At 33.4% G+C, this 57,671-nt stretch carries 32 protein-coding genes, 1 tRNA gene and 1 pseudogene (2 of these 34 running past the window's edge); 13 read left to right on the top strand and 21 right to left on the bottom strand.

Annotated features, from left to right (window positions below; all coding sequences use genetic code 11):
* Both AC0L3M_RS11455 and AC0L3M_RS11450 read right to left on the bottom strand, forming a co-directional pair.
* A protein-coding gene (locus AC0L3M_RS11455) for a lysophospholipid acyltransferase family protein (protein ID WP_473430828.1) crosses the window boundary here: on the bottom strand, window positions 1-120 show its start. Its footprint begins 618 nt before the window's first position; the window shows 120 of its 738 coding nt (coding positions 1-120); it begins with the start codon at window positions 118-120; its stop codon lies off the left edge, out of view.
* 97 nt (window positions 121-217) lie between these two features.
* Window positions 218-628, bottom strand: coding sequence for a BrxA/BrxB family bacilliredoxin (locus tag AC0L3M_RS11450; protein ID WP_145004630.1), 411 nt, complete (start codon window positions 626-628; stop codon window positions 218-220).
* A 252-nt stretch (window positions 629-880) separates the two neighbouring features.
* Here AC0L3M_RS11450 and AC0L3M_RS11445 point away from each other — a divergent pair, with 252 nt between their 5' ends.
* The 3 genes from AC0L3M_RS11445 to AC0L3M_RS11435 all read left to right on the top strand — a co-directional run bounded on the left by AC0L3M_RS11445 (window position 881) and on the right by AC0L3M_RS11435 (window position 4,299).
* The gene (locus AC0L3M_RS11445; RefSeq protein WP_292948818.1) at window positions 881-1,675 is read left to right on the top strand and encodes a TerB family tellurite resistance protein; all 795 of its coding nucleotides are present in this window, start codon (window positions 881-883) and stop codon (window positions 1,673-1,675) included.
* A 54-nt stretch (window positions 1,676-1,729) separates the two neighbouring features.
* A complete protein-coding gene (locus tag AC0L3M_RS11440; RefSeq protein WP_473430827.1) occupies window positions 1,730-2,098 on the top strand; it encodes an RNA polymerase sigma factor in 369 nt (122 codons plus the stop codon).
* A 176-nt stretch (window positions 2,099-2,274) separates the two neighbouring features.
* Window positions 2,275-4,299 carry an energy transducer TonB gene (locus tag AC0L3M_RS11435; RefSeq protein WP_473430826.1) on the top strand — a complete coding sequence of 675 codons (2,025 nt, stop codon included), beginning with the start codon at window positions 2,275-2,277 and terminating at the stop codon, window positions 4,297-4,299.
* A gap of 95 nt (window positions 4,300-4,394) precedes the next feature.
* On the opposite strand, the gene AC0L3M_RS11430 is transcribed toward AC0L3M_RS11435, so the two are convergent.
* The 5 genes and pseudogenes from AC0L3M_RS11430 to AC0L3M_RS11410 form a co-directional block, all read right to left on the bottom strand.
* Window positions 4,395-5,555, bottom strand: coding sequence for a metal ABC transporter permease (locus tag AC0L3M_RS11430; RefSeq protein ID WP_473430825.1), 1,161 nt, complete (start codon window positions 5,553-5,555; stop codon window positions 4,395-4,397).
* Complete coding sequence (locus tag AC0L3M_RS11425) at window positions 5,548-6,675, bottom strand: metal ABC transporter permease (RefSeq protein WP_473430824.1); 1,128 nt, start codon at window positions 6,673-6,675, stop codon at window positions 5,548-5,550. The genes AC0L3M_RS11430 and AC0L3M_RS11425 overlap by 8 nt, the downstream gene beginning before the upstream one ends.
* The gene (locus AC0L3M_RS11420; RefSeq protein ID WP_473432503.1) at window positions 6,675-7,442 is read right to left on the bottom strand and encodes a metal ABC transporter ATP-binding protein; all 768 of its coding nucleotides are present in this window, start codon (window positions 7,440-7,442) and stop codon (window positions 6,675-6,677) included. Before AC0L3M_RS11420 ends, AC0L3M_RS11425 begins: the two co-directional genes overlap by 1 nt.
* Window positions 7,443-7,692: 250 nt before the next feature.
* Complete coding sequence (locus tag AC0L3M_RS11415; RefSeq protein ID WP_473430823.1) at window positions 7,693-8,517, bottom strand: metal ABC transporter solute-binding protein, Zn/Mn family; 825 nt, start codon at window positions 8,515-8,517, stop codon at window positions 7,693-7,695.
* A gap of 127 nt (window positions 8,518-8,644) precedes the next feature.
* Window positions 8,645-10,893: pseudogene (locus tag AC0L3M_RS11410) on the bottom strand (TonB-dependent receptor).
* 105 nt (window positions 10,894-10,998) lie between these two features.
* Here AC0L3M_RS11410 and AC0L3M_RS11405 point away from each other — a divergent pair.
* On the top strand, window positions 10,999-11,655 hold the full coding sequence (locus AC0L3M_RS11405) for a metal-dependent transcriptional regulator (RefSeq protein ID WP_292948839.1): 657 nt from the start codon (window positions 10,999-11,001) through the stop codon (window positions 11,653-11,655).
* A 157-nt stretch (window positions 11,656-11,812) separates the two neighbouring features.
* Here AC0L3M_RS11405 and feoB read toward each other — a convergent pair whose 3' ends face one another.
* The 3 genes from feoB to AC0L3M_RS11390 all read right to left on the bottom strand — a co-directional run bounded on the left by feoB (window position 11,813) and on the right by AC0L3M_RS11390 (window position 14,889).
* Window positions 11,813-13,912: a ferrous iron transport protein B gene (feoB, locus tag AC0L3M_RS11400; RefSeq protein WP_473430822.1), complete on the bottom strand. Its 2,100-nt coding sequence runs from the start codon at window positions 13,910-13,912 to the stop codon at window positions 11,813-11,815.
* Window positions 13,912-14,142: a FeoA family protein gene (locus AC0L3M_RS11395; protein WP_099568540.1), complete on the bottom strand. Its 231-nt coding sequence runs from the start codon at window positions 14,140-14,142 to the stop codon at window positions 13,912-13,914. Before AC0L3M_RS11395 ends, feoB begins: the two co-directional genes overlap by 1 nt.
* Window positions 14,143-14,214: 72 nt before the next feature.
* The gene (locus tag AC0L3M_RS11390; protein ID WP_292948847.1) at window positions 14,215-14,889 is read right to left on the bottom strand and encodes an SCO family protein; all 675 of its coding nucleotides are present in this window, start codon (window positions 14,887-14,889) and stop codon (window positions 14,215-14,217) included.
* Between the two features lie 166 nt (window positions 14,890-15,055).
* Between AC0L3M_RS11390 and rseP the strand changes: the two genes are divergently transcribed.
* Together rseP and AC0L3M_RS11380 are read left to right on the top strand one after the other, a co-directional pair.
* Window positions 15,056-16,396: an RIP metalloprotease RseP gene (gene rseP, locus AC0L3M_RS11385; RefSeq protein WP_292948850.1), complete on the top strand. Its 1,341-nt coding sequence runs from the start codon at window positions 15,056-15,058 to the stop codon at window positions 16,394-16,396.
* 69 nt (window positions 16,397-16,465) lie between these two features.
* Window positions 16,466-16,539, top strand: a tRNA-Asn gene (locus tag AC0L3M_RS11380).
* Between the two features lie 176 nt (window positions 16,540-16,715).
* Here AC0L3M_RS11380 and AC0L3M_RS11375 read toward each other — a convergent pair.
* The 11 genes from AC0L3M_RS11375 to AC0L3M_RS11325 all read right to left on the bottom strand — a co-directional run bounded on the left by AC0L3M_RS11375 (window position 16,716) and on the right by AC0L3M_RS11325 (window position 37,007).
* Complete coding sequence (locus tag AC0L3M_RS11375) at window positions 16,716-18,572, bottom strand: family 43 glycosylhydrolase (protein WP_473430821.1); 1,857 nt, start codon at window positions 18,570-18,572, stop codon at window positions 16,716-16,718.
* Between the two features lie 20 nt (window positions 18,573-18,592).
* Window positions 18,593-20,701: a glycoside hydrolase family 97 protein gene (locus tag AC0L3M_RS11370; RefSeq protein WP_473430820.1), complete on the bottom strand. Its 2,109-nt coding sequence runs from the start codon at window positions 20,699-20,701 to the stop codon at window positions 18,593-18,595.
* 8 nt (window positions 20,702-20,709) lie between these two features.
* Complete coding sequence (gene bglX / locus AC0L3M_RS11365; protein ID WP_473430819.1) at window positions 20,710-23,025, bottom strand: beta-glucosidase BglX; 2,316 nt, start codon at window positions 23,023-23,025, stop codon at window positions 20,710-20,712.
* On the bottom strand, window positions 23,018-23,809 hold the full coding sequence (locus AC0L3M_RS11360) for a carboxylesterase family protein (protein ID WP_473430818.1): 792 nt from the start codon (window positions 23,807-23,809) through the stop codon (window positions 23,018-23,020). Before AC0L3M_RS11360 ends, bglX begins: the two co-directional genes overlap by 8 nt.
* Before the next feature lie 11 nt (window positions 23,810-23,820).
* Entirely contained in the window at window positions 23,821-25,182 is a 1,362-nt protein-coding gene (locus tag AC0L3M_RS11355; RefSeq protein WP_473430817.1) for a glucoamylase family protein, read from the bottom strand.
* 9 nt (window positions 25,183-25,191) lie between these two features.
* Window positions 25,192-26,559 carry a glucoamylase family protein gene (locus AC0L3M_RS11350; RefSeq protein WP_473430816.1) on the bottom strand — a complete coding sequence of 456 codons (1,368 nt, stop codon included), beginning with the start codon at window positions 26,557-26,559 and terminating at the stop codon, window positions 25,192-25,194.
* A 98-nt stretch (window positions 26,560-26,657) separates the two neighbouring features.
* On the bottom strand, window positions 26,658-28,367 hold the full coding sequence (locus tag AC0L3M_RS11345) for a LamG domain-containing protein (RefSeq protein WP_473430815.1): 1,710 nt from the start codon (window positions 28,365-28,367) through the stop codon (window positions 26,658-26,660).
* A gap of 18 nt (window positions 28,368-28,385) precedes the next feature.
* On the bottom strand, window positions 28,386-29,918 hold the full coding sequence (locus AC0L3M_RS11340) for a RagB/SusD family nutrient uptake outer membrane protein (protein ID WP_341587641.1): 1,533 nt from the start codon (window positions 29,916-29,918) through the stop codon (window positions 28,386-28,388).
* An 11-nt stretch (window positions 29,919-29,929) separates the two neighbouring features.
* The gene (locus AC0L3M_RS11335; protein WP_473430814.1) at window positions 29,930-32,965 is read right to left on the bottom strand and encodes a SusC/RagA family TonB-linked outer membrane protein; all 3,036 of its coding nucleotides are present in this window, start codon (window positions 32,963-32,965) and stop codon (window positions 29,930-29,932) included.
* A 222-nt stretch (window positions 32,966-33,187) separates the two neighbouring features.
* Complete coding sequence (locus AC0L3M_RS11330) at window positions 33,188-35,962, bottom strand: helix-turn-helix and ligand-binding sensor domain-containing protein (RefSeq protein WP_473430813.1); 2,775 nt, start codon at window positions 35,960-35,962, stop codon at window positions 33,188-33,190.
* A gap of 97 nt (window positions 35,963-36,059) precedes the next feature.
* Window positions 36,060-37,007 (bottom strand): NAD-dependent epimerase/dehydratase family protein, encoded by a 948-nt coding sequence (locus AC0L3M_RS11325; protein ID WP_473430812.1) that lies wholly within the window; start codon window positions 37,005-37,007, stop codon window positions 36,060-36,062.
* 161 nt (window positions 37,008-37,168) lie between these two features.
* Between AC0L3M_RS11325 and AC0L3M_RS11320 the strand changes: the two genes are divergently transcribed.
* From AC0L3M_RS11320 to AC0L3M_RS11290, 7 genes are all read left to right on the top strand, one after another.
* Window positions 37,169-37,702: a hypothetical protein gene (locus tag AC0L3M_RS11320; protein ID WP_473430811.1), complete on the top strand. Its 534-nt coding sequence runs from the start codon at window positions 37,169-37,171 to the stop codon at window positions 37,700-37,702.
* 1 nt (window position 37,703) lies between these two features.
* Entirely contained in the window at window positions 37,704-38,222 is a 519-nt protein-coding gene (locus AC0L3M_RS11315) for a nuclear transport factor 2 family protein (protein WP_473430810.1), read from the top strand.
* 95 nt (window positions 38,223-38,317) lie between these two features.
* Window positions 38,318-41,779, top strand: coding sequence for a T9SS type A sorting domain-containing protein (locus AC0L3M_RS11310; protein WP_473430809.1), 3,462 nt, complete (start codon window positions 38,318-38,320; stop codon window positions 41,777-41,779).
* A gap of 103 nt (window positions 41,780-41,882) precedes the next feature.
* The gene (locus AC0L3M_RS11305) at window positions 41,883-43,979 is read left to right on the top strand and encodes a M13 family metallopeptidase (protein WP_473430808.1); all 2,097 of its coding nucleotides are present in this window, start codon (window positions 41,883-41,885) and stop codon (window positions 43,977-43,979) included.
* Between the two features lie 501 nt (window positions 43,980-44,480).
* A complete protein-coding gene (locus AC0L3M_RS11300) occupies window positions 44,481-55,133 on the top strand; it encodes a T9SS type B sorting domain-containing protein (RefSeq protein ID WP_473430807.1) in 10,653 nt (3,550 codons plus the stop codon).
* A 52-nt stretch (window positions 55,134-55,185) separates the two neighbouring features.
* A complete protein-coding gene (locus tag AC0L3M_RS11295; protein WP_473430806.1) occupies window positions 55,186-56,130 on the top strand; it encodes a PorP/SprF family type IX secretion system membrane protein in 945 nt (314 codons plus the stop codon).
* Between the two features lie 18 nt (window positions 56,131-56,148).
* On the top strand, window positions 56,149-57,671 hold the 5' portion of the coding sequence (locus AC0L3M_RS11290) for an OmpA family protein (protein WP_473430805.1). 427 nt of this gene lie beyond the right edge of the window; the window shows 1,523 of its 1,950 coding nt (coding positions 1-1,523); the start codon lies at window positions 56,149-56,151; its stop codon lies off the right edge, out of view.

Raw genomic sequence — 57,671 nt, 5'->3', positions numbered from 1 at the left:
ATGTGCTTTATATCCAAAAACATTAAAACATATCCATTGTATTGGGTGAAAAACAACTAATGTTAACCCAAAAAACAGGAAATAAATAACAGATAAAGGATAGGCAATAATTTTTCTCATTTTGTAATAAAAATTCTATCTATCAAAAATAGAAAAACCACGTTTAAAAAACGTGGTTTTTCTGTAATACTTAGCTTAAGTTGTCCTTTAAAAAGGCTTAACAATGCTCGTTATAAGCATCAATAAGGTTTTCAGCAATTAATTCTGCTGGTCTACCTTCAATATGGTGACGTTCTAGCATGTGTACTAATTCTCCATCTTTAAACAAAGCCATACTTGGTGAACTTGGAGGAAAAGGTACCATGTGTGCTCTTGCTTGATCAACAGCCTCTTTGTCAACACCTGCAAAAACCGTTACTATATGTGTAGGTTTTTTGTCATTTGCTAAACTCATTCTTGCTCCTGGTCTTGCGTTAGCAGCTGCACAACCACAAACCGAATTTACAACCACTAAAGTTGTCCCTTCTTTTGCAATTGCAGTATTTACTGCGTCAGCTGTATGTAATTCTTCAAAACCTACGTTAGTTAAGTCCTCACGCATTGGTTTTACTAATTCTGCTGGATACATATTCTTGTAATTTTTTATTTATAAATCTATCTCATGCAAAGATAATCAAAAACCATGCAAAAATTATTATGGCGTTACCTTATAACACTTATGGTGTCATAAGGTCAGGCTATCGCTACTCGCTCTCTGCGAGGAGCTCAGACAGACCGCTCCATCCTTAACGCACTAAACAGCAAACAACAGTAACAAAAGCAATTAAAAGTATACCAACAAAGTAGTATATTTACTTTTTAAAAAATTAGAACAAAATTTATGGCTGGATTAAAATGGATAGGTGCAACTTTAGGATGGACGTTAGGTGGTCCAATTGGTGCAATTATAGGGTTGGCAATTGGTAGTCTAGGAGATGCTATGTCAGAAAAAGGAAATCTTTTAGGAAATGGTAACCCAAACAAACAGCAAAAAAGAGAACCAAATTACAGAACACAACCTAATTACAGAACCCAACAACAACGTCGTGCGCAAACAACGTCAGGAGATTTTGAGGTTAGTTTACTAATCTTAGCGTCTGTAATTATAAAAGCAGATGGTGTCCAAGACCAACGCGAATTGGATTTTGTGCGTAACAAATTTGTTGAGCTTTACGGTAAAGATCGTGCTAATAAGGCTTTTAAATTATTTAAAAATATAAGTAATCAAAACGTGTCTACAAGAGATGTCTGTGGGCAAATCCAACAGATGATGGACCATGCATCACGTTTGCAATTATTACATTTTTTATTCGGAATTGCAAAAGCAGACGGAATGGTTACCGATGATGAAGAGGATCAAATTAACCGAATGTCTAACTACTTAGGCATTAGTAGTCGTGACTATTCTAGTATTAAAGCTATGTTTTATAATAGTAGCAATAATGCTTATACTATTTTAGAAATAGACAAAACAGCCACAGTAGATCAAATTAAAAAGGCTTACCGTAATATGGCTAAAAAATACCATCCAGATCGTGTGGAGCATCTTGGAGAAGAGCATAGAAAAGGAGCAGAGGATAAGTTTAAACAAGTCCAAAAAGCTTACGAGTTTTTACAAGAGGAGAGACGATTTTAATAAAACTATAGGAGACCTTTTTATGTTTTGACCATTAAAGAATAAAGATATTTTATGAATGATAAAAAAATATTAGAATTCTTTAAAACAGGTCAACGTGACAAAGCGTTTAAACAACTGTATAGTTTATATCCTAGAATAGAAAAACTGGTTTTATCCAAAGGTGGGAAACAATCTGATGCGCAAGATGTGTTTCAGGAAGCATTAATAATCCTAAATCGTAATTTAGAAAAATCAGACTTTAAGTTAACCGCTTCGTTTTACACCTATTTATATTCCGTATCTAGATTTGTATGGAAGGATATGCAATCTAAATTTACGATTCAAGAACTTCACGATTTAAAAGATAACGAAGTCTCAATATTTCAACATGTATTAGAAGAAAAAAATATCGCTTTGCCGAAAACGCTTTTCGCGAATTAGGAGAACGATGTCAGGAACTACTTCAGCTATTTTATTTAAAAAGAATTTCTTTTAAAGAGATAGCAGTTACAATGCAATTTAAATCAGAAAAAATTGCTAAAAACCAGAAGTATAAATGCTTGAAAAAAGCAAAAGACATCTTTCATCAAAATTATCAATCTTAATTCGGCTCAGACATGGAAAATCACACACAACATATAGACTTAATCAATCAATATTTAGATAATGAATTATCAAATACAGAGGTTTTAGCTTTTGAAAACAAACTTAACACTAATGCGGAATTTAATGCAATTTATCAAGAGCATTTAATAGTCTTAGAAGGTGTAAAACGCACACAACTTAAAGCTGAAATTGCGTCTGCAAAAACCAGTTATATTCAACTAAAATGGATTAAAATTATTAGCTTAATAAGTGTTATTGCTTTAGTTTTAATCTTAGCTTATAACTTGCTTTTAAAAACAGAAACAACCCAAGATTTTGACCATAAAAATCAAAATTTAATTGAAACTAATATTGATTCAATATCAAGTATTGATAAAGTAGAAACCTTAAAAGAAATTGATAGTTCAAAAAAGAAATTTGTAGTTGTAAAAAAAATAGTAAAACAAGTAGAAGTAGATAGTTTAACTAATCTTTATGGAGGAATAACAGTTGTAAAGGATACTATTATAATTGAAAAAATAGGATCTTATACTCAACAAGAATTTGAAGAAAACTTTCCAACTTATAAGCATATAATTCCAAAAAACGATTCAATTATTATAAATATTCAAAAAGTTGAAAGAAAATTTGGATCTACTGAAACCATTGTAAATTCAAATACTAAAAAACTTGAAAAAATTACTGAAACAAAACTCATTAACGACGAGATATCATCATTTTACAATTCAGTAAAAAAACAACCAGAAACAAAAACGATTAATAACGAAAAAGAAACTACAATAACGTTTAAGGAAGGTACAGTTTTAATCATTCCAGCAAAATGTTTTATTGATGCAAACGGGAAATTAGCTAGAGGAAAGGTTAATATAGAAGTTACAGAGTTTTATAAATTATCAGATATGTTGCTAGCCAATCTAACTACTAAATCTGATGGCAACCAATTGGAAACAGGAGGAATGCTGTTTATAAAAGCATTAAAAGATAATAAACAATTACAGTTAAAACCTGGAAGCAGTATTGAATATATATTCTCTTCAGACGCAAGTAAGAAAAAAGATATGCAGCTTTTTTTAGGTAAAGAAATTAAAAATGGCGTTGATTGGACTTTAGATAATATTACACATAAAAGTAATGCTGTTTTAACTACTTCTGAAATGGTTTTAATTGAAGAAGAAGACGTGGAAGTACCGATTCAATATGTAGAAGAAGTTCCTGTGTTTCCTGGATGTGAAAATGGTACAAACACAGCGAAAAAACAATGTTTTGATCAAGCGCTTTCAAAACTAATAGCCAAAAACTTTAATGCTAGTATAGCTGAAGATTTAAAGCTAACTGGAAAACATAAAATTTTAACATCGTTTAAAATTGATAAAGAAGGAGAGGTTGTTGATATTCAAGCTTCTGCAGCGCATACTTTATTGGCTAAAGAGGCTATTAGAGTTTTAAAATTGATACCAAAACTAAAACCAGGTAAGCAGCGTGATTACACTGTAATTGTACCTTATAGCTTACCAATTAATTTTAATGTTGATGGTAGCACAAAAAATAATCCAAGTGTTATTACTATAAAAGATAAAACGTCTTTTGAGAAAAAATTTGAAGAGCGATTACAAAACAAAGATTCCACGACCACAGGATTAGTTGGTACTGTAACAGCTAACGATGTGTCTAGATATGCTTTTTATGGTTCAAAATTAGGATGGATTAACTGTGATCGTTTTATAAGAAGCACCAAAAACGCAGTAAAATTTAAACTTAAAATTAAAGATGCTAATGGTGCAGATGTCAAAATGGTGTTTAAATCTTATAATTCTGTTTTACCAAGTAAAAGGGTTAATGATGTTTACGATTTTGGAACTGTAGCTTTAAATGAAGAGGTTGTTTTAGTTGCGATAAAGATGATTGAGGGTAATTTGTTTTTAGGGATTACAAACGCTACAACTAAAGAAATTTCAGAGCTTAAATTTGATTTTAAAGAAGTGAGTTTAGACCAGTTAAAATCTGAATTACAAAAATTGAATAAGGATTTTGATTAACGTCTATTGGCGATGCGCAAGTGTCATTGCGAGGGACGAAGCAATCTAAGAATATATTTAACGACAAGCAGATTGCTTCGTCCCTCGCAATGACTTTATCCTCTAAACAAAAAGAAATCGTCTTTCATGTCTTCTATCTGTGCATCTTTATTTGTAATAATATAATCAATAGCTTTGGAGGTAAAAGTATCTCCTTTTTTAGTCAACGAAACTATATTCTTATCCACCACAATCATATTATTTTTAAGAGCCAATTCTAATACAGTTTTGGCTCTTACTTTTTGCCAATTTATATGTTCTCTTAAGTGGTTTACGTGACGTTCTTCAACCTCATTATGGTTTTTTAAATGTAGTAAAAAGGTCAATAGGCTAACTTCTGTGCGTTGTTGTTTTTCGCGATACATAACCGCTATTACACCTTTGCTTGGAGCAAATAAATACACAGCTAAAAACAATAAGCCTAACATTGTAGTAATAGATCCTGCAATGGATGCGTCTAATAAATGCGCTAACCAATAACCAGAAATAGCACTAAATACTCCAAAAAACACTGCTAAAACTAGCATCTTTTTTAAGTTGGTAGTTAGTAAATAAGCGGTTGCAGCAGGCGCAATCATTAATGCTACAACTAGAATAGCACCAACAGCATCAAAAGCGCCAACGGTTGTTACGGAAGATACTGTCATTAATCCATAATGAATAATAGCAGGAGAGAAGCCTAATGACGCAGCTAAACCTTTATCAAAGGTGCTTACTTTTAATTCTTTAAAAAAGGCAATTAAAAGCGTAATTGTAATTAGCAATATTATGCCAATAATCCACAACGATTTTGGGCCAATATCCACACCAGAAACGATTAGCCTATCAAAAGGAGCCAAAGCCAATTCGCCTACCAAAACAGCATCAACATCTAAGTGGACATCATTAGCATTTTTAGCGATTAATATAACACCAATACTAAATAATGCAGGAAACACTAAGCCTATTGCTGTATCTTCTTTTACTAAACCTGTTTTTTGGATATATTCGACTAATACTACTGTGATTACACCTGTTAATGCAGCTAATACAATTAGTAATGGCGAATTTAAATCTTGCGTAATAAAAAAACCAACAACAATTCCTGGTAAGATAGAATGGCTTATTGCATCGCTTATCATTGCCATTTTACGTAGTACTAAAAAGGTGCCAGGAATAGCACATGCAATTGCGACTAAACTAGCAATTAATTGTATTTCTATTTGAGCACTATTCATCTTCTGTTGATTGTTTTGTATAAAGGTTGGAAGCAGTATCAAACCCTGTTTTTGTCAAACTCCACATGTTTCCATCCAAAGTAACATAATTTTTTTCTACTAATTTTTGTAGTGTTTTACGTGTAAACCCTTGAAAATTATTAAGAAGCTTTATGGTATGTGGATGCGAAATATTTTCATGTGTTTCAGCAATATGATACATAAAGGCTAAGGTTTTATGAAGCTCTAAATCGCGTCTATTTTTTATAAATCTAATTTGTTTAAATAACAAACCTCGACTTGGGGAAAATACAAACGAGATTACTACAAACACAGCAGCGACTAATACAATGACAGGTCCTGTGGATAGATTAGTTTGACTAGCACTTATAGCAGTTCCAAAAACTCCAGAAAACGCTCCGAATATAGCTGCTAAAAGTACCATTTTTGATAAGCTGTTAGTCCATTGTCTTGCAGCAGCAGCAGGAGCCAGTAACATAGCACTCATTAAAACAACACCAACTGTTTGTAGTCCTAAAACTATAGCCAAGACTATAAAGCTGGTAATTAAAATGTCGATGACTTTAGTGTTAAAACCTAAAGTTTTAGTGTAATCAGCATCAAAGAGTAAGATTTTAAATTCTTTCCAAAATAACAACAATACAAATAGGCATAATGCTGTAACTATAGCCATTAGCCAAACGTCGCTTTCAACTAAAGTTGCAGCTTGACCAAATAAATATTTATCTAAACCTGCTTGATTAGCATTGGGTTGTTTTTGAATAAATGTCAGTAATAACATACCAAACCCAAAAAACAGGGATAATATTAATCCTAAAGCGGTATCACTTTTTAGATGTGTTTTTTTTACAATACCTCTAATCCAAAAGGTTCCAATTAATCCGCTTACTAAGGCTCCTAAAAGCAACGTGTTGCTGTCTTTTGCTCCTGTAATTAAAAATGCAATTGCAATTCCTGGTAAAGCAGCATGTGATATAGCATCTCCAAGTAAACTTTGTTTTCTAAGCACAGCAAAACTACCTAACATACCAGTGACTGCACCTAAAATTGCTGTTCCAAGTGTAATGGTTCGAAGTGTGTAGTCGCTAAATACTAAAGAAAAATATTCTTGTAAACTCATTATTCTTGAATACTTACTTTATAGTTAATACCATAAGTCTTGGTTAAGTTATCGTCATTAAAGATATCTTTAACTGGACCTGTTGCTATTTTTTTTACATTTAAAAAAGTAACCCAATCAAAATATTCTGGAACGGTTTGTAAATCGTGATGCACTACAATGACTGTTTTTCCGGCTTTACGTAATTCTTTTAAAATATTAATTATTGCAATTTCAGTGGTCGCATCAACGCCTTGAAAAGGCTCGTCCATAAAGTAGATCGAAGCATTTTGTACTAATGCTCGTGCTAAAAATATACGCTGTTGTTGTCCTCCAGACAATTGGCTAATTTGTCTACCTTTAAAGGGTAACATACCTACTTTTTCTAAGGCTTCTAATGCGGCTTTCTTTTCTTTTTGTCCTGGACGTTTTATCCATCCTAAACTTCCATAAGTACCCATGGTTACAACATCTAAAGCTGTAGTTGGAAAATCCCAATCTACACTTCCTTTTTGAGGTACGTAAGCGACTAGTTTGCGTTGCTTGTCATAGGGTTTGTCATAAATAGTGACGCTTCCTGCTATAGGTTTTAATATGCCTAAGATAGATTTTATTAGTGTTGATTTACCAGCTCCATTTGGTCCAACAATAGCCATAAGGACACCTTCGGGGATTTCTAAATCAATATCCCAAAGTACTGGTTTGTAGTTGTATGCTACTGTTAGGTCGTCTACTTTTACTGCTATTACTCCTGAGGAAGCATTAGTTTTGTTATTATTGTCACTCATGGTTTTTAATTTGTTTTTATTCATTTTTTGCTTGTCCAAAAAACGAATCAAAAAAGGACATCCAAGCCAAGGAATTTTTCAGTTTTTAAACTGAAAACCAATTCGAAAACTTCGCGTCGAACTGTGTTCTCCTATTTTCGAAGCTTTTCTTCATTTATTCTTCGCCTTGGCTCTCAATTCTTCGAATTGAAATAGGACATTACTTTTTATAAGATTATTGGTTAATCCTATTTTTTTACTAACTACTAACTTATTTTAAAGCATTAACTATAGTGTTGACATTGTATTCAAACATGCCAATATATGTGCCTTCAATAGTTCCAGCGCTTCCTAAAGCATCAGAATATAATGTGCCTCCAATTTGTACATTATGTCCTTTTGAGTTTACTGCTTTTTGTAGCGCTTCAATGGTACGTTTTGGTACAGAGCTTTCAACAAAAATGGCCTTCAGTTGTTTTTCAATTATAAAATTAGCTAAATTCTGAACATCTTTTACTCCAGCTTCAGTTGCTGTAGACAAACCTTGTAAACCTACGACTTCAAATCCGTAGTTTTTCCCGAAATAATTAAAGGCATCATGTGCAGTTACAAGTATGCGTTTGTCTGCAGGAAGTGTTTCAATTTTAGAGGTAATCGTTTTTTGAAGTGTATTTAGCTTTGCTATGTATTCATTTTCATTTGCCTTATAATATTTTGAGTTTTTTGAGTCTTTTTCGATTAAAACAGCAGTAACTTTTTGAGCAAATTGCTTAAAATATTCAATATTGAACCAAACGTGTGGATCGTAATTAGAAGCAAAATAATCTGAGCCTATTAATGTTTTTTTATCAATGTCTTCTCCTAAAGCAATAGGTGTTTTGGTTGTGTTTCCCATTTTTTCAAAGACTTCCACAAGCTTTCCTTCTAGGTGTAATCCATTGTAAAAAATGATATCTGCATTTACAAGTTTGGATACATCACCTTCGCTTGCTTTGTATAAGTGAGGGTCCACACCACTTCCCATTAAACCATTAACATTTATACTGTCTTTACCAATATTTTTTACTAAATCAGTAATCATTGTGGTTGTTGTCACAATATTTAACTTCCCGTTATCTTTTGTAGTGTCATTACAGCTAAAAAAACTAAGGTTATTATGAAAAGGAGTTTTAATTTTTTCATTGGTCTAAATATTTATTGCGAAAGTACTAAAGTACAAACAATTAGTTTAATGTATACCTTATACCTAGGAAAACTCGTCTGCCCTGGTTTGGTCCATATACATATGAAGGGTCAAAGGTTAACCCATAAGGGTTGTCTGGTGTTGCTTGTGCGTTACCTTGCGCATCAAATTGTACATTATTATCAAAAGGATCATCTGCTCTTGCAATGATAAATGGATTGCCATTATTAGGTGTCCAATTTAGTAAGTTTTTAATGCCTCCATAAATTTCAAAATTTTCAAGTCCATCGTAAGTTGCTTGAATGTTTTGAATACTCCACGTAGGAGAATATTCTTGTCTAGGATCTAGATCGCTTAATAAGGGTAAGCGCATTGGTCCATAAATGTTTCCTGTGTAGTCAAAGGTTAAATTTGTTGGGTAGTTTTTATATGAAAAAGACCAGGTACCTGTGAATTTTTCGGTTAAAATTTGTCTGGTTGTCACGTCATTTTCAGTTTGATTTACATCTTGGAAAGTAACACCCAAACTTCCTCTTATACCACTACCAAAAATAGCATCAACATTTAAACTTGCTCCTTTTGATGTAGAATAACCATCTAAATTATCATAAATTATTTGATTAGGATTTGTGTCATAATCTGGTATAATTGCATTTGTAAAATGTGTGTACCACATGGACGCATCTACAGTAAAAATCATGCCCTTTGTTGTGTATATTTTTTTAGATAGTTAAGGTTTATGTTATACGATTGTTCCGGATTTAAAGTTTCTTCAATAACAACCTCTCTTGATCCTGTTAATGCAGCATGCTCTTCTGTAAATAAATTGACAACCCTAAACCCTGTTCCTGCATTAATCCTAAATATATCATTGTCTGTTGGTTTGTATCTGTAAGCTAACCTTGGTGTTACTATAGAACCATGTCTTTTATCATAGTCATACCTAAGTCCTAATAATAATTTTTGTTTTGCTGTTAATGTTATTTCATCTTGAATAAATACTGAAGGAATAAATATTTTATCAGCATCAATAGTTGCTGTTGTATTGTCATTATAGTAATTATAACGTCCTGTTATACCAAATAATAAATCATTATTTTTTATTGGTTTGTCCCAAGTTAATTGTCCAAAAGCAATACGTTGTTGTGCTAAGTATGGCGTGTCACCATACACTGAGTTTTGATCATGATCTGAATATGAAAATTGAAAATTCAAGTTTTCTTTTACAGGAAGTTGGTATTCACTTAGAAGTTCATATCTAGTTGTATAAATACTTTCTCCGTAGACTTCATTTCCTCCTCTATAATTTTTGTTCCATTGTAGTTCTCCTCCCCAACGATCTTCATAAAAAAAGCGACCAGCTAAAGATAGTTTTTTATTGTTTTTACGTTTAAAATTCCATTTTTGAAAAACCGAAACCCTATCTTGAAGGGTGACATCGGTAAAATTATCGTTGTTATTATCTATTGGATTACTATAGTTAAAATAATTGACGCCTACCAAAACACTTGTGTTTTCTCCAACATTAGTTTTAAAGCCAATATCTGTATTTATTTCTCCCCAACCACTAACATTACTGTCTGCAAAAAAAAGTGGTGCATTGTCAGGATGTTTAGTAATGACATTTATTAGTCCACCAACAGCTTCGCTACCATACAAAGACGAAGCAGGACCTTTGACAATTTCGATTTGATCTATTAATGAATTTGGTATTCCTGACAAGCCATAAACCGTAGATAAGCCACTAACAATTGGCATTCCGTCTATTAAAACTAAAGTATAAGGACCTTCTAAACCATTAATGTGGATGTCTCCAGTATTACAAACATTACAATTAAGTTGAGGTCTCACTCCGTTTACATTTTGAAGCGCTTCAAAAATATTTGGAGTAGGATTCTTTTTTAAAAATTCGCTAGTATATACTTCAACAGGAACAGGACTTTCTAATCTATTAACTGCTTTTAAAGTTCCAGTAACAACGACTTCATCTAACGATTGATTTTGGATTAATTCAAAATTTATTTTTAAATCATCTATAACCTCAATTCTTTTTTTAAAGGTATTAAATCCAGTATATGAAGCGGTAAGTGTGTATTGTCCTTCTGTTATATTTTGGATAGTAAAGGATCCATTACTTGATGTTGTAGTTCCTTTTGTTGTGCTTTCAAGATAAACGTTTGCAAAGGGTAGTGGTAGTCCGTTTGAGGTAACTACACCTGATATTTCAAAAGCATTTTGGGCTTGACTGTAAGCTGAAAAACAAAACATAATTGCAATTAGATACTTCATGTCTTAAAATATTTTTTTACAAATGTAATAATAAATTTAGATTAGTCTAAATTTATTATTTGTTTTATTTAATTCTTATATTTGTCTTATATCCATATAAGGTTTATGATTACACTTACAGAAGAAAATTATATTAAAGCAATTTATCATTTAGGTAAGCAAGGTGCAGAGGTTGTTAGTACTAATGCTATATCAGAATCTATACAGACTAAAGCGTCTTCGGTTTCTGATATGCTTAAAAAATTATCTGAAAAAGGATATGCTAACTATGTAAAGTATCAAGGTGTTAATTTAACCGAAAAAGGTCAATCTGTTGCTATTAATATTATTAGAAAGCATAGACTTTGGGAAGTGTTTTTAGTAGAAAAATTAAATTTTACTTGGGATGAAGTCCATGAAGTTGCTGAGCATTTAGAACATATCAGATCAGAAAAATTGATTGATGAATTAGATGCTTTTTTAGAGTATCCTAATCATGATCCACATGGAGATCCAATTCCGGATAAACATGGAAATTTTAAACACATCGAAAAAATCATGTTGTCACAAGCCATTATAGGAAAGACTTATAAATGTGTAGGTGTGGATGATACTTCTTCAGCTTTTTTGAAATATTTAGATGGTAATAAAATAGCTTTAGGTACTAAGATTGTCGTTGTCCAAAAAGAGCCTTACGATAACTCGGTTAAAATTAAGTTTGGAGAGCATGAATTAATGGTCTCTCAAAACGTAGCTAAAAACTTGTTTTTAAAAGAGGTATAGTTGTTTTAATACTATTTATTGCTAGTGGCAACCACAGTCGTCAGTTCCGCAGGCTTTTTTAGATTTCGTTTTAACGAAATATTTTTTATAAAGAAAAAATAAAGCAAACCCTAGCGTGATAAATACCAGTATGTTTTGGATAATTGCGTTCATAATTTTATTTTAAAAATTGATAAGCTATTAATGCAGATATGTATGCAATTGCGGTCATAATTACCAATTGCAACGTTGGCCATTTCCAGGTATTAGTTTCCTTTTTAACAACTGCCAAAGTACTCATGCATTGCATTGCAAAAGCATAAAAAAGTAATAATGAAATACCTGAAGCAAAATTAAATAAAGGACCTCCTAGTATTGGATTAACCTCTCCTGCCATTCGGTTTTTAATAGTGTCTTCATCATCGTTACCAACACTATAAATGGTTGCTAAAGTACCAACAAAAACTTCTCTTGCAGCAAAACTACTAACTATTGCAATTCCTATTTTCCAATCGTAACCTAATGGTCTAATTACGGGTTCTATAGCATGTCCTGCAATACCAATAAAGGAATGTTCTAGTTTATGTGACGCTATTTTTTGTCCTAATTCTTCCTCGTTTAAATTTTGTGAAGCATACTCTGTAGTAACAATATTTTCTGCATTATTAAATTGTTCTCCTGGACCATAAGATGCTAAAAACCAAAGGATGATTGAAATTGCTAGTATTATTTTTCCAGCTCCAAAGACAAACGATTTTGTTTTTTCTAAAACTGTAAGCGCAACGTTTTTAAATAATGGTAATTTGTAATTTGGCATTTCAACCACAAAAAACGTTTTACTTTTTATTTTTAATACTTTATTTAAAATATATGCCGAAATAACAGCAGCTCCAAAACCTAGTAAATACAATAACATTAAGGTTAAAGCTTGGTAACTTAACCCTAGAAAACGTCCTTCCGGAATAACTAATGCTATTATAATTAAGTATACAGGTAATCTTGCAGAGCATGTTGTAAATGGTGTTACTAAAATAGTAATCAATCGTTCTTTCCAACTTTCAATATTTCTGGTAGCCATAATAGCAGGAATAGCACATGCAGTTCCTGAAATTAAAGGCACAATACTTTTTCCGCTTAAACCAAAACGACGCATAATTCTGTCCATTAAAAAGACAACGCGACTCATATAACCGGTTTCTTCTAAAATTGCTATAAACAAGAATAAAAAGGCTATTTGAGGAATAAATATAACTATTCCTCCTAAACCAGATATGATACCTTCGGCTAATAAATTAGTAAAAGCACCTTCAGGAAGTGTGTTTTTAACCCAATCACTTAGACTTGCAAACACGCTATCAATAAAGTCCATTGGTACTGTTGACCAGTCATAAATGGCTTGAAAAATAGTTAGTAGTATAAAAAAGAAAATAACATAACCCCAAACCTTGTGCGTAAGTATGCGATCAAATTTAGTGCGTAAATCCTTAGCTTGACTAGCATCTATGGTTTGTCCTTTTTTAAGTGTGTTATTTATAAATTGATAGCGCTTAATGGTTTCTTTTTGTTGTAAACGTTTTAAGTCGCTTTTAGATTTAGTTTTAAAACTAGCAATAGCTTCGACTTCATTACGATCCATCTTACCAAAATTTACATCTTGGGTAATTACTAACCATAATTTGTAAAGTAATTGGTTAGGGAAGGCTTTTCTTAATTTGTCAAAATATTCTTTATCTATTTCCGATGCATTTAAGCAAGGCGTAGTTGATAGTTCTTTATAATTAGAAATTAACTGTTTTAAGTTATCTATACCTTCATTTTTTCTGGTACTAATAACCGCTATTTTAGTTTGTAATTCTTTTTCTAAATGTTCAATATCCAATGAAATCCCTTTGTATTTCATCCTGTCAGCCATATTAATGACTAGGATTGTAGGGATCTCTAAATCTTTTATTTGTGTAAAAAGTAGTAGGTTTCGTTTTAAGTTTTCAACATCACTAACTACGACTGCAACATCCGGAAAATCTTTATCGTTTTTGTTTAGTAATAATTCTATAACTACGTTTTCGTCTAGAGACGATGCGTTTAGGCTATATGTACCAGGAAGGTCAATGATGTGTGCTTTAACACCTCTAGGTAATTTGCAAATCCCTTCTTTTTTCTCAACGGTTATTCCAGGATAGTTTCCTACCTTTTGGTTTAAACCCGTTAAGGCATTAAAAACAGATGTTTTTCCAGTATTTGGGTTACCAATTAAGGCAATGTTGATTTGCTTACTCATTAAACTTCTTTTTCGATAATGATATGAATAGCGGTTTCTTTTCTGATGGCTAAATGACTTCCATTTATATTTAGGTACAATGGGTCTGCAAATGGAGCGACCTGAACCAGCTCTACACTATTGCCTGGTAAACAACCCATTTCTAGGAGTTTTAATGGTATCAAATGTGAAGACACGTCTATAATTATAGCGCGTTCTCCTCTTTTTAATGTGTCTAATGTATGGCTCAAGCTTATTTAGATTGATTTTAAAGAAGCAAAAGTATGGCAAAATTTCAGCTTAAAAAAATTGAAAGCCAAAAACTACTCTTCGTATTCCTTTTTTAACTTTTTAATATCGTTTAAAAGTGTGGTAATATCTTCTGTTTTGGTACCATCATAATACCCTCTAATTTGACCTTTTTTATCAATTAGCATAAAGTTTTCAGTATGGACCATCCCATAATCATCAGGCATTCCGTCGTCTTTTACTGCTAAATAACTTTTTCTAGCTAGTCTATATATTTCACCTTTGTCTCCAGTTACTAAGTTCCATTTTTTATCATTAACTCCTTTTTTTATAGCGTAGCTTTTTAACTGCTCAACGGTATCAATCTCTGGAGTAACAGAATGGGATAGTAACATAACATCATCATCATTAATAATCTCTTTCTGGATTTTTTCCATATTGTCAGTCATTATTGGACAAATGGTTTGACAAGTAGTAAAAAAGAAATCTGCTACGTAAATTTTATCTTTATAATCTGCTTGAGTAATTGTTTTACCGTTTTGATTGGTTAAACTAAAGTCGGCTATTTTATGATAATTAATTTGATGTTGGATTGTGCTATCAACCAACTCAGTATTAACCATTGCTGGTTGATAAATTGGTAAAGGCTTTTCTACTTTTAGAATATTGTAAAAAATAGAAATTATTATTATTGAAATTATACCAAAAACAATAGCAAACAACTTATAATCCTTGAAAAAAGAAAGCATTTTGTAGGTTTTAATTTTATTATACAAAAATACGATGAAAAGTTTAGCAAGTCCCATGACATTACTCATAAAATTTGTTAATTCTTAAAACCATTAAAGCTATTGCTTTTTAAACTAAGTGTAAATACTTACTTTTGGCGATTATTAAAAAGAATAGAAACACTACATGGAGTTTATTATAAAAATCGGACAGTTTTTGTTAAGTCTGTCATTATTAATTGTTTTACACGAATTAGGACATTTTATTCCTGCTAAATTATTTAAAACAAGAGTTGAAAAATTCTACTTATTTTTTGATGTAAAATACTCGTTATTTAAAAAGAAAATTGGAGAAACCGTTTACGGAATTGGTTGGTTACCTTTAGGAGGTTACGTTAAGATTGCAGGAATGATTGATGAGAGTATGGATAAAGAGCAAATGGCTTTACCACCTCAACCATGGGAATTTAGATCTAAACCAGCTTGGCAACGATTAATTATAATGTTAGGTGGTGTTTTTGTAAACTTTGTTTTGGCATTGGTAATCTATATTATTGGGTCTTTTGCTTATGGAGATACAGATATAGCTGCCTCTAGTATTAAAGGTGGTTTTTTAATTGAAAATCCATTATTAACAGATTTAGGCTTTAAAACAGGTGATCAAATTATAAAGGTAGACGATGTTGACATCATTAATAGATCTGACATTAGCAAAAATATAATTGGAGCAAACAGCGTGACTTATAAAAGAGAAGGCGTTACTAACACAATAGATCTTCCTGTAGACTTTTTAGGTCAATTGTCTTCAAGTAAGGATAGAAGCTTGTTTGGGATGCGTAAACCTTTTATTGTCAATAAAGTTTTAGATACCTCGTTAAATAAAAATGTAGATATTAAAACTGGAGACATAATGTATGCTTTAAATGGTCAGCCTGCAGAGTTTTATGACCAAATAGAGCCAATTTTAGAAGCTAACAAAGGTCAAACGATAAGCGCTATTTTTAGAAGAGGAAATATGACTGTTGGTAGAGAGTTAATCGTTGACGATAAAGGTAAATTAGATATAATCACGTCTGCAAGTGCTAAAGAGTTGCAGTCCCTAGGATATTATGATATAGTAAGACAAGAATATGGGTTTTTTGAAAGTTTTGGAGTAGGAGCTACAAAATTTAAAAGTCAGATCGTCTCATATTTTGGACAATTAAAAGCTATTTTTAATCCAAGCACAGGAGCGTATAAAGGTGTAGGAGGCTTTAAAGCTATTTACGATGTGTTTCCAAGTACTTGGAGCTGGCCAGACTTTTGGGGTTTAACTGCATTTTTATCAATTATGTTAGGTGTGCTTAATTTACTTCCAATTCCGGCTTTAGATGGAGGACATGTTATGTTTTTATTATACGAAATGATTTCTGGACGTAAGCCAAGTGAAAAGTTTTTAGAGAAAGCACAGCTAGTTGGATTCTTCATTTTGATTGCTTTAGTGCTGTTTGCAAACGGTAATGATATCTTTAAAGCAATATTTAATTAAAAAAATTAATTTTTGTTTTGCAGAAGTCAAAAAACGTTTTATATTTGCACTCGCAATAGCGAAAAACACTCCTCCTTAGCTCAGTTGGTTAGAGCATCTGACTGTTAATCAGAGGGTCCTTAGTTCGAGCCTAAGAGGAGGAGCAAGTTATAAATCCGATACAGAAATGTATCGGATTTTTTTGTTTATAGTGTTGATTTAGATTACTCTAGCACTATTGATTAAAGCTAAATAATAGAAGTATTTAGAACGCTAAAGTAGAAGACATAAAAAAAGCCACTATAATTAGTGGCTTTTTTAACTATTTTTAAATGATAAACTATTCTGTAAATAAGATTTCACTTTTAGCCGAAATTCCATTTTCATTAAAAGCTTCTACTTGATAATAATAACTTTGGTCTGTTGTTAACGCTCTTAATTCATAATTAGGCGAGTCGTACATTAATGCAGAAAGGTTTAATTTATCCTTTGAGATTCCCCAATAAATAACATAACCAGTTGCATTGTCTACCTTGTCCCAAGTTAAATTGGTGTTTCTGCGATCCGCTTGTCTTTTTACCTTAAAATTAGCTGGTGTTTGCGGTACAGCTTCAAAACCATTTCCAAAAACTCTAAATTCAGAGATTGATAAATAATTATTGCTACAGTAGACATGATTATATCTAACATACCTTGCATTCATAGGTTTGTTTAGTTCAATGTAACCATGAGGCATGTCGCGAGTGTTTTTAGAGTAGTCTGAGATGGTTTGCCATGATTTACCATCAATTGACCCTTCAATAACAAATTGCTGTCTTAAATCGTCTGGTCTTCCATATATGTCGCTATTAAAATCTTGAAAATTAATTTGAATAGCTTTAATGCTCATTTTCTTTTCTAAATCAACTTGTACGTAAATAGAATCGTTATTGACCTCAGATACCCAATAAGACCTTATTTCTTCATCATTAATTTTAGAAATATCAAATTCTCTAATCTGACCTAACATATAACCACTATCACTTTCATCCACAACATTTATCTCTTTTGTCACTAATCCAGAATTGGTGGTTACTGGTTTATTGTAAGACAATAGCATCCAACCTGTAAAACGCTCTTTATGCTTGTCAACCTTTGTGTCAGGTAAAAAGTGTGGATAATCACCATAAGCAGTATTAACATACATTTGACCATTGTCTTCAAAACCTGCAGGATACATACCTATTCTGCGTTCAAATTTATAGTTGACAGAAATTGCCATAGTTGCATAATGCCAATATTGACCATTGTTATCCTTTACTGTGCTTCCGTGTCCAGAACCTTTTAAAAAACCACCTGGTTTATAAGATATTGGATTATAAGGTGCATACTCAAAAGGACCAAACGGACTTTTACTAGTTCTTACACCATCTGCATAAACATTCCATTGTGTACCAGGAGCACCATATTCTAGATAATAGGTGTCATTATGTTTTACCATCCAAGGACCTTCTAAATAAGGCTCGATGTCTGATTTGTGGTCTTGTCCAAAACGTTCCCAACCATATTTATCAGGATGCAAATTAAATAAATCTTGTTGCTCTCCTTTTGGGACGTAATAATTATCAGCATCAAGTTCAACCACACGAATTGGATAAAGGTTAGAGGACTCCTCGTATAAATAAACTTTACCATCGTCGTCCACAAACAAATCAGGGTCTTGAATGCCTCCAGGCGGATTTAAAACCGCATATTTAGTTTTCCAATCGCCTAACTCTGGATTATCAGTTTCTATAATTGGACCTCTTCCCGAAGGATCTCCATAGACTATTATTTTACCGTCTTTTACAGCTGCTGCAGGAGCATTGCTACCTTTAAAATACCAGTTTTGAGGTGTTATAAAAGTCCAATTACTCATATCGTCACTCATCCAATACCCATGAGAGCGTGTGACAAACATGTAATACTTGCCTTTAAAATTTACTAAAGCAGGATCTGCACCAGAACGGTAAGACACTTTATTTTCTGCTCTGTAATGTGACATGTATGAATAATCTATGTCTACTGGATTACAATAGGTTTTGTAATTTCTTTTATTTCCATTACTTGCGTTTGATGACTCTGTTGTGTGATTGTCTTTTTCTAATTTACAAGAAAAGATTACTGTTGCTATTAGTAAAAGCGAAAGGCTTCTTGTAATTATATTTGTTTTTTGCATAAATCGTTGTCTTATATGTATTAATCTATCAATTCAAAGCTAATTGCAGCTCCTCCACCAGGAGCCAGCTTTAACTTTAAGTCAGATTTGCTAGTGACTTCTTTAGTTATAATTTGATAGCTTTTAGGATTGTCTTTCCAATCTGCATCTTTACCGTCTAGATACAGGGTTGCTTTGTACTTTTTTGCGGCAGTTAAAAAATCTAAAGAGATACTTGTTTTTCTAGGGTCTTTATTAGTAATAGCGCCTAAAAACCAACGCTCTGTGTTTTTATCTTTTCGGACTACTGTTAGATATTCTCCTGGTTCTGCTTCTAAGTAAATAGAGTTTTGCCAATCCAATGGTACATCAACTATAAACTGAAATGCGTCAAGGTGTTTTTGATAATTTTCAGGTAAGTCTGCTGCCATCTGTAAAGGCGAATACATAGTAACGTATAAGGCTAGCTGCTTTGCTATAGTGGTATGTACTTGTTCTGTTTTAGTGCTATCGTAAGCATTCATTTTAATTTCAAATATGCCAGGCGTGTAATCCATTGGTCCACCAAGTAAACGTGTAAAAGGTAAAATGGTTTCGTGATCTGGTGGATTACCATTACTCCATGCATTAAATTCGTTTCCTCTAGCAGCTTCGGCAGCAATATAATTGGGATAGGTCCTGCTGTATCCAGTAGGTCTAACACTTTCGTGGGAATTAATCATAATTTTAAAATCTGCAGCACGTTGTGCGACAAAATTAAAGTGATTAACCATTGTTTGTCCATCATGAAACTCGCCACGCGGAATTATTTTTCCAACATATCCTGTTTTAACTGCAGGATAACCATACGTTTGCATTAACGAGAATGCACGATCTAAGTAGCGTTCGTAATTTGCAACAGATCCAGAGGTTTCGTTATGCATTATCATTTTGACGCCTTTAGACTTAGCGTATTTTGAAATTGCTTCAATATCAAAATCAGGATATGGTGTTGTAAAATCAAAAACATCCTCTTTCCATTTGCCATACCAATCTTCCCAACCAGTATTCCAACCTTCTACTAAAACGCCATCAAAACCATATTTAGCAGCAAAATCAATATATTTTTTAGTGTTTTCTGTGGTGGCACCATGTTTTCCGGATGGAATCATTTCGCCAAAAGCAGTACCAGCATTTTGTGCATTTTGACTTCCAGCATAATCCCAAGTGGATAATCCAACGTGCATTTCCCACCAAATCCCAATATACTTCATAGGTTTAATCCAAGAGGTATCTTCAATTTTGTTGGGTTCGTTTAAATTTAATATCATTTTAGAACTTACAATTTCTCTAGCATCATCACTAACCATTAGTGTTCTCCATGGTGATACAGAAGGTGTTCTTAAATAGGCTTTGTCTCCTAATGCATTTGGGACTAGGTTAGAAGTAAATTGAAAATTATTTACATCAACATCCAAGTGCATTATTGGATAATTAACAACAGCTGCTTCAAAAATATTAATATATAAGCCATCACTAGATTTAAGCATTAATGGTGATTGTACATGATATTGACTGGTTATAGATTTTAATCCAACACCATTGTTTAAGTCTATTTTTGAATTATCAATGTCTGAAATTTTAGTTTTATTATAGGCATATTCTTGACTATCATAATCTCCAGGAATCCAAAATGCTTCATGATTATTAGTTAGATTAAATTGTGTATTCTCGTTAGAAACAGTAAAATAATTTACAGTGTTGTCCAACGGAAACTCATATCTAAATGCGACACCTTCATCATAAATTTTAAAAACAATATTTAGCTTGTTATTGGTCTCTTTTTGGCTTAAATAAATTTTGGTTTGATTGTACGTATTTAAAATTGAAGATTGCTCTCCTAAAACCGGTTGCCAAGATTCAGAAAAAGAAAGGTTTTCAGTATTAACGACCTCAAAGTCATGTGTTAAATCCACTGCATCTTTAATGGATAAACCCATTGTACTAGGTAAAACAACAGCTTTGTTTTTGTAAAAGACTTGATACGTAGGTTGGCCTTTTTTGTTTATATCAAAAGTTACTTTAATATTTTTTGAAGGCGAAAACATATTTTGAGCATGTAATCCAGTAAAGATTAAGCATATTAATAGAGTAACTATCGTTTTTTTCATTAATGAAATTATTTAGTTAATTTAAAAGAAGTCTTTAAGGATGCATCCGAATTTGTACCAACAAAAATCTCAAAGTCTCCAGGTTCTGCCACGAAGTCTAAATCGTAATTATAAAATTTTAAATCTTCAACAGAAATATCAAAACTTACTGTCTGAGTTTCTCCTTTTTTAATAAATGCTTTTTTGAAACCCTTTAACTCTTTTACAGGTCTTGTTACAGAGCCCACAACATCTTTAATATATAACTGTATGACTTCTTTTCCATCATAATTCCCAGTGTTTGTTACGTCCACAGTTATGTTGATTTTTCCATCCATTGAGATAGTGGAATGGTTAATTTTTAGGTTATTATATTCAAACGTGGTATAGCTTAAACCATAACCAAAAGGATATAAAGGTTCGTTTCTAACATCTATATAATTACTTTTAAATTTTTCAAATTTACCTTCTTTATTTCCTAAAGGTCTTCCTGTATTTTTATGATTATAAAAAATAGGAATTTGACCAACGTTTCTTGGAAAGGTAGTTGTTAGTTTTCCTGATGGATTAACATCTCCAAATAAAACATCTGCTATTGATAAACCAGCCTCACTACCAGGAAACCATACATTTAATATAGCAGGAACGGTATCGTTTTCTTCAACTAAAACTAGTGGTCTACCAGTAAATAAAACTAAAACAACTGGTTTACCTGTTTTTAATAAGGCGTTTAGTAAATCTTTTTGAGCCTGCGGAATTTCTAAATTAGTACGACTACTGCTTTCTCCACTAAACTCGGCTGTTTCACCTAATGTTGCAACAATAACATCTGCTTTTTTAGCTATTGCCAACGCTTCGTCCAATAATTGTTTGTCTGATCTTCCATCACGCGGAATATCTTTCCCAAACATGGTAGCTCTTTTTTCAAGTTCTAAATCGTAATCTACGTTACTTCCTTTAGCGTATAAAATATTGGCTTTATCGGTAACTACCGATTTTAAACCGTCTAAAACTGTTTTAGATTTTTCTTGATCTGTGGCAACGCTCCAAGTACCAGCCATATTTACGCTTGTATTGGCCAATGGTCCAATTAAAGCAATTGTACTAGATTTTTTTATAGGTAATGTTTGGTTTTCATTTTTTAAAAGTACCATGGATTCTGCGCCTACTGTACGCGCAAAATTTCTATTTTCTTGAGTAAAAATTTCAGTTTTAGCTCTATTTACATCACAATACTTGTATGGGTCATCAAATAATCCTAATTGATATTTAGCTGTTAAAATACGTTTAACAGCAGTATCAATATCGTTGATAGATACTTTACCATCTTCTAAAGATTGTTTTAGTGTGTTTAAAAAACCTTCAGCAACCATATCCATATCAGAGCCAGCTTTTAAAGATTGAGCAGATACTTGTTGTAAGTCTCCAACACCATGGTAAACCATTTCTTCTATTCCTGTATAATCTGTTACGACAAAGCCATCAAATCCCCAATCATCTCTTAACAAATCTGTTAATAACCACTTGTTTCCGGTAGCAGGAACACCATCCACTTCGTTAAATGATGCCATTACAGATCCAACACCTTCATCAATTGCTGCTTTATATGGAGGAAGATATTCGTTGTACATTCTAATACGACTCATGTCCACAGTATTATAATCTCTTCCTGCTTCTGAGGCACCATAAAGCGCAAAATGTTTAACACAAGATAATAGTGTATTATTTGCAGTCAAATCGTTTTGCTGATAACCTCTTACCATCGCTCGTGCTACTTGACTTCCGTAATACGTGTCCTCTCCACTACCTTCAGATACTCTTCCCCAACGTGCATCTCTTGAGATGTCTACCATAGGAGAGAAGGTCCAGTTGATTCCATCTGCACTAGCTTCAGTAGCTGCAACTCTTGCTGTTTTCTCAATCATTTCCATGTCCCAACTTGCAGATAACCCTAACGGAATTGGGAATGTTGTTTTGTAACCGTGTATAACGTCCATTCCAAAAATTAAAGGGATACCTAGTCTGCTTTTTTCGACTGCTATTTTTTGAACTTCCCTAATTTTCTCTACAGTTTTTATATTGAAAAGACCTCCAACTTTACCTTCTTCAATATTTTTAGCAACATTTGAACTTTCAGAAGCTCCTGTAGTGATATCTCCAGATGAAGGTAGATTTAGTTGGCCAAGTTTTTCTTCGATAGTCATTAAATTTAGGATAGAATCTACTTGTGCCTCAAAAGGGTTTTCTGATTCTTTTTTGGTATTCTTACTGTTAGTGTTACAAGATATAAAGGTTGCAGTAACCAATATAATAGTTGCTGTTTTAAAGTTAAATAGTTTATTCATTTTTTAATTTTGTATTAGAGAATAGCCATGATAATAATTCTGTTTCAGCAAAAGTTGAGTCCCAACTATTGTGATTGTCTTTAGCGTATAATTTAAAGTTTGGTGTGCCACCTGCTTCTAAAATAGCGTTAACCATTGTTAAGGATAGTTGCGGTTTTACAACATCATCCTTTGCGCCATGATAAATGGACATTGGTACTTTTTTGGCAAATAATTTTGCAGTATTTGGATTACCACCACCACAAATAGCGATAGCTGCTGCAAAAAGATCTGGTTGTCTGTAAAGAATTTCAAAGGTTCCCATGCCTCCCATTGATAGTCCGCCAACATATATCTTGTTTTTATTTACATAGGATTTTTGAGTCATATCTTCCATTAACTGCATCACTAAATTTAATGTGTTAGTAGGAGGAAGGTCTGAAGGAAACGTAATTGTTAACGGATAGGTTGTCCTGTCTATGTTTGCATTTGCCCAATAGTCGTTTTTTGGACACTGAGGAAAAATCACTATTGCAGGAAATGAGTCTCTAGCTTTTTGACTTAAAAACAACTTACTACCATGTGCTAGTTGTTTTGCGTTATCATTGCCACGCTCTCCTGCACCATGAAGAAACAAAACTACAGGGTATTGTTTGTCCTCTGAAAAATCTTTAGGTAACAATAACCTGTAATTTAAGGTGTCATTATCTTTGATGTAGGATTGTTCTGTAAAAGCTTCGGTTTGTGCATTAACCAATGTAGTAATGCTTACAAAAAGGATTAGTAACCCTATTTTTAATTTCATTTTAAATGATTTTAATAGTTAAAGCCTAGCGTGTTTAGACCATTTTGAACGTCTTGATTTTGCATAAATAAATTCCAAATTAGTCCAGTCCTGTAGTTTTCAATCATAATTATTTGCGGACCTTGGTCAATTGCTAAATAGGCGTCTGCTACCCAATAATTATCTTTTGGGCTGAAGGCATCATAAAAACCAGCTGGACCTAATAAAATATCACTTTTACTATAAAAAAATTGCATTGCTGCTAAAGATTTTTCTGGTGTATAAGGTATAGAGCTTATGGCAGCAGTTGGTGATATTACTCCAATATCGTTACCTGGTTGATGTGCTAAATATCCGATTGTACCATCATCATTGCGTGAGTAGCTAGCTGTTAAACCCCAACAATCTGTGCCATATTTAAAATAATTTAAAGGATTGTCAACGCAATAAGCGTAGTTAATGTCTGTGTGATTTTTGTTTAAAGTCCAATAATTTGCATATTGATCTGATAAATTTGTTGGGTTTAGTCCTAAATAGGAGTAATGAGCCCAAAATAAAGGTCCAGTGCCTGATCCTGCGTGATCTAAAACTGTAGGGATATTATATTGTGTGTCTGCAGTTACTATAGTTCCATTTGAAGCCCAGCCATCTGTATATACCGAGTTTGATATGCTGTGTTCTGGTGAAGCTGCGCCAAGTATGAATGCAATTAGTGTTTCGTTATAGCCTTTTAACTCTAGGTTTAAAGCAAATTGGTTTGTTGGACTCCAATGCCAATATAGCTTATTTTGACCTTGCGTGTACCAATCCCATTCTACACCTTTCCAAAGGGTATCTGCTTGGTTTGCTAGGGTTTGTTCTTGTGTTGATCCATTTTTAAAATATTCTTGGACACAAATTAGTCCTTGTGCTAAAAATGCTGTTTCTACTAGGTCTCCACCATTATCCTCAGGACTAAAAGGGATGACTTGTCCTGAGGCTCCATCAATCCAATGTGGCCAAGCGCCATGAAAACGGTCTGCATTTTCAAAAAAGTTGAGTATGGTAGTTAATCGTTGTACGCCTTGGTCTCTTGTAATATAGCCTTTTTCAATACCAATAATAATCGCCATTAATCCAAAACCACTACCTCCTGTAGTAACTACATTTTGGTTTAATGAAGGGTTGCTAGGATGATAACGTTCCTTAGTTGCTCCTGACGGTGAATTTGCAAAATCCCAGAAGTATTTAAAAGTTTTTTCTTGTACTAAATCCATCAAGGCTTGATCCGTTAAAGGCTCAATAACTGGAGTATTGTTGTTAGGCATATAAGGCTCTTGGTAACCTGGTCCATCATCTGATGCGCAAGAAAACAATAGGGCTATTGTAATTAATAGGAAGTGTATATTTTTCATTTTTAATTTTTAATTTATGTTTTTTAGGCTAAAATCCAATTTGGCAAGTCCGTTTTGTAAATCTTTGTTACCCATAAATAGTTTCCAAAATAAGCCTGTTCTATAGTTTTCTATCATTATAGGAATTGGTCCTTGATCAATTGCTAAATATCTTGGCAAATACCATTTGTGTTCTATACTAAAAGCATCATAAGGACCATATTTGCCTATTAAAGTATCTTGTTTTGTATACATATATCTAAGCATTTGCATACTTTGTTTAGGCGTATATGGAAATGAAGATAATGCAGCAGTTGGACTAATGACTCCTAAATCTGCTCCTGGTCTATGTCCTGAATATCCTTTCATGGAGTAACTAGAAGTTAGTCCCCAAAGACTGTCTCCATAGCCTTTAAATTTGTTAGGGTTTTTAACAGCATATTGATAATGTATCTTAGCATGATTTGTTGTTAATTGCCAATAGTCTGCATATTTATCCTTGATTATTTTAGGGTTTAAACCAAGGTAGGAATAGTGTGCCCAGAATAATGGCCCAATAGGTGAGTCATCATGTTCATAGTAATTTAAGACTAAAGGAATATCGTACATACTGTCTGATGTTACAATGTCTCCTTTTTTAGCCCAACCATTATCATATACTGATTTTTTGATTGGATGTGTTGGAGAAGCAGCTGCTAGTATATACATAATCAAACATTCATTGTAGCCTCCAACGGGAAAATTCATTTCCCATTGATATTCTGGTGACCAATGCCAGTATAGTACATCTTCTCCGTTTTTTGTATACCAATCCCATTCTACATCTTTCCACAATTTGTCTATTCTGTTAACTAATTGTTGTTCTTTTTGGTTTCCGTTTTTAAAATATTCAGAAACCGTTAGAAGTCCTTGAATTAAAAACGAAGTTTCTACTAAATCACCACCATTATCTTTTTTGCTAAAGGGAATTACTTTTCCTGTTTCACCATTAAGCCAATGTGGCCAAGCACCATGAAATCGGTCGGCTGTTTCTAAAAAAGTAACTGCTTTTATATATCTATCTAGTGCTTGTTCTCTTGTAATCCATTGTCTTTCTACACCAACTAAAATAGCCATTAATCCAAACCCACTTCCTCCAGTTGTTACTGTGTTAATTGGAGTAGTTGGATAGATGTTGTCCATATGAACTCTTTCTCTGGCTAAACCAGAATTTGGGTCTGAAGCTTCCCAAAAATAGTCAAACGTTTGTTTTTGTATGGTGTCTAATAATTGGTTATCTGTTAATTGTAATTTGACTGGTTTAAAATGGGATATAGGTGTTTCTTTTTTACTTTTACAGCTTGTTAACACTATGAAAATTAAAAAGATAAGGGTAAAGTTTTTAGGAAGGATTTTCATTGAGTTATGAGATTAATTGCCTCAGCTGTATTAAAAACATAATACAGCTAAAGCATAGGAGAACTAAATCAAAATAAAAAGGGTGCTATTAATAAATATTATAACATAGACTGTATTTCAGCCTGTGTAAGTGTTGTGTTATATATACGTAATTCGTCCATTAGACTACTATCAGATAGGTGTCCCCAATAATCAAAGGTTGGTCCACCAGCACCAATAACTATTTGTGTACAACCAGTCCAATCAATACTTGCTCCAAGAGCAGATGTTAGGGTTTCGGCTCCATTGATGTAAATTTTACTTTCAGTAGGAGATACTGTTAAGGCTATGTGTACCCATTCTCCAGCAGTAACATCTATTACGCCTCCATCATTCCAACTTTCAGCAGTACCTGTTCCTATATTAGCTTTTATACGTTGTTCTGTCGCGTTACCTTCTCTAAATAATCTAAAGCCTTGGTTTCTGTCATCAGCATCATCGCCAACGGTTAAAATTCCGGATCTATCAGGTGTTGCATTTACCTTATACCAAAAGGTTGTGCTAAACTGGTCGCTACCAAAAAGATTATTTGTAGGGAATGTTAAATATGAATCTGTTGTCGCTGTAAAAGCGTCGCTTCCAGAATAACTATCAGATGTCGACTGTGGTGTTCCTACTTCTGAAGCAGTTTGTAAGCTAATTAAATCGGTATTACTGCCATCAAAAGGCATGTAAAATGTTTCGCCATTATAGATTGGTGTATATGGATTAGTCACATTAATCATGTTTTGGATTTCTGTTTGTGTCATTGCTATGTTGAATAACCTTAACTCGTCCATTGCGCTATTATCCGATAAATGATCCCAATAACTAAATGTTGGACCTCCTGCACCTATGTTAATATCATTACATCCAGTCCAGTCTATAGGATTGGATAATGCTATAGTGTTTACTGGTACTCCGTTAAAATAAATAACACTCTCTGTTGCCGAAATTGTAAATGCAATATGGATCCACTCTCCAGCAGTAACATCTATTACGCCTCCATCATTCCAACTGTCAGAAGCTCCTGTACCAATATTTATTTTGATACGTTGTTCTGTTGCACTACCTTCTCTAAATAATCTAAACCCTTGGTTTCTATCTATTTCATCATCTCCAATAGTTAAAATTCCAGATCTATCAGGAGTTGCATTAACTTTATACCAAAAGGCTCCAGTAAATTGGTTGCCTAAATTGGTTTGATCTAAAGGAAATGTTAGATAAGAATCTGTTGTTGCTTTATAAGAGTTTGTACCTAAAAAGCTTTCTCCTGCAAATGAAGGATTACCTGTTTGCGCTGGATCTGTAATGGTTACCAGCTCAGTAAATGTTCCATCAAATGGCATGTAGAAAAACTCTCCATTAAATAAAGGTGAATAAGGAGGCTCTTTGCTAAAATTAACTAATGTACTAGTTATGTTTCCTGAGATATCTGTAGCGCTAACCTCTACAGTATGTTCACCACTTGTGATTCCGCTATGTGGTACACTTGCATTGAAATTGCGATAGTCTAAAAACGAATTAAAGGTTGCAATTTGATTACCATCTACTTTAACAGAGATGATTTGAATCTCGATGTCATCCGAAACTTCAAACTGAATATCAATTGCGCTTTCAATTGCTATGTCTTGAATTACTGTACCTTCTGTTGGAAAAATCACATTTACAGTTGGTGCTCCAGCATCTGGTCCAGGATTAACCTCTGTTAATGGGTCTATACCTTCGTAACAAGATGACATTAAGACTAATACAACTAGTGATACTATATATTTACTAATATTTTTCATGATTAAAGGATTTTAATATTATTCTAATGGAAGTAAGTCAAGTTGTGCTTGTGGGTAAGGTAAAAGCTCGTCTTGAGCGGTAAACGTCCTGCCTTCGTAGCTTAGCTCATCATATTTATTAAGTCTAATCATGTCAAAGTATCTGATTCCCCATTCCATACCCAATTCTGCAAATTTTTCATCCATTACATCATCTGTGGTTACTCCAGATAATGGACTCATTCCTACACGATTTCTAACCATGTTTACTGCTTGATCAGCAGTCATAATTGAGCCTGATGCACCATGAGTTAGTGCTTCTGCATACATTAATAATATTTCTGAATATCTTATAACGTTAAAGTTTTTACTAGACCCATAATCGTTTCTTCCAGGAGTTAACTGGTTAGATGGTAAGTAGTGTTTACCACTTGCAAACATTGCTCTAGTGTAGTCATTAAATACGTCTCCATCTGGAGTTGTGTTACTTATATAACTAGGTAAAGTTGAGTAGCTAGGATCTAACATAATCTCTGCAATACCACGTGGTGTAAAACATACGCTGGTCACAAGACGCGTTTCGTCATCTCTATCTATCATAAATTTAATATACTTTAAGCTAGGCTCATAAAAACCCCATCCACCAGAAGCAGTAGACACTGCAGGTGTCCAACTAGAAGGTCCAAAAGGTGCATAAAGATGGTTGTTTGTGTTACCTGTATCAGTGTTATAATCTGAAAATTGTAATTCAAATAAACTTTCGTTGCTTAGTTTTCCTGGTTTTTTAAATAATTCATAAAAATCAGGAAATAAAGTAAACTTATTAGAGCTAATAATTTCTGCAGTAATATCCGCAACAGCTTGATAGTTTTCAAGTTCTAAATTTGCTAGAGCTTTAATGGCTAAGGCTGTGTATTTAGTAACTCCACCAGGAACATCTGTTCTTTCGTTCGGTCTCATGTCAGATAAAAAAGGGATGGCTTCATCCATAAGTTCTGATACGTAAAGCATAACGTCTTCTTTAGTATCTACACCATTATCTATGTCTGTAGACACGTTAGAGTTAGTTATAATAAAAATATCTCCCCAAAGACGTGACATTTGTAAGTGTTGAAAACCGCTTAATACTTTAGTTTCTGCGATATATTGGTCAGCTAAACTTATATTGTCTCCAGTAGCAAACTCTTTATATTTAAGTATTGTTTCTCCAGAGTTTACGATATCTGTAATATCTCCATAAAAGTTTTCCCAAACTTGATTGTACATCCAATAACCATTATCATAATTGTAAAGGTCAGCGTTAGTAAATCCGCCTTGAGCATCTCCGACACCACCAGCGTTTACGTCATCACCTCTTACGCCTATTAATAATGGATCTTCCCAACCTCTAGAATAGGTTTCAGAATAAGCACCAATTAATGGTAATATCATGTCTTCTGATGCAGTAAAATCTAAATCATCTGCAGACAATTGACCGTCATTTTCCTCTAACTTGTCACTACAAGATACTGTGGTGATAAATGCAACTAACAACAATGCTAGTGGCTTTAAAAGTTGTTTTAAATTTTTCATTTTTAGCATTTTTATATTTTAATATTAACACCAACAGTATAAACTGCTGGGATTGGATATGTTTGTCTGTCTACACCATTTGCAACTTCTGGATTAAATCCATTGTAGCTAAAAGATGTAAATGGACGATCTGCTGTAAAAGTTATTTTAGTTTCTGGTAAGTTTTTACCATCAATTAACTTAGAAGGGATAGTGTAGGCAAGTTGTATGTTTTGTACACGGAAATAAGATCCATTTTCAACAAAGAAAGAACTCATTTTTTGATTCCAACCTTTTCTTCTACCTTCAGAAGATGGATAATCATTACTTGTGCCTTCTCCATGCCATCTGTTTATGGCAAAATCTGCATCGATGTTAGTATCATTAGTAAATAATACTTCACCTCTTTTTCTGTTTAAAATTTCATTACCACTTTGTCCAGCTATTGCAACAGAAAAATCGAAGTTTTTGTAGCTTACTTGCATATTAGCACCATATGTAAAATCAGGTAAATATGACCCTAACACCACTCTGTCATCTGCATCAATTTTACCATCATTATTTTGGTCCTTATAAATAAAATCACCTGGTACTAGTTGGTTACTGTTTTCTGAAAGCTCATACTGAGCTGTTGGATCTGCAGCTACTTGTGCTTCGTTTTGATAGACTCCGTCAATTTCCCATCCATAAAAAGCATTTACAGGCTCTCCAACCATTAATCTTTGTCTAAATTCTGCACTACCAGTATCATAATAGCCTTGGTCTGTGTTTATTTTTGTTACCTTATTGTCTAAAGTCCCAAAGTTTCCGCCTACCGAAAAGCTCCAATTATCATTAATTGTTTGGCTCCAATTAGCAGCAATTTCTAGACCTTGGTTTCTCATTTCACCAGCATTAACCAATAAAGTGTTACTAACAATTGCTTGATCCACCGGAACGACTAGCTTTTTAGTGTCTCTGATAAAGTAATCTGCTTCTAATGTTAATTTGCTATTAAATAACCTTGCACTAATACCAAAATTAGTTTCTTCTAGTATTTCTCTTTCTAAATCTGTAAAGTTGCTAGAGCTTATAATTCCATTAGTTTGTGTGTCATCGATTGCAGTTGTTAATTGAGATACTGTTCTGGTACCAGCACTTCCACCTAATTGTCCATTAGCTAATTGTCCCCAACTTGCACGTAATTTAAGAAAATCTATAACATTACTATTTTGCATAAAATTTTCTTTAGAGACAACCCATCCAACACCAAATGCAGGTGTTGTTTCCCATATTTTTTTAGGAAATTTTGCATCACCTTCACGTCTTACTGTAGCATTTAACAAGTACTTATCTTTTAAGCTATACTCTAATCTTCCAAAATATGCTAAAGTGTAAAAGCGGTCTCCAATTTCGTTAACTTGACTAGCAAAAGAGGTTGGGTCTGCAAAATTTAAATACCAAGAACTTTCTAAATCTATTCCTTGTACGTCGTTACCAGTAGCGCTAAAACTATTAGTTTGCTCATCACCATAAGAGGATCCAGCTAATAACTTAAAACTGTGGTCACCAAAGTTGTCTTTATAAGTAAGGGTGTTGTCCCAATACTGAGTAGAGTAGGTTAGATTTGCTCTTCTTATAGAAGACGTCTCTCTTTGTGAGTTTTGTGAAATAAAATATGGTAACCTTACATTACGCTCTGCTATTGTAGAGTAGTCGTGGCTATAAGATGTTTTAAAAGAAAGCTTGTCAGGAACAAGATCATACTCAGCATAAACACTAGCTAATATTTTTTTAATCTTTAATTGGTTGTTATTGTAGGTCATTGAAGGAAAAGGGTTTTGAGATCCTCTGTAACCTAAAAGCGTAGCGTCTGAAAACGGAATTGGCGATGCGTCTGTATTTGCATAGTCATAAACTGGTAGAATTGGCACTGCAAAATAGGCTTGAAACCATGCGCCATTTTCTGGATTATATTTAGTAGCATTACTAAAAATAGAATTTACGCCAATTTTTAATCTGTCTGAAACTTTAAAATCAAGATTGGATTGAAGATTAAAACGCTCGTATTCGTTTTTCATATCTAAGATACCATCTTGAGAAAAATAACTTGCATTGACACCATAAGATGTAGACTCGCTTCCACCATTTATAGCAATATTATGACTTGTAATTGTCGCGTCTCGTAACACTTCGTTATACCAATCTGTGTTTACATTTGGTACGTTAGGATTGATTCTGCTTCTACCAAATCTTTCAATTGCATTTTGTACAAATTGAATATCAGATTCTGATCCAGACTCGTAAGCCATAGTTACAAATTGTTCGGCATTAGCCATTTTTACCACATTTTGTGCATGTTGTATTCCTGTATATCCACTATAAGTGATTTCAGGTTTTTTCTCAAACTTACCACCATTTGTTTCTATGATAATAACACCATTAACACCACGTCTTCCAAAAATAGCAATTGATGACGCATCTTTTAAAACAGATACACTTTGTATTTGGCTACTGTCTAGAAAATCGATGTTGTCGTAAAACATTCCGTCAACGACAAATAGAGGTGTTCCACCTGCAGCGTAAGAGTTAACACCACGTATTCTAATAGAAGGCGAATCTCCTGGAGACCCTACGCTTGTCACTTGTACACCAGCAACCTTACCTTGTAAAGATTGCATTACATTACTGTTGGGTGTTTTTTGGATGTCTTCAGATTTTATTGTTGTGATGGCTCCTGTTACATCGGCTTTTTTTTGTGCACCATAACCAATAACGACAACCTCTTCTAAGGATTGTGCATCCACCTCTAAAGCGATATTTATAACGTTATTATTAGCAATAGTAACATTTTTAGTTTTAAAACCAATGTAACTAAACTCTACTATATTACCTTGAGAAAGTGTGATAGCATAGTTACCATCAAAATCAGTACTTGTTCCTTTAGCTGTACCCTTTACTATAACATTAACGTTTGGTAAGGGTAAACCATCCTCTGCACTTGTAACAACTCCTGTTACAGTTTTGTCTTGAGCTAAAATACTAATGCTCAATAAAAAGAAGAATAGAAAATTAAGTTTTAATTTCATGTATTTTTATTTTAGAATGTTAGTGAAGTAAAATTACTATCTATTTATCTTTAATTTTAAAATGCAAATACATTTTGATTACGTCAAGGTTAAGTTAATGTTAACAAAGCTAGTGCTGACGTATTATAAACCATGGTATTAATCAGTAAATAGGACACTAAAACGATATAGTGACGTAGTATTGACGTAGTAATTTATGTTATAATTTAGATAAAAATGCGTTTAAATGAAGCTGTTTAGATAGTCTGTAAGCGAGTCTTCTGAGCTTAAATTTAATTTTCGTTTTAAACGATATCTGTGTGTTTCTATTCCTCTGGTAGAAATATTCATTAAAGGAGCAATCTCTTTTGTTACTAAATTCATCTTAATATATGCGCATAATTTTAAGTCTTTATGCGATAGTTTTGGATGTTTAATCTTTAATTGATTGAAGAATTTTTCATGCACCTGATTAAAGTTATATTCAAATATTTCCCATTCGTCTTTATGACCAATGGTATGATCAATTTTTTTCTGAAGACGTTTGCTAACTTGTTTATTTTGGAACTGACCTTCGTTAATTTGAAGTTCTTTTTTAATTTCTAGTAAAGCTTCATTTTTCTTAACCAATGCAATAGCTGTATTTGCTAATTGCTTGCTTTTTAATTTGATTTCGTTTTGAAGTGATTCATTTTTAAGTTTAATAATCTTACGATCATTTTCAATATTTTTTTCTTTTAAAATCTGTTGTTGCTCTTTTTTAAATTCTATTTCTAGTAGTTTTTGTTCTTTCTTCATTTTTCTTTTATGAAGTAAATACATTATACCTAAAGCTAAAATTAAGGCTAATGCGTATATTATAAAACCTGTACTAGACTTGTACCATGGTGGTAAAACATGAAGATTTATTGTTTTTACTGGAGAGGTTTCGCCTGCTTTATTGGAAGTTCTGAATAATATTGAAAAGTCTCCATTTTTGATATTGGACAATACTAAGTTTTCATTATCTACTTTGTCCCATTTAGTAGGATTTGTGCTTAAACTGTATTCAAAAAAATGATTGTTAGAGTTTGGAGAGGCTATAGATATGCTTAGTTTTCCGTTATTTGGTAACTCTATTACCGAAGTGTCAATCTTTACTCTAACGTCGTTTACTTGTATTTTTTCGATTAGTGGTTTAACTGGTTTTTTAACGGTAAAATTTTGGTTTGCATTTAGTAATAAAAAGCCATTATTTAAGTTAAGCGCATAGATAGAATCATTAATTTGTGATATGTTTTCATACCCAACAATTAGTCTGTCATCGTAATAATCTCTAGTTAAAACCAATTTATCGTTGTTAGTGGCTTTAAGTTGAATGATGCCTTTGTGGTTTTTAAAAAACAAGTTATTAGTTAAGTCTTCTGACACGACATCAGATTGAGGACCTATTTTGTCGTTTAAAAATTTATATGGAATTATGCTGTCAGCCAATGGCTCGTAGGTTTTCCAGCCATCATTGGTTTTAAAGCAAATATTGTTTTTAATTTTATAGACTTTAATATTGTAGTCGGAAGCAGTTGTTTTTGTGTTATATTCTTTATAATCAATAATGGAATCAAAGGTGTTATTTAACTTTACTTTTATTAAGCCTTTGTAAGCATGTGCAGCCCAAATATTATTTTTGTCTTCAAACTCTAAATATTTTATTGGGATTGTTGGTTGTCCTAAGTAGGATGCAGACCAGCTTTCTTCTGTTTTATTAAATTTTACTAATCCACCATAAGTACCTTGAACATAGCTGTTGTTGTCAGGTATTTTTTTGATTGTCCAACCTCCTGTAAAGTTTGATATTAACTGTATGGTGTTATTTTTTACTAAAAAAGTACCATCATTATGTCCACAAAATAACTGATTATCTATCACTTTTAGATCCCATACTTGTCCTTGAGACCCTTCAATAAATATTAATTGATGTTGATTGTTTAAATAATATAGACCTGTGTTGCTACCAATATAAATGGTGTCATTATACTTTATTACATCGTAAACTGCACCTAGTTTACCAGAAACATCATTATAGTATGTTATGTTGTTTTTTAAATTTATTTTGGATAATCCATTGTCTAAACAAACCCAAATATTAGCATCATTATCTGCTATTATATTTAAAACGGTGTTGTTAACTAGCCCATTTTCTTTATTAATATTAAATATGACTTGCCCTAAATTGTCTGTAACATAAATTCCATTTTTTATAGTTCCAAACACCATATTTCCGTTTTCTAATTTTAAAAAACTATTAAGTTGATGTTTTTTTATTATATCATTAATTGGAAGCTTAGTTGGTTGTAGGTTGTTATTTATTAACGTAAAGCTTCCTTTTAAAGCAGTTGTAATTAATAAACTATTTTGGTAGTTGGTTATTCCAATAATTTTAGAGTCAACAAGATCATCGCTAAATAAAAAAGGCGTTAAGGTATTGTCTTTTAGTGTAAATATTCCGTTGGTTAATGTATTGACATAAACCGTATCGTTAGATACAGAACAAGAGATGATTGTATCAGTAGATTCAATTTTTGTAATGGTATTGTTTTCTAAAACATAGACGTTTAAAAAAGATCTAAATATTATTTTGTTATCGTATTGTAGAATTTGCCAAAACTCCTCATTAAGTGATTTGTTTTGATTAATTAAATGCGACAACGAGTGATAAATTAGTTCTCCTTTGTTGTTATATTGCCAGTAGCCAAACTCTTCATACGAGCCAGTATATATCTTGTCTTTAACAACTAAAACAGAGCGGATTGTAGTTTTGTTGGGTAAGGCGTTTAGTTCCCAATTTAAACCATTATATACTAGTAAACCATTATTATTTGCAACATAGACTTTTCCGTTTTCAGCTTTAGAAACGCCCCAGTTTTGGTTTCCTGCATCATATTGCGAAAACGAAAAATTCTCAAAATAAGGAGTATATTGTGCTTGAGCAAGTTGACTTGCTATTAGTACAATAAATAACAGATGTATCCTTATTTTCATTATAATTAAACGTTTGTTTCGATAAAGTATAAATTTAGTTAGAGACTCTTTTTTATGTATTTATTTAACTATCTACAAATTAGATTGATTAATACAGCTAAGACTTTTTATTTAAATTGCTTAGCATGTCTTTGGTTATTCCATCCAAATCAAATTGATGTTTCCAATCCCATTGTTCTCTAGCTTCAGTGTCATCAATACTACTTGGCCAAGAGTCTGCAATTTGTTGTCTAAAATCAGGCTTATAGCTAATTTTAAATTCTGGAATTTCTTTCTTTATAGACTCTGCAATCTCTTTTGGAGTAAAGCTAATTCCAGAAAGATTATAAGAAGATCTGATTTTTATTTTATCAGAATCTGCAGACATAATATTTACAGTAGCCTTAATTGCATCATCCATGTACATCATTGGAAGCGCTGTATTTTCGGTTAAAAAACACGCGTAATTATTATTTTTTAAAGCTTCATGATAGATTTCTACAGCATAATCTGTTGTTCCTCCACCAGGTAGCGTTTTCCAGCTAATTATTCCTGGGTAACGTAAGCTTCTTACATCTACATCATATTTTTCGTGATAATATTCACACCAACGTTCACCAACTTGCTTAGTGATTCCGTAAACAGTAGTTGGTTCCATGACTGTATATTGAGGAGTGTTTTCTGTTGGAGTAGTAGGTCCAAATACAGCAATACTAGAAGGCCAAAATACTTTTTTAATAGCTTTAGCTTTAGCTAAATTTAATACATGAAAAAGTGATTGCATGTTTAAATCCCAAGCTTTCATTGGATACTTTTCTCCTGTAGCACTTAATAAAGCTGCCATTAGGTAAATGGTATCAATATTATGTTTTTCGCAACATATTTTAATGGATGCATAATCCATAGCATCGATAATCTCAAATGTACCAGAATTGACTAAATCTAGGTTATTGTAATTTAAATCACTTGCAATAACATTAGCATCACCATGTATAGCTCTAAGTTTGTAGGTTAATTCTGAACCTATTTGTCCTCCTGCTCCAATAATTAATATTTTTTCGCTCATTTTGTTGGATTATGTGTAAAATATGCGCTCAAAAGTAATAACATTTTAAAGATTTATTAATAAAAAAATTATAAAAGTGGTCAGAATAAACAATTTTAAGTTTTAATAATATTTAACTCTTTAATCTAATATATTTGTGTGTCAAACATTTAGTTTTAATCATGAGATTTATAAAATTATTAGTAATTACTGTATTGTTATTTACATCTTGTAAAAAGGAAAATACAGAAATAACAGCTGAAGAGGAATCAATGCAAAATATAGTTGTAACGGATTCGTTAAAATTAACTAAGAAAGATATTTCTAAAGTTAATTATAAAGACATAGGCTTAGATGCAAAGACTAATAAGGTTATTTCAAATTGGCAACCTTACTTGAATGTCGTTAACGGAATAGAAAAAATCAAACTTCCTGATTTTTCATTTTTTAATGCAGATGCAGATTTGTTTGTTTCTAGCCTTAAAGATTTAGAAGAAACAATACCTGAAGGTATCAATACTGAGCCTATAAAAGCTAGAGTTTTGGTTTTAAAAACCATGCTTTTTAAGTTTCAAGAAATTGAAAGTTTAAATACAAGTTCAAAAAAAGATAAGTTATTGGCAATACAACAAGTGTTTGTTGCGCTTTCTAATTTAAACCTTCAGATAAACAAAAAGATAGAAAAAGATAGTCAAACTATTATAAAGCCTTATTAAAATGAAATACGTATTTTTTTGTCTAATAGGTCTTACCCTATTGTTTTCTTGTAAAGTAGCAGAAGTGCAAGTGGATGTTGTAAAGCAAAAAGAAGATATAAATTCCAGTTTGGAAGCTTGGCATAAAGCTGCTGCAGAAGCCAATTTTGATGATTATTTTAATTTAATGACAACAGATGGCGTTTTTATAGGTACAGATGCAACCGAAAATTGGCAAAACAATCAATTCAAGGCATTTGCTAAACCTTATTTTGATAAAGGAAAAGCATGGAGTTTTACTACAATATCAAGAAATGTTTATGTATATGAAAATCAAAAGCTAGCATGGTTTGATGAATTATTAGATACACAAATGGAAATTTGCAGAGGGTCTGGAATTGTTGAAAAAGTTGGCGATGTGTGGAAGGTTAAACATTATGTCTTGTCAATAGCAATTCCAAATGATAATGTAAGTGAAGTGACAAATTTAAAAAAGGCATCAGATAGCATTTTAAAGTTAAAATTATTAAAAAACTACTAAATACTTAAAAAAGAATGTATTTTGTCGATGTTTTTTGTTAATACATCAGTAGTTAAATAAAAAACTTCTATTTTTGATTTTAAAATGTTAGAAAAATGAAAAAAATGTTACTCTTAGTTTTTGTGCTTTTTAGTACTTTAACTTTTGCTCAATTTAATCAAGATGCTCCATGGATGAGTAGTCTTAAGCAAACGTCAAGCGATAAATCAAAACCTGCAAAATTTCAGGATATAGTTGACGCCTTTAATACCTATTGGAAAACTAGAGATCCTAATCAAAAAGGGAGTGGTTATAAACCATTTAAAAGATGGGAAACGTATTGGTCAAATTATGTAAAACCAGACGGTACACTTCCAACATCTTTGGAGTTATGGAATACATATTTGGACGTTGTAAATTCAAAAAGCAACTTAAAAAGTAGCAATATAATGGTTGATGAGAGTGATTGGCAACCTGTTGGTCCTTTTACGCATTCTAATACTGGATCTTGGTCTTCTGGACAAGGTAGAATAAATGTTGTAGTGCAAGATCCAAATATACCTACAACAATTTATGCAGGAGCACCTGCTGGAGGTTTATGGAAATCTATTGATTCTGGTTTGTCGTGGATTACCACCACAGATGATTTACCTCAAATCGGAGTTTCGGGAATTGCTATTGATAGCAATAATAGTGATATTATTTATATCGCTACAGGAGATGATGACGCAGGAGATTCTTTTAGTGTAGGTGTCATGAAATCTATAGATGGTGGATTAACGTGGAATACTACAGGGTTAAATCCTGGAAACTCACCAAACTCTATGAATGATATTTATATCAATCCAACAAACTCTAATATGTTATGGGTAGCTACAAGTAATGGTGTTTATAAAACTATTGATGGAGGTGTAAATTGGAGCAATCTTAATACGTCTAACGCTTCTAATGGCACTGTAGGATTAAATATTAAAGACATAAAAATTAAGCCAACAGATCCAAATACTTTATACGCAGTAACTAGCAACAGGTTTTATAAATCTGTTGATGGCGGAGAATCGTTTACATTGGTTACTGGAGGATTACCTTTTAATGGTATTTCTAGAATGGTTATAGATGTAACACCTGCAAATCCTGACGTGGTCTATGTTTTGCTGTCGGATAATAGCTATGGTTTTAGAGGTGTTTATAAATCATCAAATGCTGGTGTTAATTTTACTCAAGTAGCTTCATTGGCTAATAATGGTGATATTTTTGAATCTACGCAGTCTTGGTACGATCTTGCTTTTGCAGTTTCGGACACAGATGAAAACGAAATTTATACAGGAGTCCTAAATATTTGGAAAGGTAATGTTACCGGAAGTCAAACTAATTTCACAAAAATTAATAATTGGAATGCACCATTTTCATCCTCTTATTCTCATGCAGACATTCATTTTTTAAGATTTTTTAATGGTGACTTATATGCAGGAACAGATGGTGGTTTTTACAAATCTCAAAATAAAGGAATAAGTTTTACAGACTTAACAGCAGGAATGCAAATCAGTCAGTTTTATAGAGTAGCAGTATCAAAACAAAGCTCTAATAAAATGGTTGGTGGATTACAAGATAATGGTGGTCATGCTTTTAATAATGGACAGTGGCAAAATTATTATGGAGCAGATGGTATGGATACTGCAATTGATCCTGCCAACTCCAATAATTATTATGGATTTACGCAAAATGGAGGCGGATTATATATATCCTCAAATGCAGGTGGTGCAATAACAGGTAGTGTAGGTTCTCCTGCTGGAGAAGAGGGTAATTGGATTACACCTTTGGCTATGAGTGTTAATAGTGAGCTGTATTCTGGTTTTAATTCATTATATAAATTAGTAGATAATAATTGGGTAGCAGTGTCGTCTTCGTTTGGTTCTAATATTGATGCTATAGAGATCGATCCAATAAATCCAGATAATATCTATGTTGTTATAAATGCTTCATTAAGAAAAAGTACTAATGGAGGAGTTTCTTTTACAAATGTTGCTTCTTTTAGTTCTAATATAACCTCTGTTGAAGTTAATAATTCTGATAACGCGATAGTATACGTTACTACCTCAGGATTTTTCGGTCAAGTTTTAAAATCAGTTGATGGCGGAAACAATTTTACCGACATAACAAGTGGCTTGCCAACAGTAACTAAAAATAGTATAAAACATCAAGGATTACATTCTAAAAATCCATTGTTTTTAGGCACAAGTTTAGGCGTTTATAGATATGATGATGATACTTTAACATGGGATTTATTTAACAACGATTTACCTAATGTTGCTGTAACTGATGTAGAAATTAATGTTTTAGATGATAAAATTACTGCAGCTACTTACGGTAGAGGTATATGGCAATCTAGTATTCCAACCGAATTGGCAGCTACAGATGTTAAATTGGTAGCGCTTAATGGTATTAGTGCAGCTGTAGATTGTAATGCTAATATTGTACCTCAAGTAGAAATTAAAAACAATGGGTTAAGTCCTATAACATCTGTAGATTTTAATTACTTAATCGATGGTGTTTCTAATGTTTATAATTGGACAGGTAATTTACTGTCGGAAACATCAACTTTAGTGGATTTACCAGTATTAAATTTACCTAAAGGAATTTATACATTTAAAGTATCATCAACTATTGCTGGTGATGCTTATGCAAGTAATAATGACTCTGAAGAAAAAGTTATTTATGTTAATGATAGCGGTGTAACACAAGTGGTAAATACATTTGAAACACCTGAAGAAGCACTATTAGTTATTGACGAAAGCGCAGCAACACAATATTGGCAACGAGGTGTTCCAACAGGAGCAGTCTTAAACAACCCGTCTTCAGATTTGTCTAATCAAGTATATGGTACAAACTTAGTAGGAGATTATGATAACAATGTAAAAAGTTATTTAGTGTCGCAATGCTTTGATTTAACCACTTTATTAAGTCCTGAGCTTAAATTTGATATGGCTTTTCAGCTTGAAGATGATTGGGATCTATTATATATGGAGTACTCCATTGATCAAGGATTAAACTGGACTGTTTTAGGTACAGCAACAGATCCAAATTGGTACAATAATGATACTGCACAAGGCGAAAATAATACGTGTTTTAACTGTATTGGGTCTCAATGGTCTGGAACGGATGCACAATCTGCTACAATGTCAGAGTATAGCTATGATTTAACAGCATTAAATGCAGAGACTAGTATTATGTTTAGGTTTGTATTTCAATCTGATCAAGCTGTTCAGGAAGAAGGTGTTATTATTGATAATTTTGTGATCAGAGGAACCGACAATTTAAGTGTTGACCAGTTTGAAACTAACAATTTTATGGTGTATCCAAATCCATCAAAAGGCTTATTCAATATTAAAACACTTTCTAATCAAAGTTTTGATGTTGCGGTTTATGACCTTACAGGGAAATTAATTTATAATAAATTAGAAGCTAAAACTAATAATAATTTGTATCAATTGGATTTAAGTAGCTTTTCAACAGGAGTTTATTTTTTAAATTTACAGACTAATGTTGGCAGAATAACTAAAAAGCTAATTGTTAATTAAAAGTTAATTTAAACTTAAAAAACGCGCCTTACTACCAGCTAGTAGGCGCGTTTTTTATACCTTAAACAATTATTATACGCGTAATATAAACACTATCAAAAAAATGAAAATCAACCTTAAAAAATCAACTGTAATTGGTATAGTTGGCTGCTTAACCATCATGGGATGTAAAGAAGACAAGCCAGCGGAACCAACTGCAAAATTAGAAGTCGTTCCAGGAATCAATTTAGATTACATGGACAAGTCAACACAACCTAAAGAAGATTTCTTTAGATATGTAAACGGAAAATGGTTAGACAATAACGAGATTCCGGATGATCAAGCTACTTGGGGAAGTTTCCAAGAATTGCGTAAAAAAACAGATGCTGACGCTTTGGCAATTTTAAAAGCAGCAATGTCTGATAATAAAGATCTTGAAAACATTAAAGTATTACCAGGTTCTGACCAAGAAAAGGCAGTTTATTTTTACCAAACTATTATGGACACTATTGGTCGTAATAAGTTAGGTATTGAGCCAGTAAAACCATATTTAGCTAAAATTGAAGCTATAAAAAACATCGAAGACTTACAAGCTTACATGATCGAAATGGAGCCTCAAGGTGGAGGTGGTCTTTACGGATTTGGTGTAGGATCTGATCCTAAAGATAGTAACCGTAACGTTGCTTATTTAGGAGGAGGAAGTACAGGTTTACCAGACAGAGATTACTACATTAAGAATGATGCCGACTCAAAAGAAAAAAGAGAAAAGTATGTAGCACATATCACTAGAATGTTTCAATATTTGGGTGATGATGAAGCAACAGCTAAAACACAAGCAGAACAAATTTTAGCTTTCGAAACAAGATTAGAAGAAGCTAAAATGGATAAGGTAGATCGTCGTGACGCTCGTAAACGTTACAATCCAAGATCAATTGCAGAGGTTCAAAAAATGGTACCTGCAGTTAATTGGAAAAACTTTATTTCTGGTATAGGTGTAAAACAATTAGATACCGTTATCATAGGTGATCTAGGTTACTTTAACAGATTACAAGAAGTATTGGCTGATGGTAATGTTAGCGACTGGAAAGCTTACTTAAAGTGGCAAACATTTAATAGTGCTGCAGGTTATTTAAGTACAGATATTGAAACTGCTAACTGGGAGTTTTACGGTAAAGAATTGAATGGATCAAAAGCACAACGTCCAAGGGAAGAACGAGCTTTAGGTGCATTAAACGGTACCGTTGGAGAAGCTTTGGGTAAATTATATGTTGACAAAAAATTTCCAGCGGAAGCTAAAGTGAAAGCTAAAAAAATGATTGAAAATGTCATCTTAGCGTTTGAGAATCGTATAAATAAATTAGACTGGATGAGTCCAGAAACTAAACAAAAAGCAATCGAAAAACTTAAAGCAACTAAAGTTAAGATTGCTTATCCAGACAAATGGAAAGATTATTCCGAATTAAAGATTAATAGTGTAGAAGAAGGTGGATCTTATTTACAAAACTCTTTAAATGCTACTGCATGGAATTTTAAAGATGATATTCAAAAATTAGGAAAACCAGTTGACAAGTCAGAATGGTACATGGCTCCTCAAGTAGTAAATGCTTATTTTAATCCAGCTTACAACGAAATTGTTTTTCCAGCAGCTATTTTACAACCACCTTTCTATAATTATACTGCAGATGATGCTGTAAATTATGGAGGAATTGGAGCTGTAATTGGACATGAAATTTCACATAGTTTTGATGATTCAGGATCACGTTATGATAAAGATGGAAATCTTAACAATTGGTGGACAGATGAAGATTTAAAACAATTTGAAGGTTTAGGAAAAGCTTTATCTGATCAATATTCAGGTATTGAAGTATTACCAGAAACCAATATTAATGGTGCTTTTACATTAGGTGAAAACATTGGAGACTTAGGTGGTGTTTTAGCTGCTTATGATGCTTTACAAATGAGTTTTGAACAAAATGGAAGACCAGAAGATATTGATGGTTTTACAGCAGAACAACGTTTCTTTATGTCTTGGGCAACCGTTTGGAGAACCAAAATGCGCGATGATGCATTAAAAACTAGAATTAAAACAGATCCACATTCTCCAGGGATGACAAGAGCTGTGCAACCTTTATTAAATATAGATGCTTTTTATAAGGCTTTTAATATTAAAGAAGGAGATAAAATGTATATCGCACCAGAAGATCGTGTAAGAATTTGGTAAAGGTTTAGTAAGAAAATTCTTTTAAAAAAAAGGGCAACTATTTAGTTGTCCTTTTTTTTGTTGCTCTTTTTGTCGGATTTTTAACACGCTTCATCGAATTTAATTTTTAAACAACATAATGTATGATTGTCTTTCTTAAATTTTTAACATAATTGTATGTTAAATCTATTTTGTATAACCTGCATATTATTAAACGGTTAAACAAAATGGTTATTTAAATATCAAGAAATATGATCCCAAAAAACCTACTTTCCATTAGCCCGAACTATTTTATTTTAAAAAGTAAATTAAATCTATTGTGGGCGTTTAAGCAACAAGTTAATAGGCTTGTTTTCCAAAACAGATACACGATTTCATGTCATGAATCGTGCGCAACATTAAAATTTAAATTCTAAGTTTATGAAAAATAATTACATTAATTCTTTGACTTTTATAAATGCTTGGAGCAAAAAAAGTTTTTTACTTTTAGTAATTTTTACTTTGTGTTCTCTAACCACTTTGATGGCACAAGATTACGCAAATAGTGATTTTGAAGTTGATTATTATCCTCTTATTGGGTCTAATGCTGCAGGTGTAGGTATAGGTGCAGGTAACGAAGCTTTTAACGAAATTGGAATTACCGCATTAGGTTCAAATACCAATTCTTTAAAGGTAACAATGAATTTAGCTCCAGGAGTAAGTTACTCTGGTGGTTTAAGTATTACATCTCAGAATCCAATTGGTGCTTTTACTGTGACCGAATTTGATGTGTCCGATCCGTTTAATCCAATATTTGAAATAAATAAAGGAACAGCTGCAACTAACTGGTCACCAGGAGATTCGGTTTCCTTTACTTTTCAAAGGTCAGGTGATTGTAATGCGGTTGTACATTTTGAAGCAGAGGGATCATTTAAAGATGCTGTTATTTTAAATTATAATGGAGGTGTAGGCTTTGGAGAAGATACTAATCCAAATTCAGGAACTTACAATATAGTAGCACCTTCTTTACAAGTTCAAGCTCCAGTAATATCACTACCAGCTATTGTTGGTGGTATGCATACCAGAGAAGTTGTGGATGTTAATGCTGGTAATTCTGGTACTGTTCTTGGATATCATACTGTTTTATTAGGTTCTGAAATAGTAGACTATAAACTATATTATAATGGTGTAGAAATTGACCCTGTAGATGATACCGCTAATCCTTTGAGATTTAATTACGATATGACACAAGAACCATTTTTGTCAGGAAATGGAGCTTTTGAAAATGGAAATGGTGTTTTTGACGATACTGAATCTCTAGTTTTTACAGAGGAATTTAGCTTAATCAGTTGTGGTGGCTCAACAGCAGATACTAATGTAGAGCATAGAGCAGGTTGGGAATGTTATTTATCAGATCAAGTTGTAGGTTCTGTTCTTTTTGGAGGAGACTTACCAACATTAGTTTTTAATGTAATTGATAATCCTAGAGAGATTTGTGGAACAAATACTGTCAGAGTAGAGATAACAAATACAGGTTCTGGACCAGCAGCTTGGGCAAAAGATGTTAGATTGTCTTTTGGGTTGGGTTCAAATAATCAATTACTTAATATTGATTATAACAATAATAATCGTTGGTCTAGTGGGTATTATGATCAAAAAATATTCTCAAATTTTTATATTGGAGGTACAGATGTTTCTGCGAATATAACAGGATGGCAACCAGCAAGCGCGACTTATCAACCCTCTGGTGACACGCAAATGTTAGCAGAAGATACGTTGCTATCAGATCCCGATGGTCCAGGTGGTTTTTCAGATGTGGATGGAGATTTACGTTTTGACGATATTGCTGCAGGAGATACAGTAGTGTTAGAATACGATATAACTTTTATTGATGATGATGTTTTTTCTTGTTCATCAGGAGATGATAGATTACAAGATTGGGAACATATATTTCTTAATGCTATAGCAAGAACGCAATGTGACGTTTCAAGGATTGCTGGTACAGATTTAGGATATGGTAATATTGGTAGAGATTATCAAATACCTACTTTAAGAGAACAAGATACTGATACTACAGATGGTGCTATATTTGAATTAGCTATAAGTCCATATTTTATAAATGCAGGTACAGCTTATGATCATAATGGACATGCCATTTTAAATACAAATCCTGATAATGAGATGATTATTCAGTTAGATGTTCCAGCTGGAGTAAATCTAGCTCCAGGAGCAGATCCTCGTTTCACTCAACCAGTTCCGGGAGGTCCTGTATATTATACTACAACAGATTTGCAAAATGGTTACTCTAATCGTAATGGAGGTGCTACAGATGCAGATGAATTTGTGCGTTTTCCATTAATAGCAAATTGTGGAGTTGCTAATCCAATTGTTGTACCATATAAAACAACTTATAATTGGTACGACGTCCCAGGAGGAACTATTTGTAAAACAAATGATGTGCATTGTGATACATTTTTACCAGTATTATTACATAATTGTGATCCGTGTCAAGGTCCAAATATTACAGCTTTTGATTCTTATAGAATTACACCTGGTTATACAGATAATACAATGACGACGTTGGTAACTTTAGATCCAGCAATTCACGAATTAGATACATATTTAGCAGGTGATGATATGCGTGTAGTAGCAGAAGGATTTATGAACAGTTCTGCAGGTGGTATCGTCGGTGATGATTTACATTTTAGACAAAAATATGATTTACCAGCATCAGCAACATTAGGTCAAGAAACTATTAGTTTTATTGAAGGTCAAGTGTACTTTATTGATGCTTCAACAGGATTAACAACTGCAATTACTGCGTTGGATGCACCTGTTATTATACCAGATGGACCAGCAGTAGATAATAATTTTATCGCAGATTTTGACTTTTCTAATGCAATTGCTTTATTAGATTCTGGTACTGTTGATAATGGTGATCAGTTTTTTATACAAATGGATTGGCATTTTAAATTAGATACTTATTATGCTAATAATTATAATGTAATGGGCTTTAGAGGACGTTTCTTTACCATAGAGCCAGGACATGTTAATGCTAATTTAGCAGATGAGGTGACGTGTGATGATTGGGGAGATTCAGTAGAATTTACAAGACCTTTCCTTAGAACTGCTGGAAGAAGTGAAGTTATGGCAAATTGTGACGAAATTGCTGCTATAGATTATAATAATTATATAAGAGGTTCTATTGGACACTTACATCCAGGAGAATTTAGACCAATTACCGCTATTAAGCAAATTGATTATTATGTTCCGGATGGTTTAAGGATAATAGATGCCAGTCAACAAACAACGGAAGGTGTTTTTACTGCAAGTGATAATGAATTACTATTAACACAACAAGCAAATCCAAATCATTGGATAGCAACTCCTATTGCTGGAAGTGATTACAGAGATACTGATCAAAGAGGTACAGCTGCTTATAGAACAACACTTACTATTCAAGGAACTTGTGAATTAGAAGAAACAACTCAGATTGACGTTTTTACAACAATGGACTTATATCCATGGGCACATAATGTTTATGCAGATCCAGCAAAATATGGAGAAGATCTCTCTAGAATTCAAAATGTTGTTTTCTCGGATGATGGAATAGATGCTAATGATCTATTAAATGCTGCAGGAAATACTGATGCAGGTACTCCAATTGTTTTAAATTATTCACCACCAACTTATAACTTTCAACCATTAATTGGTTCAAGTACAGATGGATATGGTCCAGAGGCGTTTTTTGATCTACAAATTGTAAATACGTCAGGTTCGGCAATTGGTTTTCATTGGATCAAAGTTCCGGCTGGAGTGGTTACAGTTACTAATGCTAATATTGATGTTGCAGCGGATGGATCTGGTGGGACACCAGTAAATGTTGCAACAGATATTTTTATTGACGCAGATGGTAATGGTTATGTCAATGTAGGTGCAATTGCTGCAAATGGAACTAAAAATGTTCGTATTGCTGCAACATATGATACTTGTTTACAAAGTGATGTGGATTTTTACCTTGGTTACGATTGTGTAGCTTATCCAACAGATTATAGTTCAAATACAGATTTTTGTTATAAGGAAATAGCAACAATCTCATTAATACCTTCTTCAGCTTTAATTCAACAAATAATTACTACGCAACCAGGAGCATCCTCAGTAGATAACTGTACACCTTTTGAAATAGTATTAGAATATAATTCTGGTTTAAATGGAACAGTAGTTGATTTTATGTCAACATTAGAACCATTTGGAGGAACTTCTGCTTTGGATATTATTTCGGTAGAAGTACAATATCCTCTAGGAACAACACCTTGGACAGATGTAACTGGTGATGTAATTGATAATGGAATCTCTTATGTAGTAGATGTTACAAATCCAGCAATGGCTGAATTTGGTGGTTTGCCAGGTACAGGAGCAGTTGGTGCTAGCGGAAATGATAGAAAAGCGTTATTACGTTATACGTTACAAACAACTTGTGATTACGAATCTAATTCGACTATCAGCTTTAGAGTAAATGGTAATGCAGCCTGTGGAGATCCTGCTCAAGGGGATAATACAAAAATTTTAAGTGAAGGCATTATTATTAATGGATTAGAAGCTCCTTACAGAGCGTTTTCAGAATTAAGTATTACCGATCCAATTGATAATTGTGGTGCTAACTTTCTTGTAACACAAAAATCAACTGTCAGAGATATCCTTGGAAACCCTCCAGCTATTACTGGAACCGAAGATTTTGCAAGAGTATTAATACCAATAGGTTTAGAATACGTGCCAGGGACACTTCAAAATACTGGAGCAGGAACTGATCCAATAACCATTGAACTTGAATCTTCAAATGATATAATAGTTAGATATCCTCAAGGGATGACAAATGATGATTCGATAGAATTCTCATTTGAGGTGACACCAATAAATGGTATTTGTTCAGATGCAGCTTCAGTTAAAGTAAGTAATTACATTGAAAGTGCTGGTTCTGTTTGTGGTCCAGTCGGATCAGAATTTACTTGTACGGATGCGATAATTCAAACAGGTAGTGTAGATAGGGATGTTGCTATTCGTAAACCAAGACCAGCAGCTTTAAGTTCTTCAGAGGCTGTATTAACTGAAACGGTCTCTAATTATGGATATTCATTAGCTACTATCACTATAGATAATACAGGAGGATTAGAAATGCCTGCAGGAGCAGAGTACAATTTTTATTGCGCAGATGCTACTGGAGAGCCAACAGGATTAAGTATATACACTGGTAATCTTGTAGGTGCTATTCCAGCAGGAGGATCGTTAACAGAAGGAATCGAGTTTAATGGATCTGAAGCTTGTGACGAAGCTAATGGACTTGTTTTTGTAATGATACCTAGTGATGCTAACTGCATGTGTGGTCCTACGCAAATCCCTATGGCTTTAAGAAGAGCAGCAATCCAAGCAATGCCAGATGATTTTATAACAGCAGTTGATCAATCTATCGTGGCTAACTTATTTGAAATAAACGATGGGTTTGGAGAAGATCATGATGATGAAGATATTTTAGGAGAAGGTAATACAGTTGTATCTAACTATACGCAACCAGCTAATGGTACTGTAATAATAGATGATAGCGGAACAATGACCTTTATTCCTGCACCAGGTTGGTCTGGCGAAACTACGTTTGAGTATACTATTGAAGATGAAGACGGAAATGTAAGTACTACTACAGTAACTATTCGTATTCCAGATAGCCCAGTGGCAGTAGATGACGAAGATTTATTAAACACAGCAGGTCCTGTAACAATGGATACCTTGATTGGTGACAATGATATACCTAATACATTGGCAGATCCATCAAATACAATCGATCCAACTACAGTTAATTTTGTGGATCCAGATGCGACAGATAGTAATGGAGATGGATTTAATGATACTCTAGTTGTTGATAATGAAGGGACGTGGACAGTAGATGATACTGGAGCTGTAACTTTTACACCATTAACAGGTTTTACAGCAGATCCTACACCAATTAATTATGAAATAAATGATATTGGAGGTTTAACTTCTAATGAAGCTACACTTACTATTACCTACGTAATAGTTCCTCCTGTACCTCAAGATGATTATGATTTAGATAATGTTTCTGGTTCAACTGTAACTATTGATGTATTTGCAAATAATCAAGATCCAATGAATCCTAATCCTTTAGTAGATGCAGATGCAGATGGTTCTGTGGATGTTACAAGTGTAAGCCTTGTAATTCCTCCTGGAGCAACAGGTATTAATGTCGTAAATGGAAATGTAACTGGATTTAATGTGCCAGGTGAAGGTACATGGGATGTAAACCCTTTTACAGGAGAAACAAGTTTTATTCCTTTATCTACTTTTACAGGTAACCCGACACCAGTTGATTATACAATTCAAGATAATGATGGTAATGTTAATTTGCCTGCAGATAATGCAACAATAACAATTACATATCTATGTGATTTACCTATGCCAACTACACCAAATGCGATGCCAATATTTTGTGCGGCAGATGGAGGTAGAATTGCAGATTTAGTAGTTAATAATACACCAGCAGGAGCAACTGTGATATGGTATGATGCTGCGGGTAATGTGCTTTCTAATACAACACCTTTAACCGATGGGACACAATATTACGCTGGTTTTGCAGAAGCATCTCCTTCAACTTGTATTTCTGATGTTTCAGATAGATTAGAATTTACTGTGACAATAAACCCGGAACCAGAAGATCCAAATGGTGATACACACCAAGAATTTTGTGAATCTGAATTAGCGACTGCAACTTTAGCAGATTTAGAAGTAACAACAGATGGTCAAACGTTAACTTTAAATTATTATGATACTTTAGCTGATTATGAATCTGATCCTAAAGTGCCTTTACCAGAGACCACATTATTAAGTGCATTAACTGATAATTTAGTAGTTATTAGTCAATCTAATGCAGCAGGTTGTGAAAGTATCGATTTACTTACAGTAGTTGTGTCTTTTGAACCAGAAGCAAATCCAGGTTCAGATGCAACGGTAACAGCTAGTTGTGATACAGTTGATTTATTCGCCTTATTAGGAGGAGCTGATACTGGTGGAACATGGAGTCCAGATTTAGTAGGTGGTATTTTTGATCCAGCTATTAATAGCTCAGGAGTTTACACATATACAATTGTTGGAGTTGCACCATGTGGTAATGTATCTGCAGATGTAACCGTTACTAATGATTGGCCAACATCAGACTGTGATGGAGATGGTGTTACAAATGCACAAGAAGTTATAGATGGTACAAGTCCAAAAGATAGTTGTGACCTTATATATACTAATCAAGACACAACACCTGACGCTACATGGTTAGCAGCAGATTGTGATGGAGATGGCGTAACAAACGAAACAGAAGTTACTGATGGAACAGACCCAACCGATGGATGTGATTTCTTAACAGGAAGCATCACATTAGCAGGAAGTCCAGAATGGAGCGCATTAGATTGTGATAATGATGGATTAACCAATGGAGAAGAAGTTACAGAAGGGACAGACCCACAAGATCCAGATACAGATGGAGATGGAGTAATCGACGGAACAGAAGTTACTGATGGAACAGATCCATTAAACAACTGTGAGTTCGATCTAGACCATCAAACATTAACAGCAGATACGGCATGGGAAGATGCAGATTGCGATGGAGATGGAGTAACAAACGGACAAGAAGTAATAGACGGAACAGATCCATTAGATAATTGTGATTTTGAAGTTACAAGTCAAAATGCAACACCTGACGCTACATGGTTAGCAGCAGATTGTGATGGAGATGGCGTAACAAACGAAACAGAAGTTACTGATGGAACAGATCCAACTGATGGATGTGATTTCTTAACAGGAAGCATCACATTAGCAGGAAGTCCAGAATGGAGCGCATTAGATTGTGATAATGATGGATTAACCAATGGAGAAGAAATTACAGAAGGAACAGACCCACAAGATCCAGATACAGATGGAGATGGAGTAATTGACGGAACAGAAGTTGCTGATGGAACAAGTCCGACAGATGCATGTGATTTAGATATTACACATCAAACGGTAACACCTGATACGGCATGGGAAGATGCAGATTGCGATGGAGATGGCGTAACAAACGGACAAGAAGTAATAGATGGAACAGATCCATTAGATAATTGTGATTTTGAAGTTACAAGTCAAAATGCAACACCTGACGCTACATGGTTAGCAGCAGATTGTGATGGAGATGGCGTAACAAACGAAACAGAAGTTACTGATGGAACAGATCCAACTGATGGATGTGATTTCTTAACAGGAAGCATCACATTAGCAGGAAGTCCAGAATGGAGCGCATTAGATTGTGATAATGATGGATTAACCAATGGAGAAGAAATTACAGAAGGAACAGACCCACAAGATCCAGATACAGATGGAGATGGAGTAATTGACGGAACAGAAGTTGCTGATGGAACAAGTCCGACAGATGCATGTGATTTAGATATTACACATCAAACGGTAACACCTGATACGGCATGGGAAGATGCAGATTGCGATGGAGATGGCGTAACAAACGGACAAGAAGTAATAGATGGAACAGATCCATTAGATAATTGTGATTTTGAAGTTACAAGTCAAAATGCAACACCTGACGCTACATGGTTAGCAGCAGATTGTGATGGAGATGGCGTAACAAACGAAACAGAAGTTACTGATGGAACAGATCCAACTGATGGATGTGATTTCTTAACAGGAAGCATCACATTAGCAGGAAGTCCAGAATGGAGCGCATTAGATTGTGATAATGATGGATTAACCAATGGAGAAGAAGTTACAGAAGGGACAGACCCACAAGATCCAGATACAGATGGAGATGGAGTAATCGACGGAACAGAAGTTACTGATGGAACAGATCCATTAAACAACTGTGAGTTCGATCTAGACCATCAAACATTAACAGCAGATACGGCATGGGAAGATGCAGATTGCGATGGAGATGGAGTAACAAACGGACAAGAAGTAATAGACGGAACAGATCCATTAGATAATTGTGATTTTGAAGTTACAAGTCAAAATGCAACACCTGACGCTACATGGTTAGCAGCAGATTGTGATGGAGATGGCGTAACAAACGAAACAGAAGTTACTGATGGAACAGATCCAACTGATGGATGTGATTTCTTAACAGGAAGCATCACATTAGCAGGAAGTCCAGAATGGAGCGCATTAGATTGTGATAATGATGGATTAACCAATGGAGAAGAAATTACAGAAGGAACAGACCCACAAGATCCAGATACAGATGGAGATGGAGTAATTGACGGAACAGAAGTTGCTGATGGAACAAGTCCGACAGATGCATGTGATTTAGATATTACACATCAAACGGTAACACCTGATACGGCATGGGAAGATGCAGATTGCGATGGAGATGGCGTAACAAACGGACAAGAAGTAATAGATGGAACAGATCCATTAGATAATTGTGATTTTGAAGTTACAAGTCAAAATGCAACACCTGACGCTACATGGTTAGCAGCAGATTGTGATGGAGATGGCGTAACAAACGAAACAGAAGTTATTGACGGAACAGACCCAACTGATGGATGTGATTTCTTAACAGGAAGCATCACATTAGCAGGAAGTCCAGAATGGAGCGCATTAGATTGTGATAATGATGGATTAACCAATGGAGAAGAAATTACAGAAGGAACAGACCCACAAGATCCAGATACAGATGGAGATGGAGTAATTGACGGAACAGAAGTTGCTGATGGAACAGATCCATTAAACAACTGTGAGTTCGATCTAGACCATCAAACGTTAACAGCAGATACTGCATGGGAAGATGCAGATTGCGATGGTGATGGAGTAACAAATGAAGATGAAGTAGCCGATGGTACAGATCCATTAGACCCTTGTGATTTAGTTTATACAAGTCAAACGGAGCCAGTTGGAACTATTTGGTTAGATGCAGATTGTGATGGTGATGGAGTTGCTAATGGGCAAGAAGTTATAGATGGAACAGATCCAACCGATGGATGTGATTTCTTAACAGGAAGTATCACATTAGCAGCAAGTCCAGAATGGAACGCATTAGATTGTGATAACGATGGTTTAAATAATGGAGATGAGATTGATTTAGGAACAGACCCACAAGATCCAGATACAGATGGCGATGGAGTAATTGATGGTACAGAAGTCACTGATGGAACGGAACCATTAGACAATTGCGATTTTGATTTAATACACCAGACCTTAACACCAGATGCGACTTGGTTATTAGCTGATTGTGATGGTGATGGAGTGACTAATGAACAAGAATTAGAGGACGGAACAGATGCGTTAGATCCATGTGATTACGAAGTGTCAAATCAAGATGTTTTATTTGTAAGTCCAGAATGGGAAGCTATTGATTGTGATGGTGATGGAGTAACTAACGGAGACGAAATATTAGATGGTACTGATCCATTAGATGTTTGTGATTTTATATTTACTAGTCAAACACTACCTGTAGATGTACAGTTTACCTCTTCAGATTGTGATGGAGATGGTGTAAGTAACGGTCAAGAGATAGAAGACGGAACAGATCCAACAGATCCTTGCGACTTTATTGTGTCAAGCCAAGATGTAGTAGCATCTGATGAATTCAATAATAGTGACTGCGATGGTGATGGTGTTTCAAATGGAGATGAAATAATAGATGGTACAGATCCTTTAGATCCTTGTGATTATGAGTTTACAAGTCAATTAATTGATTATGATACTCAAGAAGTATTAGGAGTAAGTGACGAATGGTTACTTTTAGATTGTGATGGAGACACTGTTTTAAATGGAGATGAAATTTCAGATAATAATGGTAACGGAATTCCGGATTATGATGAATTCAATAATAATGATCCAAATTCTCCAGATGACCTTGAAATATTTGATATAATGACACCAAATGGTGACGGACTAAATGATGTATTTGTTATAAGTGGTATAGAGCAATATCCAGATAATACATTAATTATTTACAACCGTTGGGGAGTTAAAGTGTATGACGTTGATGGATATGGAACAGGTGGAAGATTCTTTAGAGGTGTATCTGAAGGTAGAGTTACTGTTAAAGAAGATGATATGCTTCCTGTAGGTACTTACTATTACGTGTTAACGTACATTAATAAACAAGGTAAGTCAGTACAAAAAGCTGGACCATTATATTTAAATAGAAAATAAATTATCTAATACCAGTAACTCGAAAGAGTTACTGGTTTAAACTTATACAAATATGAAAAATTATTGCATATTCATTTTAGCATTAATGGGTTTAGGATTTTACTCTAACCAAAGTTATGCACAACAAGATGCTCAATACACTCAATACATGTACAACACTTTAAGTGTTAATCCTGCATATGCAGGGTCAAGAGATGTTTTAAGTTTTGTGGGCTTATACAGGACCCAATGGGTAGGTCTAGATGGTGCTCCTGATACCTTCACAGCATCATTACATTCTCCTGTTGGAGAGAAAGTAGGATTAGGTCTTAATATTACGCAAGACGAAATATTTATTACTAGCGAAACCTACATAGATCTGTCTTTTAGTTATACTTTAAACTTAAATAATGATGCAAAGTTAGCCCTAGGTCTTAAAGGAGGTGGTCACTTTTTAAATATTGATACTAATAAACTAAATACTGGAGCCTTTAATGTAGGTGACTCTGATGCCCAAATAAATATTGACAATAAATTCTCTCCTCAATTTGGTTTAGGAGTTTATTATTATACCAATAAATTTTATTTAGGTTTAAGTGCTCCAAATATTTTAGAAACAGAACATTTTGATGAAAATTCAGCAAACAATAATTCGTTTGCCACTGCAACCGAAAGAGTGAATTTTTATATAATGGCTGGTAGAACTTTTGATGTAAATGAAGATTTAAAGTTTAAACCTTCAACTTTAGTAAAGTTTGTTGATGGAGCACCATTACAAGTAGACTTATCTGCTAACTTTTTAATTAAAGAGAAGTTAACATTAGGAGCTGCTTATCGATGGAGCGCTGCGTTAAGTGCTATGGCTGGTTTTCAAGTGTCAGATCAAATTATGTTAGGTGTGGCTTATGATAGAGAAACAACAGAATTAAAACAATATAACGACGGTTCTTATGAAATCTTTTTAAGATTCGAATTATTCAAAAGAAATAACCGTATGGTTAACCCAAGATTCTTCTAATTCAAAATACTAATTAACATGAAAAAAATAATTACAATATGTATTAGCTTATTTTTTCTTTCAATAAATGTTTTATTGGCACAAGAGAAAAAAGCTGAAAAAGAAGGAAATAAAGAATTTGAAAATCTTGCTTTTATCGAAGCTAGACAGTCGTATTTAAAAGCTGCTAACAATGGATATAAGTCAGATCAATTGCTGAAAAATTTGGCTGATTCTTATTATTTTAATGCAGATTATAAAAATGCTGCTAAATGGTATGGGCAACTCTTTTATTCTACCGAGAATATGGATCCTGAATACATGTATCGTTATGCCTTATCTTTAAAAAGTGATAAAAGATATTTAGCCTCTGATGAAGTTATGGAAATGTTTTATGAGACTAAAGGTGAAGACTATAGAGCAAACCTTTATATAAACGAAAGAAACTATTTAGAAGAAATTGAAATGCAATCTGGACGTTTTGAGATTATAAATGTGGATTTTAATTCGGAATTATCAGATTTTGCACCTTCGTACTATCAAGGAAGTTTGATTTATTCATCAAATAGAAATGAAAGACATGCAACTAAACGTGTGCATGATTGGAATGAACAACCTTTTTTAGATCTATATAAACTAAATAGTATTGAGGTTTTAGAAACTAGTAGCTCTAAGTTTAATAAACAAATAAATTCGATTTATCATGAGTCTACAGCAGTTTTTACTAAAGATGGTTTAACCATGTATTTTACTAGAAATAATTACACCAACAAAGATTATAAGCAAGACGATAATGGTACCAATAGACTAAAATTGTATAGAGCTACCAGAGTTGATGGTGAAAGTTCAGACTGGAAAGTTCAGGAATTACCTTTTAATAGTGATCAATACTCTGTAGCGCATCCAGCTTTAAGTCCAGATGAAAAAACCTTGTATTTTGCAAGTGATATGCCAGGTACAAATGGATTATCAGATTTATACAAAGTAGCTATTAACGATAGTGTCTTTGGTGAAATTAAAAACTTAGGAAATACAATTAATACGGAAGGAAGAGAAACATTTCCTTTTGTAAGTAAGGATAACAAACTTTACTTTTCATCTGATGGACATCCTGGTTTAGGAGGCCTTGATGTATTTGTATCAGAGTTTAATGACGATAGTACTCTAGGTGAAGCCTTTAATTTAGGACGTCCTATTAATGGTACTGAGGATGATTTTACTTTTATCATGGACAGCGATACTAGTTTAGGTTATTTTGCCTCAAATCGTGAAGGTGGCGTTGGTGACGATGATATTTACAGTTTTAAAATGTATAGACCTTTAATAAGTAAGTGTCAACAATCAATAAATGGTATTGTATTAAATAAAGAAAATGATCAACCTATTGCAAACGCAACAGTGTTTTTATTAGATGAAAATAATAAGGTTATAAATGAAAAAACATCAAGAGCAGATGGTAGTTTTGATTTTGCTTTAGATTGCGGTCAAATTTACTCTATTAGATCAACTAAAGAAACATATTCTCCAGCCGAGAAAGTATTTAATACACCTAACATTACTGG

The organism is Olleya sp. KJ81-1, from assembly GCF_055808135.1.
The sequence above is the reverse complement of the archived record's forward strand: the minus strand, read 5'-3'. Positions and strand labels throughout refer to the sequence as shown.

Bases quoted from the DNA above. Each gene is read 5' to 3' on its own strand.
- AC0L3M_RS11440 (WP_473430827.1), top strand. From the start codon at position 1,730: ATGAATGATAAAAAAATATTAGAATTCTTTAAAACAGGTCAACGTGAC.
- rseP (WP_292948850.1), top strand. From the start codon at position 15,056: ATGGAGTTTATTATAAAAATCGGACAGTTTTTGTTAAGTCTGTCATTA.
- AC0L3M_RS11330 (WP_473430813.1), bottom strand. From the start codon at position 35,962: ATGAAAATAAGGATACATCTGTTATTTATTGTACTAATAGCAAGTCAA.
- AC0L3M_RS11305 (WP_473430808.1), top strand. From the start codon at position 41,883: ATGAAAATCAACCTTAAAAAATCAACTGTAATTGGTATAGTTGGCTGC.
- AC0L3M_RS11390 (WP_292948847.1), bottom strand. From the start codon at position 14,889: ATGCTTTCTTTTTTCAAGGATTATAAGTTGTTTGCTATTGTTTTTGGT.
- AC0L3M_RS11300 (WP_473430807.1), top strand. From the start codon at position 44,481: ATGGCACAAGATTACGCAAATAGTGATTTTGAAGTTGATTATTATCCT.
- feoB (WP_473430822.1), bottom strand. From the start codon at position 13,912: ATGAGTAAGCAAATCAACATTGCCTTAATTGGTAACCCAAATACTGGA.
- AC0L3M_RS11420 (WP_473432503.1), bottom strand. From the start codon at position 7,442: ATGAGTGACAATAATAACAAAACTAATGCTTCCTCAGGAGTAATAGCA.
- bglX (WP_473430819.1), bottom strand. From the start codon at position 23,025: ATGAATAAACTATTTAACTTTAAAACAGCAACTATTATATTGGTTACT.
- AC0L3M_RS11335 (WP_473430814.1), bottom strand. From the start codon at position 32,965: ATGAAATTAAAACTTAATTTTCTATTCTTCTTTTTATTGAGCATTAGT.
- AC0L3M_RS11345 (WP_473430815.1), bottom strand. From the start codon at position 28,367: ATGAAAAATATTAGTAAATATATAGTATCACTAGTTGTATTAGTCTTA.
- AC0L3M_RS11375 (WP_473430821.1), bottom strand. From the start codon at position 18,572: ATGCAAAAAACAAATATAATTACAAGAAGCCTTTCGCTTTTACTAATA.
- AC0L3M_RS11320 (WP_473430811.1), top strand. From the start codon at position 37,169: ATGAGATTTATAAAATTATTAGTAATTACTGTATTGTTATTTACATCT.
- AC0L3M_RS11295 (WP_473430806.1), top strand. From the start codon at position 55,186: ATGAAAAATTATTGCATATTCATTTTAGCATTAATGGGTTTAGGATTT.
- AC0L3M_RS11405 (WP_292948839.1), top strand. From the start codon at position 10,999: ATGATTACACTTACAGAAGAAAATTATATTAAAGCAATTTATCATTTA.
- AC0L3M_RS11425 (WP_473430824.1), bottom strand. From the start codon at position 6,675: ATGAGTTTACAAGAATATTTTTCTTTAGTATTTAGCGACTACACACTT.
- AC0L3M_RS11340 (WP_341587641.1), bottom strand. From the start codon at position 29,918: ATGAAAAATTTAAAACAACTTTTAAAGCCACTAGCATTGTTGTTAGTT.
- AC0L3M_RS11325 (WP_473430812.1), bottom strand. From the start codon at position 37,007: ATGAGCGAAAAAATATTAATTATTGGAGCAGGAGGACAAATAGGTTCA.
- AC0L3M_RS11310 (WP_473430809.1), top strand. From the start codon at position 38,318: ATGAAAAAAATGTTACTCTTAGTTTTTGTGCTTTTTAGTACTTTAACT.
- AC0L3M_RS11355 (WP_473430817.1), bottom strand. From the start codon at position 25,182: ATGAAAAATATACACTTCCTATTAATTACAATAGCCCTATTGTTTTCT.
- AC0L3M_RS11445 (WP_292948818.1), top strand. From the start codon at position 881: ATGGCTGGATTAAAATGGATAGGTGCAACTTTAGGATGGACGTTAGGT.
- AC0L3M_RS11315 (WP_473430810.1), top strand. From the start codon at position 37,704: ATGAAATACGTATTTTTTTGTCTAATAGGTCTTACCCTATTGTTTTCT.
- AC0L3M_RS11450 (WP_145004630.1), bottom strand. From the start codon at position 628: ATGTATCCAGCAGAATTAGTAAAACCAATGCGTGAGGACTTAACTAAC.
- AC0L3M_RS11435 (WP_473430826.1), top strand. From the start codon at position 2,275: ATGGAAAATCACACACAACATATAGACTTAATCAATCAATATTTAGAT.
- AC0L3M_RS11350 (WP_473430816.1), bottom strand. From the start codon at position 26,559: ATGAAAATCCTTCCTAAAAACTTTACCCTTATCTTTTTAATTTTCATA.
- AC0L3M_RS11370 (WP_473430820.1), bottom strand. From the start codon at position 20,701: ATGAAAAAAACGATAGTTACTCTATTAATATGCTTAATCTTTACTGGA.
- AC0L3M_RS11430 (WP_473430825.1), bottom strand. From the start codon at position 5,555: ATGAATAGTGCTCAAATAGAAATACAATTAATTGCTAGTTTAGTCGCA.
- AC0L3M_RS11360 (WP_473430818.1), bottom strand. From the start codon at position 23,809: ATGAAATTAAAAATAGGGTTACTAATCCTTTTTGTAAGCATTACTACA.